Below are 57,504 nucleotides of genomic sequence, written 5' to 3'. Positions count from 1 at the left end.
CATCCGACCTCACGTATTGGCTAGACATTTTTCCACCGATGCTCGCGGGAAGAGGCGTAGATGGTTTCTACAGCCTTCTGGACTTCATAACCTTCGCGGAAATCGGCGTGATTGGTCTTCTGCCCCGCAATGGCCAACAGGAAGTCGCGAACTTCGATCGTCTTGAGATCGTTGAAGCCGATCTGGTGGCCGCCCGCTACGCAAAATGCGCCATAGGGGTCGTGTTCGGGGCCAGCAAAGATCTTGCGGAAGCCTTGTTGTCCTTTTTTGTCGGAAAAGAGAAACAGGTCGAGCTCATTGAAGCGTTCCTGCGAAAAGAACAGGGAGCCTTTCGATCCAGAAATTTCGAAGTCGTGCTGCATCTTGCGACCGCAGGCGATCCAGCTCGCTTCGATTGTACCCGTCGCCCCGCTTTCAAAACGTACAAAAGCACGGCAGATATCGTCTACTTTCACGGGTTTCATCTGCGAAAGGTTGAAACTATCTGGGCGTTCATTGATGATGGTGACGGCGTCTCCCATGACCGTTGTTATCGGCCCAACGAGATAGCGCGCGGCGGCAATGATGTGACTGCCGATATCGGCTAATGCTCCGCCCCCACCTGCCGGATCGAGCCGCCAGGTCCACGGAATGCGGGCATCGGCCATGAAATCTTCGGCATGAATACCGCGAAAACTGCGAATTTCACCTAGCTCTCCGCTGTCGATGATTTCCTTGGCCAGTTTTATCATAGGGTTTTTCAGATAGTTGAACCCAACGGCTGTCTGAACACCTTGCTGTTCTGCGGCGAGCGTCATTTCGAGGCACTCGGCAGCGGTGGGTGCAAGCGGCTTTTCGCAATAAACGTGTTTGCCCGCTTCAATGGCGGCGAGCGCCATCTCCTTGTGAAACCGGTTTGGCGTCGTGATGTCGATGAGATTGATATCCGGGCTGGTGATCAATTCCCGCCAATCTCCAGTGGCATTTGCAAATCCCAGTTGTTTTGCGGCTTTTGACGCCGTTTCAGAATTCACATCGGCCAATGTGTGAAGCTGCACATCGATAGGTAGGTCGAAAACGCGATTGACGTTAGCGAGCGCAAGGGCGTGCGTCTTGCCCATGAAGCCGGACCCGATCAAGCCCGCCACCACAACCTCAGCTCTATCAGCCATTGTCATTCCTCCAGAAACGATGGTCGAAGCGTTTGGTGCTGCGCAACTCCTTTGGGAAATAAGCATATCGTCGGCAGCTTATGCGATTGACATGAGCTACCAGAAATGGAATTATAATTCTACGAGAATTTGTTATGAATGTTTCATTCTATTGAAAAGATCCACGATCTGCATGTGTTCACGGGTAAAACGCTTGGAGGAGCGCCGGAATACAGCAGGCGGAAGGTAAAGCGTTAACGCAAACCGGCGGGGAGTGCCGGACAAGGGAGGAGTGAACATGCAATCTCTATTGAAATCGGCAGTGGCCGGGGTGGCGTTGCTGGCTGCGTCTTTCGCAGCACACGCGGCCGATATTAATATCGTTGTCGTCAGTCACGGTCAGGCATCGGATCCGTTCTGGTCTGTCGTCAAGAACGGCGTTGCCGAAGCGGCAAAGGATACGGGCGCGAAGGTCGATTATCGTGCGCCAGAAACCTTTGACATGGTGCAGATGGCCCAGCTTATCGATGCGGCGATCAATCAGAAGCCGCAGGGTATTGTGGTTTCCATTCCAGATGCGGATGCGCTTGGACCATCGATCCAGCGTGCTGTAGCAGCCGGTATTCCCGTCATTTCCATGAATTCCGGTTCCGATGCCTCGAAGAAGCTCGGCGCTCTGCTGCATGTTGGACAGGATGAATTTGATGCCGGTAAGGTAGCAGGTGAAGCATTGAAGAATGCTGGCGGCAAAAAGGGCATTTGCGTCAACCAGGAAGTGGGTAACGTCTCGCTCGATCAGCGCTGCGCAGGCTTCAAAGAGGGCTTTGGTGATGTAACGGTTCTGCCGACATCGACCGATCCTGCTGAAAACGAAGCCAAGGTTCGCGCTGCTCTGGCATCTGATGCTGCCGTCGACACAATCCTGACGCTCAATGCGACACTTGCAGGTGAACCGGCCGTGAAAGCCGCCGCCGAAAGCGGTCGCAGCGGAATCCACGTTGCGACGTTCGACATGTCGGCTGGCTTCCTGGAAGCTGTTGAAAAGGGACAGGCGGACTTCGCCATCGACCAGCAGCAGTTCCTGCAAGGCTACCTTCCGGTCTCGTTCCTCGCGCTTAATGCGAAGTACGGTTTGATGCCGGGCGGCAATGTTCCATCGGGCCCGAACCTGATCACCAAAGACAAGGCCAAGCAGGTCGTGGAACTTTCGGCCAAGGGCATCCGGTAAGCATTGTTTCGACCATCTGATATCGAACCCGCCCATGAAAATGGGCGGGAACGGGTCTCTGTGCCCAGAATGCATCAGGAGAAGATCATGAGTGAGCCACTTCCCCATGAAAAGGCCAACACAGCGGCGCTATCGAAGGATGAGCGGCTTCAGTCGGCGAGCCCAATGCAACGGCTCCTGAGCCGACCGGAATTAGGAGCGGTATCCGGCCTGATCCTAATTACGGTCTTTTTCGTTTCAGTTGCCAATCCGGCGATGTTTACTGCTGCCGGCATCATGAACTTCATGGCTCCTGCTTCGCAGCTCGGCATTCTGGCAGTCGCCGCAGCGCTTCTTATGATCGGCGGTGAATTCGACCTGTCTATTGGCTCGATGGTAGCTTTTGCAGGCCTGATCTTCGCCGCTGCCCTTGTCGTCTGGCAGGTGCCGCTCGGTATTGCTATCATCGTCACACTGCTGTTCGCCGCTTTCGTGGGGATGGTGAATGCGCAGATTGTTATCCGGACTGGATTGCCATCATTTATTGTGACGCTCGCATTCCTGTTCATTTTGCGTGGTCTGTCGCTAGTCGGGCTGAAATGGGCAACAGGTGGCGCTACGCAGCTGCGTGGCGTGAAGGAAGCTGTAGCGGGCAGTTATCTTGCGGGCCTGTTTTCCGGCGATGCTTTTCAGGGACTTTTCGCCTGGATGGCTGAAAACGATCTGATTGACAAATTTCCCAATGGTGAGCCTTCGGTAAAAGGCGTGCCGGTCGAGGTTCTGTGGTTCATCGCCATCGCACTTATTGCAACCTATGTGCTGGTACGCACACGCTTTGGCAACTGGATTTTCGCGGCCGGCGGTGATGCTCTGGCTGCACGCAATTCCGGTGTTCCTGTCCGTCGCGTCAAGACAACGCTATTCATGTGCACGGCAATGGCTGCGGCATTGGTGGCTATTCTTACCGTTCTGGATGCCGGTTCAACTGATGCGCGCCGGGGCTTCCAGAAGGAGTTCGAGGCGATTATCGCTGCGGTCATTGGCGGCTGTCTGCTGACCGGCGGTTATGGTTCTGCAATCGGTGCGTTCTTCGGCGCGATCATCTTCGGCATGGTTCTGATCGGGCTGACCTATACCCAGATCGATCAGGACTGGTATCTGGTCTTCCTGGGAGGAATGCTTCTAATCGCGGTGCTCTTCAACAATTTCATTCGCAAGCGCGCGACCGGCGAGCGCTGAGAGGGAGATTTGCCATGACGACACCCATCATCGAAGTTCGCAATCTCGTTAAACATTTCGGTCCGGTCATTGCATTGAACGGTGTTTCATTGAGCGTCGAACCGGGGCAGGTCCATTGCCTGCTTGGCGACAATGGAGCCGGTAAATCAACCCTGATCAAGACGCTTTCTGGCGTGCACAAGCCGACCAGTGGCGACTTTCTGGTCGAAGGAAAGCCTGTCACCTTCAACAGTCCGCGCGATGCGCTCGATCATGGGATTGCGACAGTTTATCAGGATCTTGCGATGATCCCGCTAATGTCGGTCATGCGGAATTTCTTTCTGGGACGGGAACCGACCAAAGGCATCGGCCCGATACGCTGGTTCGATACGCAGCAGGCGGAAGAAGTTACGCGTGAGGAGATGCGCAAGATCGGGATCGATGTCCGTGATCCGCAGCAGGCTGTCGGAACGCTTTCCGGCGGTGAGCGGCAGTGTGTGGCGATTGCCCGCGCCGTCTATTTCGGCGCGAAAGTGTTGATCCTCGATGAACCGACTTCCGCGCTGGGGGTCCGGCAAACGGCGATGGTTCTCAAATACATCAATCTGGTGCGCTCACGCGGGCTGGGTGTGATCTTCATTACACACAATGTCCGTCATGCTCATGCGGTCGGTGACAAATTCACAGTTCTCAATCGCGGGATAACGCTTGGAACGCGAACGAAGAACGATGTGGACATGGACGAATTGCAAAGCCTCATGGCAGGTGGGCAGGAACTCGCCGACCTGACTGCTGAACTGGGCGGTCGGGTCTGACCGGGATTTTCGGAGCGTAGAATGAACGGACAATTCAATGGCAAAGTTGCCGTCATTACCGGAAGCACGCAAGGGCTTGGCGCAGCAACTGCGAAACTGTTTGCAGAGAGAGGCGCCAAAGGTCTCGTTATATGCGGGCGTTCGGTTGAAAAAGGGCGAGCGCAAGTCGATCAGTTGGCAAATCTCGGAGCCAAAGCGGTCTTCGTGCAGGCTGATCTTGAGAAGGTGGAAGACTGCCGCAAGATCGTTTCGGAAGCCGACCGTGTTTTTGGAAGGCTGGACGTTCTCGTAAACGCTGCTGGTTTGACGGATCGGGGCACCATTCTGGATACGAGCCCGGAATTGTTCGACCGCTTGTTTGCGGTGAATACACGAGCGCCATTCTTCCTCATTCAAGAAGCGATAGAGCTGTTCCGGCGCGACAAGATCGAGGGAACGATTGTCAATATTTCTTCGATGTCGTCCATGGGCGGCCAGCCTTTCATTGCAGCCTATTGCGCTTCCAAGGGGGCGCTGGACACACTGACCCGCAACGTAGCCTATTCGGTTTTGCGCAATCGTATTCGCATCAATAGCCTGAATATTGGCTGGATGGCATCAGACGGCGAAGACCGTATCCAACGCGAGTTTCACAATGCGCCGGAGAACTGGCTGGATGAAGCGGCTAAGAGCCAGCCTTTCGGAAGGCTGATTGAACCGGTCGAAGTTGCCCGCGCGATAGCATTTCTGGCTTCGGAAGAATCCGGCTTGATGACTGGCGCCATCGTGAATTTCGATCAATCCATTTGGGGCGCTTACGGTTCATCTCCACATCCCGATCAGCCGCTTTGAGCGTTTGATAGTATCTGTGTGTTTGAATGAACGGGATAGTAACCGGTTCAATAGCTGAAATGGCGCGGAAGGTATTTCGTTGAAATTACCAATGATTTTTGTGTTGCCTTGTTCGAGTATTGCTTGAGAAAGCCCAAAAATATTGTGAGGAACATTTACGATCCTGCTTGCGCTTGCAATTTCAGGTAGTTAGAGCATCTGTCTGCCTGACCGATTCAGGCTGTGTGTTTTAAGCAGTTGTTTCAGCCGTATTTACGCGATGTCGAAACCTCCCTTTCGTCAGTGAATTCGTTCTGGCAATGGCTTGCACAGACACCGTTTTAATTTGCGCTGAAAGGACCAGCATCGTGGAGCAGGCAAAGAACGGAACCCGTAAGGGTGGGCGCAAGGCGCTGTGGGCGGCAGTTGCGGTAATCGCTATCGCTGCTGCCGGTTTGACCGGATACAAGATCACACTTGAGAACACGATCACGTCGCAGCTTGAAAAGCGTGGCGGCAAAGCATCTTCCGTCGAAGCCGACTTTCTCGGACGTATTCATCTGCGCGACGTGACGTTGCCGTTGAAGGATGGCTCCAACGTCCGTATCGCTTCGGTTGACGGTCGCCCCAAGTTTCTGTTCCTGACCGGCATGTTGAATGCGTCGGGCATTGATACGGAGATCGGAAACTACAAGGTTTCCATTCCAAGCGTGGCAATCGAAGACGCTAATTTCGATACAGCCATGCTGAAGGATACTTTCGGCAATAGCGGTCTGACGCTGCCGGAACGCGTTGGTCGTTTCTCGGCAAAGCGCCTGACTGCGCAGGAAATCAAGGTTGTCCAGACAGTCGCGAATAACGAACAGAACATCGTCTATAAGGACGTTGCGCTGGAAGATATCAACCTCGGTAAGGTTGCTCGTTATACGGCGGGCGGCACGATTTTCGACTTCACGATCCAAGTGCCGGGTGAAGACGGCGAAAAAGTCACGGACAAGATGACAGGCACCATGGGTGCCGCAGAGGGCAAGGACATTGATGGTGTCTTCCTCGCCCGCCTCTATACCGAAAAGGCAGGCCCGGACGATAAGGAAGCAAAGCCGGTCTATGGCCCGTTTTCGGCGAAGAACATCGTCATGAAGACGAAGGATGCGAACTTCAGCTACGATGAGATTCGCAGCAACGGTTTCACGGCTCGTATGCCCGCCGTACCGTTCACCGAAACCTTGGAGAAGCTCCAGTCTCTCGAAAATGCGGACGAACTTTCACAGGAAGAGACGCGCGAGCTTATTCTTCAGTTGAGTTCCCTGTTCGACACGATCGGTAAGGGCGATGTCGAAATGCTCGGCATGAAGATCGAGCCAACTGATTCATCGAAAGGCAAGGGCGGTATCGAACGCGTTGCAGTTGCTTTCGACAATCAGAAGATGGATGCGACCATCAAAGGCTTGGCCTTCTCCGAAGGTCAGGACTACATGAAGATGGAGGAAGCTTCCTTGAAGGGCTTCTCCTGGGCGACTTCAGTCGAAGCCTTGAAGAAGTTTGCGGCGCTGAATGAGGACGAAGTTGAAAACTTCCCTTTCACGACCATGCTTCCGGAATTCGGCACGCTTCGGGTAGTGGGGATCGACGCCGATCTGCCATACGAAAAGTCTGAAGATGTGGACGCAGGCGAGGAAAATGCGGATGAAGGAGAACAGGCTGCAACCGAAGAATCGTCGGTTCCTTCGCTGCCTGAACGCATTCAGTTTGCCATGAAGAACTATGAAGTCGCTCTCAACAAGCCTTACAACGGTATTCCGACCGATGTGCGCGTCGCTTACGAAGACATGTCGATCAAAGTGCCGACACAGGCTGATGACGAGTTCTACCAGCAGCTTCGGAAGCTTGGTTATGATAGTCTCACCATGTCTTCAAACTTCGAAGCAAGCTGGGATGAGGCAAACCAGGATCTGATCATCAAGGACATTTCGATCAGCGGTAAGGATATGGGTTCCGTATCCATGTCTGGTTTGATGGGCGGACTGACGAAGGAATTCTTCTCTGGCGATAAGGTGATGATGCAGGTCGCTCTGCTCGGGCTCAAGGCCAAGCAGGTAAACCTGAAGGTTGAAGAAAAGGGCATTATCGCTAACGCGATCAAAATTTATGCCGAAGAAAAAGATATGTCGGAAGACGAAGTACGCGGCACGATGTCTCTGATGGCTGCAGCCGCTCTGCAAGAGCTGGCAGCGGAGCAGCCACAGTTGCAGGATGTTGCGACGGCGTTTTCGACGTTCTTGGCTAAGCCGAATATTTTCGAGCTGACCGTCAAGTCGAAAGCCGAAAAAGGCATTGGCGCTCTCGAAATGGTAGCTGCATCGCAGGATCCGACCTTGCTGCTCGACAAGGTCGATATCGAAGCCAAGGCGGAATGATCGACTATTCCGCTGATCTGAGTGAAACGCCGGCCTTTGGCCGGCGTTTCTGTAATCAGAGCTTCACCAAAACATTACACAAGGGTCATGCCCTTGATATATAAGGGTCCTAGTAAGCCTCGGAAATAACGAGGCCAACATGACCAGAAAAAATGTCCTGCTTATCGTCGTTGATCAATGGCGAGCAGATTTTATCCCCCACCTGATGCGGGCGGAGGGTCGCGAACCCTTCCTCAAAACTCCCAATCTTGATCGCCTGTGCCGGGAAGGCTTGACCTTCCGCAACCACGTCACAACCTGTGTGCCGTGTGGACCAGCAAGGGCAAGCTTGCTTACTGGCCTTTACCTGATGAACCATCGGGCAGTGCAGAACACTGTTCCGCTTGATCAACGCCATTTGAACCTCGGCAAAGCCCTCCGCGCCATCGGCTATGATCCCGCGCTCATTGGTTACACGACGACGACGCCTGACCCGCGTTCGACGTCCCCAAGAGATCCGCGTTTCACGGTTCTTGGCGATATCATGGACGGGTTTCGCTCAGTGGGCGCATTCGAACCCAATATGGACGGATATTTCGGCTGGGTGGCGCAGAACGGTTTTGAACTGCCGGAGAACCGGGAAGATATCTGGCTGCCAGAAGGGGAGTATTCCGTTCCCGGTGCTACCGACAAGCCGTCGCGTATCCCGAAGGAGTTCTCGGATTCCACATTCTTCACGGAACGCGCGCTGACCTACCTTAAGGGCAGGGATGGCAAGCCATTCTTTCTGCATCTAGGTTACTACCGCCCGCACCCGCCATTCGTCGCCTCCGCGCCTTATCATGCGATGTACAAGGCCGAAGATATGCCTGCGCCGGTTCGCGCGGAAAGTCCGGATGCCGAAGCGGCACAGCATCCGCTTATGAAGCACTATATAGATCATATCAGGCGTGGTTCGTTTTTCCATGGGGCGGAAGGCTCCGGCGCAACGCTGGACGAAGGCGAGATTCGCCAGATGCGCGCCACCTATTGCGGCCTGATTACGGAAATCGACGATTGTCTGGGGCGGGTCTTCGCTTACCTTGATGAAACTGGTCAGTGGGACGACACACTAATCATCTTCACCAGCGACCATGGTGAGCAGCTCGGCGATCATCATCTGCTCGGCAAGATCGGCTACAACGACGAAAGTTTCCGTATTCCTTTGGTTATAAAGGATGCGGGGGAGAACCGGCACGCTGGCCAGATCGAAGATGGGTTTTCCGAAAGCATCGATGTCATGCCCACCATCCTCGAATGGCTCGGCGGGGAAACGCCGCGCGCTTGCGACGGGCGTTCGCTGCTGCCGTTTTTGGGCGAGGGGAAACCCGCCGACTGGCGCACAGAATTGCATTACGAGTTCGATTTCCGCGACGTCTTCTACGATCAGCCGCAGAATTCGGTGCAGCTCTCCCAGGATGATTGCAGCCTCTGCGTAATTGAGGACGAGAACTACAAGTACGTGCATTTTGCGGCCCTGCCGCCGCTGTTCTTCGATCTGAAGGCGGACCCGCACGAATTCAACAATCTGGCTCAAGACCCCGGTTATGCGACTCTCGTTCGCGACTACGCCCAGAAGGCTTTGTCGTGGCGGCTGTCTCATGCCGACCGGACGCTGACCCATTACAGATCCGGCCCGCAAGGGCTGACAACGCGCAACCATTGATCTCAGGAGCAACTAAATGATCAATCTGACCCGACGCGGAATGCTTGGCCTTTCAGCCGGCGCCGCCGGTTCGCTCGTCCTGCCGCGATTTGCAATCGCACAGGCTGACAATCGCCCATCGATCACCATTGCTGTGCAGAAGGTGGCAAACAGCAACACGCTCGACGTTCTTCGCGAACAGTCGAATGTCGGCGAACGCGTTTTCTTTTCCAGTATCTGGGAGGCGTTGATCGACCGCGACTGGCTGGGCGGTCTTTCGGCTGTGCCTGGTCTTGCGACCGAATGGACCCGCATCGATGACAAGACGGTCGAGCTAAAGCTCCGTCAGGGGGTGAAGTTCCACAATGGCGATGAGATGACCGCCGAAGACGTTGCCTTCACTTTTGGCAAGGAGCGCATGTTTGGCGACACGCAACCAGCCGAAGGCAAGACGATTTACGTCACGGAGAAAAATCCGCTCGGTCGTGAAAGCAAGGAACTGCCGCTTGAAGTGCCAGCGACGGCACGTCGTTCCTGGCCAGCCTTGCTGGGTGTCGAAATTGTCGACAAATACACGGTGCGCTTCAAGAACGGTACGCCAGACGTCACCATGGAAGGCCGTATCTCCCGTTACGGTAGCCAGATTATGAGCCGTCGTGGCTGGGAAGAGTCGCCTAGCTATCTCGACTGGGCGCGCAAGCCGGTTACCACCGGGCCCTACAAGGTTGTCGAGTTCAAGCCGGACAACATGCTGGTGCTCGAAGCTCACGACGAATATTGGGGTGGACGCCCACCGCTGAAGCAAATCCGTTTCATCGAGGTGCCGGAAGTTGCCTCCCGCATCAATGGTTTGCTCTCGGGCGAATATCAGTTTGCCTGCGATATTCCACCGGATCAGATCGAAGGTATCGAAAAGAATGAGGCTTTCGAGGTGCAGGGCGGTACGATCCTCAACCACCGTCTAACTGTATTCGACAAGTTCCATCCGCAACTGGAAAATCCGTTGGTGCGTCGCGCATTTACCCATGCGATTGATCGTCAGGCGATCGTGGATTCGTTGTGGGCCGGTCGTACGGTCGTTCCGGCTGGTCTCCAGTGGGACTACTATGGCGATATGTTCGTTCAGGGCTGGAGTGTTCCGGAATATAACCCGGATCTCGCCAAGCAGCTTCTGAAAGAGGCCGGTTACAAGGGTGATGCCATTCCTTACCGCCTGCTCAACAACTACTACACCAACCAGACCCCAACCGCGCAGATCCTTGTGGAAATGTGGAACCAGGTGGGGCTGAACGTCGAAATTCAGATGCAGGAAAACTGGCAGCAGGTTCTGGAGAAGAGCCCGGGGCGTGCCGTGCGCGACTGGTCCAACTCCGCACCGTTCAACGATCCGGTTTCGTCTATCGTCAGCCAGCATGGTCCGAATGGTCAGCAGCAACAGGTTGGTGAATGGACGAATGAGGAGGCGAACAAGCTTTCCGTCATTATGGAAACGAGCACGGATCACGCCAAGCGCAAGGAGGCATTCAAACGGATGCTGGAAATCTGCGAACGTGAAGATCCAGCCTACACCGTCCTCCACCAGAACGCGACTTTCACTGCCAAGCCGAAGTCATTGAAGTGGAAGGCGGCGCCCGCTTTCGCGATGGACTTCCGCAAAAACAACTGGGCCTGATCCATTTGTAGAGGCGAGCCCGGTTCAATCGGGCTCGCTTTTCCTTTGGGGTTTCAAACCCTGCGACTGTGAATGAACCAGAAGGATTGCATGATGCCGCTGGTCGAAGTTTCCAATCTCAAAGTGGCCTTTGATGGCGTGCCGGTTCTGCATGGTATCGACCTTTCGATTGAGCGAGGCGAAGCTGTCGGATTAGTCGGGGAGTCCGGCTGCGGCAAGTCCGTCACCTGGCTGGCAGCGCTCGGTCTCTTGCCGAAAAAGGCGTCGATCTCCGGTAGTGTTCTCCTTGAAGGAACAGAATTGCTGACCGCATCGCGCAGCACGCTCGAAGGTGTTCGGGGTGGCCGTATTGCGATGATCTTTCAGGATCCATCGAGTTCCCTAAATCCGGTTATTCGGGTCGGGCGCCAGATTGAGGAGGCCGTGCGGCTTCATCGCAATCTGAGAGGACCTGCAGCCCGATCAGAAGTTTTGCGATTGATGGAACTGGTGGGAATACCCGATGCGCGTCGCCGCATCGATAATTATCCGCACGAATTTTCCGGTGGCCAGAACCAGCGTTTGATGATTGCCATGGCGCTGGCGGGTAATCCCGATATCCTTATCGCGGATGAGCCCACGACAGCACTTGATGCTACGATTCAGGCTCAAATTCTTGATCTATTGGCCGCATTGCGTGCGGAAACCGGCATGGCTGTGGTCTTTATCAGCCATGATCTTGGTGCAGTGTCGCAAATTTGCGAACGTGTTTCCGTCATGTATGCCGGGCGTATCGTTGAACAGGCCCGGACCGAAGCGCTCTTTGCTGCTCCGCGCCATCCTTATACGCACGGCCTGTTCGATTCTATTCCGAACCTTGATGGCGGGCGCAATCGTCTGATCCCCATTGAGGGCACAGTTCCTGAGCCGGGCAAGCTTCCGCAAGGTTGCGCATTTTCGCCACGCTGCTTGAGCGCGAGTGATCTGTGCGCGCGAAGCCTCCCCAGGCTCGGTGTTCCGCAGGACGATGCCGGTGAGGGGCGCATGGTCTCGTGCTTTCATCCCTATCCGGCTACCTCGCATTTGCCGCCATCCATGAGTGACCATGTTTCAGTCCCGGCGAGCACAAGGGCAATAGCACAATGACAGCTGCTCTCATCGAAGCTCGCGACCTTGTCAAAACCTACACGTCGCGCAAAGGTCCGTTCGCAAAACCGGTCGCGGTGCGCGCGGTCGATGGGCTTTCCATATCGGTCGCTCCGGCAACAACACTGGGCATTGTTGGCGAGTCCGGTTCGGGTAAATCCACGACCGGGCGGCTGCTTCTCGGTCTGGAAGATCCCAGCGAGGGAGAGGTGACGTTTGAAGGTTCAGCCCTACCTCGCCAGAAGACCGCAAGCTGGCGCGCTTTGCGGGCGCGTATGCAGCTTGTCTATCAGGACCCTCTGGCAGCTCTGGACCGACGGTTGCCGATTGGCCGTCAGATTGCCGAACCACTGGAGATTCACGGAATTGGAACCGCTGCTGAGCAGAAAGCGCGTGTTGCAGAGCTGATGCGAGCGGTCGGCCTTCGTCCCGATCAGGCTTCGCGCTATCCGCATGAGCTTTCAGGCGGGCAGCGCCAGCGTGTCGTCATTGCACGCGCCATCGCATGCAAGCCGCAACTCATTGTTTGCGACGAACCTGTATCGGCGCTGGATGTTTCCATTCAGGCGCAGGTTGTGAATCTTTTGCGCGATTTGCAGGAACGCGAAGGCATCGCCATGGTTTTCATCAGCCATGATCTGAAGGTGGTACGCAATATTTCGGATCGTGTTGCGGTCATGTATCTGGGCCGGATCGTCGAAGAGGCGTCCTCGGACGAGATTTTTGCCAAACCGCTTCACCCCTACACGCAGGCGCTGGTGTCCAGTGTCCCTGTCGCTGGAACTCCTCTCAGCGATCGCATCATCCTGCAGGGAGAGCCGCCGAACCCTGCCGCGCGACCTAATGGCTGTGCGTTTCACCCCCGCTGCCGTTTCGCGGCTCCGCGCTGCAGCAGCGAGACACCTGAACTCCTCGACATGCCAGCGGGACGCAAAGTGGCCTGCCATTTTGCAGGAACCCTGCAGACGGACAATATTCATGCTTAGATTTCTGATGGTTCGCGGGGTTCGCGCATTTGTGACCATTCTTCTTGTGGTGACATTCGCTTTCGTCGTTTTGCGTATGTCCGGTGATCCGGCCCAGATCATCATGGGACCGGACGCGCCACCGGAAGCGATAGCTGCCTTCCGGAAGAACTGGGGGCTCGATGATCCGCTCTGGCAGCAATATTTGCGCTATTTCGGCGCTATTGCGCGCGGCGATCTTGGGATATCGATGCGCGATGGCCAATCTGCAATCGCACTGGTGACTGAGCGCATTCCCGCGACGCTTCAACTTACGATACCGGCTTTGTTGATCAAACTTGGGCTTGGCATTCCGGCCGGAATTTATGCTGCGTTGCATCGCAACAGTTTCATTGACCGGGCTGTCATGGCTACTGCCGTCATCGGCTTCACTTTACCGAGTTTTGTACTTGGCTTGTTGCTCGTGCTGGTGTTCTCGGTTTCGCTAGGCTGGTTGCCCTCGGGCGGGCAGGACAGCTGGATGCATGCCATTCTACCCATAATCACCATGGGGCTCGGCGGCGCGGCCATTCTGGCGCGGTTCTCCCGCAGCGCAATGATCGAGATTCTGGGGCAGCCCTATATTCGCACGGCGAGTGCCAAAGGTGTGTCCTGGCGAAATGTTGTCTGGCGTCATGCACTGCCTAACGCGGCCATCCCGATTGTCACTATCGTCGGGTTTATGGTCGGATCGCTGATTGCAGGTGCGGTGGTGGTTGAATCGCTCTTTTCCTGGCCAGGCGTGGGCAGATTGCTCGTGGTTTCGGTAGCCAATCGCGATCTTGCTATCGTGCAATGCATATTGCTTCTCGTGGCCGCGACGATGGTGATCTCCAATTTCATTGTTGATCTTCTCTATGGTTATCTCGATCCGCGTCTGCGTCAGGCGCAGGGCAAGGCGTGAGGCTGAACCGATGACGGATATGACCGCCAATACTGCCACTGTTTCCACGCAACCGAAAAAGAGCCGTAAAAGCATTCCGCTGATGGTCATCATCGGCTTTGTCTGGATCGCCGCAATGATCCTGATTGCGCTGACTGCGGACTGGATAAAACCCTACAACATTACAGCCTTTGACCTGAAAAACCGCCTCGCACTGCCGGGGAACGCACAGCATTGGCTGGGTACTGATGAGCTGGGACGTGACGTGCTTTCACGCCTCATCGAATCCATTCGCATTTCGCTGCTCATCGCGTTTGGTGCGACGATCATTTCAGCGGTGTTCGGGACGACACTGGGTTTCCTCGCAGCTTATTTTCGAGGCGCGGTGGAGCAGGTTGTAGTCATGCTGGCTGATTTTCAGGCGGCGCTGCCATTCCTGATTTTGTCGCTTGCCGTACTGGCGTTCTTCGGAAGCTCGCTTCTGTTGCTGACCTGCCTGATGGGCTTCTACGGCTGGGAGCGTTATGCCCGTATCGCGCGTGGACTGGCTGTCTCAGCGAATGCACAAGGTTATGCAGCAGCGGTTACCCAGCTCGGCGCTACGCCGTCGCGAGTGTATCTCAAACATATCCTCCCGAACATTGCTTCAACGCTAATCGTCTCGATGACATTGACATTCCCGGAGATTATTCTCCTTGAAAGCAGCCTCTCGTTTCTGGGCCTTGGCGTGCAGCCGCCGATGACCAGCCTTGGTAATATGGTTGGTTATGGTCGCGAATATCTCACTCGCGCACCGTGGATCATGCTCGCGCCGTCATTTGTGATCATGTTCACGACGCTGTCGATCAGCTTTGTGGGTGATTGGCTACGCGACAAGCTGGACCCGACCACGAGATAAGACCGGTCAACTTCCAACACTTGGACCTTGCGATTCTGAAAGCGAATTGTTTAGTGTGAGGCGACAGAATTTTTATAGGAACTGACGTCTTATGTTGAAGAACATCAATCCATTGCTGACCGGCTCGCTGCTCGAGGTTCTTGCCGATATGGGGCACGGAGACGATCTCGTGATTGTTGATGCCAATTATCCGGCGCAGTCCTCTGGTGTCCACGTGCTGGACTTTCCGGGGATCACTGCAACGGATATGGCCGAGGCTGTGTTGTCGCTGTTGCCTTTGGATGATTTTGTCGACAAGCCAGCCGCTGTCATGCAGGCGCCCAATGAAACGCCGGCGATTTTCAAGGAATTTGAATCAGTCATAGAAAAGGCTGAGGGTCGAAAGATTTCTGTCGATCCAGTTGAAAGATTTGCTTTTTATCACCGCGCTCGCGATGCTTTTGCGATCATTCGTACCGGTGAGAAGCGGCTTTATGGCAATATCATTTTCAAGAAGGGCGTCATCCGCTCTTGAACGGTGAAATTGACATCGGCGTATGAAAAACCCGGGCATTGAGCCCGGGTTTTTTTATTTCAGCTTTATTCCTGTGGCTTCTCTGCCTGATCCTTCATCGGGCCTTTGTGCTCACCACCTTTGTGGTTGCCCATGTGATGTGAACCTTTGTGGTGAGAGCCTCTGGCTTGGTGATGCATCTTCGCGGCGCGCATTTCGCTGCGATCGATTTTGCCATCCTCATTTCGATCCAGTGCAGCGAATTCCTTCTTGCGCTGGTTCTCCACTTCCGCAAGCGTAACCTTGCCGTCGCCATTGACGTCGAGGCGACGCTCCATGCGGTCAGCTGCCCGGCTCACGATGCGCTTGAGTGCCAGTGCTTCGATTTCGGCGCGAGAAAGTACGCCGTCGCCGTCGGTATCGGCGGCCTTGAGGTCATCCATGCGTGAGAATTTCTCAAGATCGACAGGGCCACGCTTGCCCTTCATGTCCTTGTTTGGGGCAACGGTCGTCTCTGCTGCCGGTTTATCAGTATTTGCACTGCTATTTTCTTGTGCCAGTGCGGGTACAGCAAGCAAAGATGTTGCAATTACAGCGATAAATGCGGTCTTCGATTTCATGGCTATTTGACTCCATTACTCTTTTACAGGGGCGCCGCTAAAAGGCGTGCGAGTAATGTCTGTCTTTTTAGATGAACCGCATATGAATATGCCAATTAATTATCGGTAATGTATTGGGGAGTGTATGAGCAAACCAGAGTTGAAGCATTCTCCAAAGCGAAAAATCATCCGCAGGCACTGAGACACATATTCGTTCGGGCAAGAAGAATTTTTCTGATCCATCAGGATCAGTTATCAGCGGAAGCGTTTGTTTTCAGAAGAAAAAGTGGTGGGTGATGTAGGGATCGAACCTACGACCCGCTGATTAAGAGTCAGCTGCTCTACCAACTGAGCTAATCACCCACTCGCTTTGCCGAGGCAGCGGCCCCGGTGAAGTGAGCGGTTCTATAACGGCCTCTTTTCCACCTGTCCAGCCTCCAACTGCAAAATTTCTGAAAAAAATAACAGCTTGCGTAAAAAGCCCGGAAATGCGGGCCTTCCGAAAATCCATAACTGCGCGTTACCGGTGTCTTTTTCAGGGTGTGTGCATTCTGGTTGTGTTTTCTGGTCGCTCTTTTGAGAATCAAAAATGAGAGATTCTTGATTTGATTCATTTTTTCACGTTTTCGGCGTTGTAAGCGGAACCCTGCGGCTCCATATTCGCCGATGCTGGACTAATACGTGCGGCGGGGAGGTTTCGTTCAGGGAGTAGAGTCACGCTGCAAATGTCGCAGCCATGTCATCAATTATTGATGCTTGTCTGAGAAACTACGGCATATAAAAGACTTGATCGGTTGGTAGTGGTTCTGAAGTCACGGACACCGGCGCCGCCCCTAAAATTTGTCAGAGCAAGGCGCTTTATGCACCGGGTTGCCCTTGCCGAAGAAAACAGAAACGGCTCATATCGTTTCAAAATCCGGTTCGCGACATTTGAGGACGGAATGGAAAGTATAATAGGCGATCTCGGACAGTTTATTTCCGATCATCGGGCATGGGCTGGGCCTATCGTGGGCGTTATCGCCTTCGGCGAATCTCTCGCCATTATAGGAATGTTCATTCCAGCTACGCCGATCATGATCGCTATCGGCGGCCTCGTGGGTGCCGGAATCATCGAACCCATTCCCGTTATAATCGGTGCGATTATCGGCGCAGTGATTGGCGATATCATCTCCTATTTCCTGGGCTGGTGGCTGGGCCGCAATATTATTCACAAGTGGCCGCTCAACAAACACCGCAGCGGTGTGGCGCGTGCACGCCTTCTCTTCCGTCGCTATGGTTTTTCTGCAGTGTTCCTTGGTCGTTTCTTCGGCCCTGTGCGCTGTACCGTGCCGATGGTTGCCGGTATGATGTCTATGGATCAGACACGCTTCCAGACAGCCAATGTCCTCTCCGCGCTTGTATGGGCTCCGCTGATGTTCCTTCCGGGCTGGCTGGCAGGTCGTGGAGCAGGCGTTTTCGCCAGAATGGATGGCGATCACATGTTCTGGTTCGTGATCGGAATCACTATCGTCACCATCATTGCGACGGTTATCGGTGTGCGCTTTTTCAAAGCTCGTCCACGTCGGGAGCGTAAGCGCCGCGTTCAGGTCTCTCCCGCCGAATAATCGACCTCTTGTGCTACAGGCTTCGGTCTGCATAATAACAGACCATATGTTCCATGTGGCAACCGGTGTGGCTGAGGATTCAGGCCTCGCGACACCTCATATAAGGTTCATCGCGCTTTATGCCCGACGACAGTTCTGACGATTCGTCTTCTCGAAGTCCGAATTCCCCGGAGGGGTGTTCGGGCTTCCTGCGCATTGAACAATTCCCGATAGCCTTTGCCTGCAAGAGACTGGACCGCACAGATGCGGCCCGGTCACAAAGCTGTTGCGACGAATTTCCCAATTTCCATTTCTGCTGATCTTTAAAGGAGCCGACATATCATGGACTGGTCCATGGACTGGATTGCTGACCCCAATGCCTGGATAGGTTTGGTGACATTGGTGGTGCTCGAGATCGTTCTCGGTATCGACAATCTCGTCTTTATTGCCATTCTGGCCGACAAACTGCCCCCACACCAACGTAATCGCGCGCGACTTATCGGCCTTACTCTGGCTCTTTTGATGCGTCTGGTGCTGCTGGCGTCGATTTCCTGGATCGTCACCCTCCGTGAGCCATTGGTTTCGCTCATGGGGATGTCGTTCTCGGGCCGAGACATCATCATGCTAATTGGTGGTCTGTTTCTCCTCGCCAAGGGCACGATGGAGCTGCATGAGCGGTTGGAGGGTGATCATGGGCCTAAGAGTTCCAAGGTCGTACATGCTGTGTTCTGGCAGGTGATCGTTCAGATTGTCGTGCTTGATGCCGTGTTCTCGCTGGATAGTGTCATCACGGCTGTGGGCATGGTTCAGCATCTGCCGGTCATGATGATTGCTGTCATTATCGCCATCGGCGTAATGATGCTTGCTTCCAAGCCGCTGATGGATTTTGTCAACAAACACCCCACCGTTGTCATCCTGTGTCTTGGCTTCCTGATGATGATCGGTTTCAGTCTGGTCGTGGAGGGTTTCGGCTTCCATATTCCAAAGGGATATCTTTATGCGGCGATCGGCTTCTCGGTGTTGATCGAAGCGGCCAACCAGATGTCGCGACATAATCGCGAAAAGCTGGTCACGACCAACGATCTGCGAGAGCGCACTGCGGGTGCCGTCCTGCGTCTACTCGGTGGCAGTCGCGGCGAAAACCCGCTTTCCGATACGGTTGACGTGATTGCTCAGCAGACAGCGGCCAGTGATGTCTTCCTGCCGGAAGAAAAGGAGATGATCCGCGGCGTTCTTGATCTGGCTGATCGACCTGTGCGTTCTATCATGTCGCCGCGCAACGAGATCGAGTGGCTTGATCTCGATGAAGACGAAGCGGAACTTGATGCGGCCATTCGTGAGCTGTCACATTCTCGCGTCATCGTCGCGCGCCGTCAGGTGGACGAGTTTATCGGTGTGGCGTTGGTCCGGGACCTCTTGCTCGACATTGGTGACAAGAAGCCTGTCGACTGGGACAAAATCGTAAAGCAGCCGCTTGTCGTGCATGAAAATGCAAACGTGCTGCGTGTTATGGAGCAGTTGCGTAATTCACCTGTCCAGATCGCAGTCGTCGTCGATGAGCATGGCTCTTTCGAAGGTGTCGTGACGCCGACCGACGTTCTGGAAGCCATTGCTGGTGAGTTCCCGGATGAAGACGAAGAGGCGGCTGTCGCGCAGTCGGATGGGCAGGGTGGTTATCTTGTAGACGGCTTTACCGACATTCGCCGGTTAAGCGGCCTTCTGGAACGCGACCTTCTGGATGACGGTGACCGTTATACTACCCTTGCCGGCTATGTTCTCTGGCATCTCGGACACCTGCCTTTGGGTGGAGAAAGCTTCGTTGCCGATGGCCTGGAGTTCAAGATCGAGTCGATGAATGGTCGTCATATCGGCAAGGTACGCATTACGCCCTCAACCGACTATGAGGTTTAACAGGAATGAATTTGCGGGTTGTTTGGTCTGGCTCGCAAATTATTTCACGCAGTTAACTCCGATAAAATAAGTAGGTTATTGACAAAAGCCGAGAAGCCTTCAAAATTAACCTATCGTTCATTGTTGCGGCGAAAACGCGATGATATTTGAGCGTAAGGCAATGAGGAGGCTAGGCATGAAGCGAACCGTTCAGCTGCTCGCTACGAAAATGAAGAATACGGTTTTGCGTGTTCCGGCCCTTCTGGAGCGGCCTTGGAGTGAGATGAAGCTGAATGCGGAAGAGATTGCAGCCCGCCGCCGTAGTCGGCTGGAGCGTGGCGAGCATAATTTTCTCTGGTGCTGGCAGCATCGCGGTTTCTGGTAAGTCCAGAGTCTAAGAAAGTTTTGAAGGCAGGAGACCTCCGTCTCCTGCCTTTTTGCATTTCATTTTATGGTTTCGCTCCTGATGAGAATTATTTTCTCACGCCAGCATGAGGTTTGGGTACGGGTTCCATGAATGGCGATAAAAGTAGTTTATATATTTAAATCAATGATTTAGATTGATTTTGTCTCTTCTCTCGTTAGATTTGTTTTCTGAAAACAATCCAGTTTAGAGCGCTTTTCGCAAACAGCGTGGTGGGGATGGGTCTAATGAGAAAAATTATTCTATACGCGGCGGTAGCCTTCGGTCTCGGCTCTGCACCGGTTCATGCACAGGAGCCGAAGGAAATCTTGAATGTTTCCTATGACATTGCGCGGGAACTCTACGAACAGGTCAACAAGGCTTTCATTGCCGATTGGAAGACGAAGACGGGCGAGGATTTAACCGTCAATCAATCTCATGCAGGTTCTTCGAAGCAGGCTCGCTCGATTCTGGAAGGACTTGAGGCGGATGTCGTTACGTTTAATCAGGTGACCGACGTTCAGGTCCTCCATGACAAGGGTAATCTGATTCCCGCGGACTGGCAGAAGCGGCTTCCTAACAACTCCTCGCCTTACTATTCGCTCCCTGCATTCCTCGTTCGTGAGGGCAATCCGAAGAACATCAAGAATTGGGACGATCTGGCGCGTGACGACGTGAAGGTGATCTTCCCGAATCCGAAGACCTCAGGCAATGCGCGCTATACCTATCTTGCTGCGACGGCCTATGCGAACGAGGCGTTCAAGGGTGATCAGGCGAAGGTACACGAGTTCATCGGGAAGATTTTCAAGAATGTTCCAGTCTTCGATACCGGCGGACGTGGAGCAACGACGACTTTTGCCGAACGTGGCATTGGCGACGTGCTGGTGACGTTTGAAGCTGAAACACGCGGGACTGAGAAAGTTCTCGGACCGGACAAGTATGATGTCGTTGTCCCAGAAGTCAGTCTGCTGGCGGAGTTTCCCGTTACGGTTGTCGACAAGGTGGTAGACAAGCGTGGATCGCGCAAGATAGCGGAAGCCTATCTGAACTATCTCTATTCACCGGAAGGTCAGGAAATTCTGGCTCAGAACTTCAACCGTGTGCACGACAAGGATGTCATTGCAAAGCACAAGGACATCTATCCTGATGTGCGTCTCGTGACGGTTGAAGATGCTTTCGGTGGCTGGGAGAAGGTGCAGAAGGAACATTTCGCCGAAGGCGGGGTGCTTGATCAGCTATTCACAGGCAAATAACAAAGCCAACTGGCGATCCCGGACGGGATCGCCTTGCTTTTTGGAAAAATCCAGTGGCGCTTCTAAGCATGAAACGTAATTCTGTGCTGCCGGGGTTCGGACTGACCCTCGGCTGCACTTTGCTTTATCTGGCTGTTATCGTGGCCTTGCCACTGCTGGCCATGATTCTGAAAACGGCAAGTCTTGGCTGGAGTGACTTCTGGAGCATTGTGACTTCAGATCGGGCGCTAGCGACCTATAAGATCACCTTGAGCGCAGCCGCAGTGGCCACTGTTTTTAACGGCTTGTTCGGTCTTCTGCTGGCTTGGGTACTGACGCGATATGAATTTCCCGGCAAACGTCTGATCGATGCCGCCGTCGATCTTCCTTTCGCGCTGCCGACTGCCATAGCCGGTCTGGCATTGGTGACGCTATTTGCCCAAAATGGCTGGTTTGGACGGTTCCTTGAACCGATCGGGATAAAGGTTGCTTATGCGCCGCTCGGCATCATGATCGCGATGTTTTTCACCAGCATCCCGTTCGTTATCCGCACGGTTCAGCCGGTGCTTGAAGACATGAGTGCTGATGTGGAAGAAGCTGCCCGCAGCCTTGGGGCCAGCTCCTGGCAGACATTCTCACACATTATCTGGCCGACCATCTTTCCAGCTTTCCTTGCAGGCTCGTCGCTGTCCTTTGCCCGCAGCCTCGGTGAGTTTGGTTCGATTGTCTTCATCTCTGGCAATCTCCCCTTTGAAACCGAAGTGACGTCGTTGCTCGTTTTCATCCGACTCGACGAGTATGACTATCCTGCAGCCGCTGCACTTGCATTCGTGATGCTCATTACGGCTTTCGTGATGCTTCTTGTGACCAATCTCATTCAGGCAAGGCAGCTTCGTTATGCAGAACGCTAGCGCAAGCCTGCAGGCACGAAATTCCGGACCAGTGCGCAATCTGTTGATCTGGCTGGCGGCTGGCTTGTCGGTGGTCTGCATTGGAGCGCCTCTGGCCATTATCTTCTCCTACGCATTCAGCAAGGGCGCCGATGTCTTCTTCGGTGAAATATTGAAGCCTGATACGTTGCATGCGGTCTGGCTGACCATTCTCACAGCAATCGTCGTGGTGCCGATCAACATGGCCTTCGGTGTCTGTGTCGCATGGCTTGTGACCAAGTTCCGTTTTCCAGGACGGCGGTTGCTGATCACTTTCGTTGAGATACCGTTTTCGGTCTCGCCCATCGTGGCCGGCGTGACCTACCTCTTCCTGTATGGATCGCAAGGTTTGCTGGGGCCATTGCTGGAAACTTATGACATCAAGGTGATGTTTACGGTTCCGGCGATCTTCCTTGTCAGTCTCTTCGTCACTTCACCTTTCGTGGCGCGTGAACTGATTCCGCTAATGGAAGTGCAGGGGAGCGATGAAGAAGAAGCGGCTCTGACGCTTGGCGCCAATGCCTGGCAAACCTTCTTCTATGTCACCTTGCCCAATATCAAATGGGCTTTGCTCTATGGTGCGGTGCTTTGCAATGCGCGCGTAATGGGAGAGTTTGGGGCAACGTCTGTCGTTTCGGGTGCAATCCGAGGCAAGACCAATACGCTGCCGCTTCAGGTGGAACTACTGTTCAATGACTATAACGTCGCTGGTGCATTCGCTGCGGCTTCGACGCTCGCTTTGATCGCTCTTCTGACACTTGTCCTGAAGGTTCTGCTAGAACGTAGGCAAGGTGCCTAAAATCGAAGAAGCCGTCCATTCGAAGAATGGACGGCTTGCGGTCACGCTGCTTGGGAAAGCGTGTTGGCTACCGGTTCTCTGTGAAGAGAGGATGCAAGGATAATCCCTTCCGGCCAGCGGCTGAATCCACTTGCTACGTTGATGTGGCCAGCATGGCCGAGATCGACAAATCCAGATCCCCACACATGGGACAGAGCTTCTGCCTTGGCAAAGCTCATATATTCATCGTTGCGGCTTGCCACGACGATGGAAGGGAAGCCCAGCTCATGGCGCGGCAGCGGCGCAAAGCTCTGGAAACGGCTGTCCTTGCGGGCCATAGTTTCCGCGTCGGCAGGTGCAACGAGAAGGGCGCCCGCCACATGTGCTGCCGACGGTCGGCTGGCCAGATGTGCGACCAGTGCGCAGCCGAGACTATGGGCGACCAGAACGGCGCCCGGATTTTCGGCGAGTTTGGCTTCGAGTGCGTGCATCCAGTCGGATAGCACCGGATAGTGCCAGTCGTCCTGTTCGACAAGCAATGCTGACGGATCGTCATGCAACCATTGGCGCTGCCAGTGGCCTGCTTCCGATCCCTTGTAGCCGGGGATGATCAATGTCGCAGGCATGCGTTTTTCCTCTTGGATAAAGCCTTGGGAGGGCGTTCAGTTTCGCAATTTGTTCCATTTGCGAAACTGGTTCCAAGATAGGCGGCCATGGCCTCCATTTTAAGGAAAACAAATTCAAATTATGGCGGGTTTTGTGAAAAATATACTCCGTCGTTGATCTGCTTCTATTTTCGCTGTTTATCGTTCCAGCGCAGGAGAAACTGGGATTTCTCGAAGACCAGCACGACCACAAGCGACATCGCGAACGGAATGAGCAGGTAGAGCAGACGGAAGACGATCAGCGCAGCCAGAACATCAGCCTGATTCATATCCGGCAAGCCAGTCAGGAAAACGAGTTCCAGAACACCAAGGCCGCCCGGAGCGTGCGATATCAGGGCTGCAGAGAATGAGACCAGGAAGATGCCAAGAATAATGAGGAAACCGGGATTGCCGGCCTCTGGCAAGGCAAAATAAATGATACCCGCGGCACCGATCAGCTCCAGCGGTGCGACGATGAGCTGCTGCACTACAACCGACAGCCGCGGATATTCCAGACGGAAACTGCCGATCTGAAGCGGACGCAGGCGCAGCCAGCTACCGAAGACATAAAGCAGTACGAATGCCAGCATCAAAAGTGCAATGATGATGGAGACGGTTGGTGTCAGTTCCTCGTTGAAGCGCATGAGAATATGCGGCTCCAGCAGGAGAACGACGCTGGAAGTAATGACAACACCGAGAATGAATGTGAATGAACAGAAAGCGATGAGGACGGCGATCTCGCTGCCGGGCATGCCTTGAGAGGAATAGGCCCTGTAGCGCACTACGGCACCGGAGACGACTGAAGCGCCAATATTGTGCGATAGCGCGTAGGTGGTGAAGGAGCAAAGCGCGATAAACAGCCAGGAAATCTTGCGTCTGAGGTGCAGCAGCGCGATGCGATCATAACCAGCAAGCGAACTGTAGGCCAGAAGTGCTGAAGCCGCCGCGAGCGCCCAATGATGGGCGCGGATGGCGTAAAGACTGTCCAGAACATCATCGAGCGAAATGCTGCGAAGTTCGCGATAGAGAAGCCAAGCCGAAATACCGACTGCGCAAATACCCACGACCGGCCAGATGTAATCCTTTGCTTTCATCAACCGGTCACCATGCCTTCATGCTTCATATCATCCCCTTTTTTGCCCATGATATCGGTCGACCCATCTCCCGATATTATCCCTAATGCGTCGGCCTGAAATTCGTTTTCCTCTGAAACGGTTTCGGTATTTTTCCTCTTGATCTCAGTTCCGATTGCCTTTGCCATGGCTGCTGCGATTTCTTCTTCTCCCAGAATGACAAAATCTGCGCCAAGATCATGCAAATATTGTGCTTCTGCCTTTGAACAGGCCCGCACGACGATGCTGATTTCCGGATTGGCGGCTCTGGCCAGTGCCGTCACCCGCCCAGCTTCGAAAGCGTTGGGTATTGCAATAACCAGGTTTCGAGCCGTTACCGGATTGGCCGCCTTCAGTATATCTGAATCCGAGGCGTTCCCTGTAATAACCTGGATGCCTTTATCCTTGAGCGAGGCGCTGACTTTCGACGAATCCTCAATGACGAGAAAAGGCGTCTCTGCCTGCAATCCTGCTGCGATCCTTTCGCCGATCTGGCCGTAACCAACGATAATCGTGTGTGCGGTCAGCAAAGTCTGCGGCAATGGCTCGGGCTCAGAAATATTGAGTTCGGCACTGGTGTTATCACCGGCTGACGTTTCGCCTTTGCTTCGTTTTTCGATCCATGGTCGCATCCGTTCCGCGACAATGAACATGACTGGATTGAGGAAAATCGAGAGGATTGCGCCTGCGAGAATGAGGTCGCGTCCGGCTGGCGGGAGGAGATTAAGGCTGACGCCCAATCCCGCAAGAATGAAGGAGAACTCACCAATCTGCGCAAGGCTCGCCGAAATGGTGAGCGCTGTGCTGACAGGGCGACGGAAAGCGCGCACGATGAAGAATGCTGCGACCGATTTACCGATAAGAATGATGGCGAGCGTTCCGAGCAGGGGCAGCGGATCGCGAAGAAGACTCATCGGGTCGAATAACATGCCGACAGAGATGAAGAACAGCACCGCGAAGGCGTCGCGCAAGGGGAGGGACTCCTCCGCGGCTCGATGGCTGAGTTCGGATTCGCTCATCACCATGCCGGCGAAGAATGCGCCCAATGCGAAGGAAACGCCAAACAGATGGGCTGCGCCGAAAGCGACGCCCAGCGCAATCGCGAGCACACCAAGACGAAACAGTTCGCGAGAGCCGGTCTGAGCCACGACGTTCAGAAGCCACGGTATGACCTTACGCCCGACTATGAGCATCAGGGCGACAAACAGAACAACCTTGGCAATGGTGAGAAGGATGATGCCGCCAATTCCGAGGCCAAGCCATGAAACGATAGGATCACTCGCTGCTGAGCCTTCTGCACGGCCGGTTACACTGGCGACTGCCGGAAGCAACACCAGTGCCATGACCATGGCAAGGTCTTCGACGATCAGCCAGCCTACTGCGATGCGTCCACGTTCGGTGTCGATCAGGCGGCGCTCTTGCATGGCGCGCAACAGGACGACGGTACTGGCGGTCGAAAGTGCGAGGCCAAAAACCAGACCCGCCTGTACATCCCAACCAAGGGCGAGCCCAAGGCCGGTGCCGAGGGCTGCGGCTGCTGCAATCTGCGCGAGCGCGCCGGGTACTGCTATGGCTTTGACGGAAAGAAGATCTTTGAGGGAAAAGTGCAGGCCGACGCCGAACATCAGCAGGATGACGCCAATTTCGGCTAGCTGCAGAATCAGATCCTGATCAGCGACGAATCCGGGCGTGTGCGGGCCAGCAATGACACCTGCCAGAAGATAGCCGACGAGGGGGGAGATTTTCAGGCGGGTGGCTATCGCACCGAAGATGAAGGCCAGGCATAACCCGATGACGATTGTCGCTATCAAAGGCGTGTCATGGGGCATCAGGTGCCTTCCCCCTCTGGCTTTTCAATTGTGTAAGTGGGAGCCGGGCAAGGTTTGAGCCTTGCCCGGCAAGCGGGCTATTTCTGCGCTGCGGCGCTGTCTTCAATTGCCTGATGGGCTTCCTTGCGGTGTTGCCACCAGTTGCCGAGCAGAAGCAGGATCGGAGCGGCGATGAAGATCGACGACGATGTAGCGATAAAGATACCGAACAGCATCGGCACGGCAAAATTATGAACCGCGCTACCGCCCCAGATTGCCATTGGGAGCATACACAGGAACGTCGTCATTGATGTGTAAACACAGCGGACGAGCACCTGATTGATACTCATATCGACAATCTCGCGCAGCGGCTTCGATTTATAAAGACGCATGTTTTCACGCATGCGGTCATAAACCACGACCTTATCGTTTACCGAGTAACCGATAGCGGTCAGAAGCGCTGCGATGGCTGTCAGGTTAAAATCGAGCTGGAACAGCGCGAAGAAGCCGACCATCTTCGTGGTGTCGAGGATAAGCGTGATGATTGCGCCCATCGCAAAGAACCACTCGAAGCGCCACCAGAGATAGATGAGCATGCCGAGTGCCGACAGGATGACGGCGATGAAGCCTGAACGGGCCAGTTCACCAGAGACTTTCGGGCCGACGACTTCTGTCCGCTCGATTTTCACACCAGGATCAAGCTCGGTTACGGCTTCGCGCATCTTGTTGACAGCAACCGTCTGCGCTTCCTCGCCACCTTCCTGACGCTGGACGCGGATCAGGACATCATTCGGGCTACCGGCTGACTGAAGCGCTACTTCGCCAAGACCCAATGCGCCTAGCTTGGCGCGAAGTTGCGCCAGATCGGCTGGCTGTGACGTGACGATTTCCGCCTGAATGCCGCCCTTGAAGTCAATGCCGTAATTCAATCCCGGTTTGAAGAACAGACCAATGGACAGAATAGACAGCACAATCGAGACGCCAATGCCGATGAAGCGCGCATTCATGAAGCTGATATTCGTCTTTTCAGGAACGAATTTCAGGAACGGCTCGATGACGAGCACCTTCAGCTTACGCTTGCGGACGTACCACGCCATGACCATACGTACCAACGTCACATCAGTGAACATGGAGATCGCGATACCGAGCATCATGGTGATCGCAAAGCCGCGAACCGGGCCTGTGCCGAAAGTGAACAACAGCAAGGTCGAGATCAGGGATGTAACATTCGCATCCACAATGGTGGAGAAGGCGCTATGGAAGCCCTTGTCCAGCGCGGCCATGGCTCCGAGGCCGCGTCGCGTTTCTTCGCGGATACGTTCATTGATGAGAATATTGGCGTCAACCGCGATACCAATACCGAGAATAATACCGGCGATACCGGGCAATGTCAGCGTTGCGCCAATGAGGCTCAAGGCAGAGAAGGTGAGCAAGGTGTGGAGCAACAGCGCCACGTTGGCAATCGTGCCCCAGACGCCATAAAGGAGCTGGATGAAGACCGCGACGAGTACGAAGCCCACGATACCTGTAATCAGACCCATCTTGATGGCATCGCCGCCAAGATCGGGACCAACAGTACGTTCTTCGATAACGGTCAGCGGAGCGGGCAGGGCGCCAGCGCGCAGGAGTGCCGAAAGAACAACTGTGTCCTGAACCGTAAAGCTGCCGGAAATCTGGCCCGAGCCGCCGGTGATCGGTTCACGGATGACCGGAGCGCTCAGCACCTTTCCATCAAGCACGATTGCGAACGGACGATTGACGTTTTTCGTCGTAATGTCCGCGAACTGGCGTGCACCGAGGCTATCGAAACGGAAAGACACGATCGGCTCGTTGGTGCGCTGGTCGAAACCTGCACGCGCATCGGTGAGACGCTCGCCGGAAAGGGCGATCTGATCCTCGATCGGATACTTGATGTTGGGATCCTTGGAATCCGGCATGATGGTCACGCCCGGAGGCGGCGCATCGTTCGGATTGGCATCGGCGACCATATGGAAGCTCATTTTCGCCGTGCTTCCGAGAAGCTGGCGAAGCTGCGCCGGGTCTTGAAGACCGGGAAGCTGAACGACGATACGGTCCGAGCCTACGCGCTGGATGGACGGTTCTGCAACGCCGACCTGGTCGACGCGCTGACGGATGATTTCAAGGCTCTGCTGAAGAGCGGCATCAAGACGATAGTTGAAACCTGCCTCGGTGAGGGTCAGGCGTACCTGATTGTCGTTCGAGGCAACATCTATGTCGTTGATCGCCGTACCGAAACCGCTGGTATTGACCTGCGAAATCAAGGTGCGAAGTGCAGTTTCCGCCTTGGAACGCTGGTCCGCATCAGGGATGGTCACAACGACCGCATCGCCGACAGCACGGATCGACTGCGGCTGGATGCGTTCGGCACGCAGCTTGCTGCGGGCATCGTCAAGCAGAGAGCGCAAACGGTCTTTCTTCAGGCTCGCTGCATCGACTTCGAGCACGAGATACGAGCCGCCGCGCAAGTCGAGGCCGAGCGTGACCTGACGCTTCGGGAACCAGGACGGCATCGCCTCAAGTTGCTTTTGAGTGAAAAAGTTGGGCAAGGCAATGATAACGCCGATCGCAACGATCAGGCTATAAAGCACAACCACCCATTTGGAAGTACGCATGGATTAAGGTTCCGGTTGGTACGCCCCAATTGCCACTCATCAAGCAGCGGTGCGGGCATCGTTTGTAATGGTGTCAGGATTGGTTAAAGCCAATCTTCGAGGATGGCATATTATGCGCTTTTAGGAGGCGCACGGGCAGAGCCAAAATGTCTCTGCAAAACTGCGAGGCGCTGGAAATTCAGCGCCGCTTTGGCTGCTGCCGACTTTGGAAGAGCAAAAGCCACTGCCGCCACGGGCAGCGCTACTCCGGTGCCATCAAGGTAAACAGCTTTGATCTTGGCTGCGATCGCTTCGATCAAGATCGCCCGCATGGGCTGCGGCGAGGGGGTGGATTGTTGGCGAACAGGGGTTGTCGGAGTGCCTTCGACCTGTCTTGCGACGATGCCGCCGGAGTGACCACGGGCAACATCTTCGTCCGGCGTTGAAAAATCCACGGCAAACAGAAAAGCCGTAAACGACAGAACGCACGTAACGAACAGCATGAAACCATGCCGCTTATGCTGTTCCGTGTTTTTCATGCCCTTCATCAAATCGCCAAGACTTTCTTTAGAGTCTATCCGTGGAGTTGAGCCAGCTTTTCACACTCATTGCGAATCCTCATTAATCATTTGTGTTCGCACGAACAAGGAAATACTGGCATCAAGGCTCGTCTTATACGTTATGGGTCCGCTTCCTGCGCACCGTGAAATCTTGTAGACGGCCTACGCCTTGCATCCGTTTTAGGGCGCTTTATGTTGAAACCATGTCTTGTTTAACGGCAGAATTGAATTGGCATATTCATCGACGTTTCGTGTTCTTGCATTTTCTCTTCTGATCGGCGTTCTGTCGCCGGGTGGCATTGCGCCTGCCTTTGCGCAGGATAACAAGCCCTCGACTCCGCCGGCGGCACAAACCGCGCCCGTTGCCGCTCCGCAAAACGACTCAGCCCAGCAAGCGCCCGCCGCCACCGATCAGCAACAGGCACCAGCGCCTGTTTCCAGTGTTGTTCAGCAACAAAAGCCTGTCATCAACGATCTGAAGCAACAGACGAAACGGATCAGTGATCAGCTTCCCAAGGCCACTTCGAACGATGAAACGCTGGCCAATCTCAAGCTCCAGCTGGACTCTCTTTCAAAGAAGCTTCTGGATGCTGGCGTTTCATTCCGCCCGCGTCTGACTGAAATCAATACGCGGCTGGAACAGCTTGGCCCCGCACCCTCTGGTGATCAGCCGCCAGAACCGGCAATCGTCAGTGAAGAGCGGGCGCGACTGACCGCCGAAAAGGCCGAGATCAATGCCATTGTCGGCGAGACGGAAGACACATCGCTTTCCGTCAATCAGATGTCCGCAAAGATCGGCGACATGCGCCGAGACCTTTTTGCACGCACACTTTCACAACGCGTGAATCTCGATACGACGCTGGGTACAGAGGTTGCTTCGGCTGCCAGCAACCAGATGGTTTCACTCTGGCGCATCGTTCAGTCGTGGTGGCGTTTTGTAAGTACGTTCAAGCTCAAGTCATTTCTCGCTGCCGCGTTTTTTGCGTTTGCGGCGGCGCTGGTCATCCAGCTGGGTGCAAGGCGCGTCCTCGGAACTCTCTATCAACGCGATCCAACGATCGAATCGCCCTCCTATTTAAGCCGCCTCTCAGTGGCTTTTTGGTCTACGGTTATACCGTCCGCTGCTGTGGGCGTATTCTTGGCGACGACTTATTTTTTAATGAACTATTTCAACGTTTTGAGAACAGATATTGCCGCTCTGATTCAGTCGCTTTTTCTCGTTCTTGGGCTCGTTTTCTTCATTCATAGACTGGCATCTGCCTGTATCAGCTCGGATATGCCGCAGTGGCGGCTGGTTCCGGTCGCACCACGTCCAGGGCGCGTGTTGGGGTTGCTGATAACTGCCACGGCGCTGACAAGCGGGCTCGATTCTTTCTTCGGAAAGGTCAACCAGATTTTGTCATCGCCTCTGTCGCTGACGATGGCGAAAAGCCTGCTTGCTACGGTGATGGTTGGCGTTCTCATCCTGGCGATTGCGTTTCTGAAACCGGTTGAGCGCGAAAAGGATGGCGCTGTCCGCTCATGGCCGCGCGCATTCAGAACATTCCTGATCATATTGGGGCTTTTACCCATTCTGACCGCGCTGTTTGGCTATATCGGCATGGCGCGCTTCATATCGCAGCAGATCGTGGTGACGGGCGCATTTCTGGTTACGATGTATATGGGCTTCTTGACTGGGCGTGCAATTTCCGAAGAGCAGGCTTTCGCATCCAGCCAGATTGGCAAGGCAATGCGGGAGCGGTTTCATTTCGATGACGCAACCCTTGATCAGCTTGGCCTTGTGGCGGGCATATTGATCAATCTCGTCGTTGCCTTGATCGGCATTCCGCTCGTTTTGATGCAGCTCGGCTTCCAGTGGGCCGAACTTAAAAGCACCTTTTATCAGTTGATGACCGGCTTCCAGATCGGCAATATTTCGATCTCGCTCATGGGACTATTGACCGGCGTGCTGCTGTTCGTGATCGGCTATCTTCTGACGCGCTGGTTCCAGAACTGGCTCGACAACAGCGTTATGGCACGGGGGCGAGTGGATTCTGGCGTACGCAATTCAATCCGCACAGTCATAGGCTATGTTGGCCTTTGTCTTGCCGCTCTGGTGGGTGTATCGGCCGCCGGGTTCAATATGTCGAACCTGGCCCTTATCGCCGGTGGTTTGTCTCTCGGTATCGGTTTTGGTCTCCAGAATATCGTCCAGAATTTTGTTTCTGGTCTCATTCTGCTCGCCGAACGTCCGTTCAAGGTCGGCGACTGGGTAGAAGCCGGCACGGTCAGCGGTATCGTCAAGAAGATCAGCGTGCGCGCAACGGAAGTGGAAACTTTCCAGAAGCAATCGATCATCGTGCCGAATTCGACGCTTATCAACGGTAACGTCGGCAACTGGACGCATCGCAACAAGCTCGGGCGCATCGATATCAATGTGCAGGCCTCTTATACGGAGGAGCCGCGCCGGGTCCACGCTTTGCTTCTCGAAATTGTTCGTGGCCATCCGTCGATCTTGAAGAATCCTGAGCCGTTCGTTTCGTTTCAGAACATGAACGATTCACTGATGATTTTTGATATCTACGCCTATGTGGCCGATATTACAGCGACGGGTGGTATCAAGAACGAGTTGCGATTCCAGATTGTAGAGCGCTTCCATGAGGAAGGATTACACCTGTCGTCTACTAGGACTGATCTCGTTCTCAGTGTGCCTGAAATCGAAAAACTCTCCGATTTGATGCAGAAGGAGAAAGAGCCTTCATCATCAGCCAAGAAGAAAAAGGCCCTGACAGAGAAGCCGGAAGTCGACGAGGATGCCGACGACCGGGCTTGATGAACGTTTCGTTCAGTTGCAGTTCAGTTTTGTCCGCTTATAAAGGGGATGACAGAGGGCAATAGGGCTCTTGCGACATTGGACATATCGCGGCGGGAGCGATGGAAAGGTCGGGACGGTATGAACAGAAATCAGGCCAACAGCTTGGGGAAGCTTGTTCTTGGTGCAGCAATCGGTTTTGCAGTTTCAGCTGGCAGCGCTTATGCCGCGCAGATTTCCAATAATGATAGCGGCCCTCAGACGATTGTCGTTACGGAAGGCGCTGCCAAGCGCGAAATGATTGTCGCGCCCGGTGAAACTGTTGAATTTTGCGCCTCGGGCTGCTTCGTAACGTTTCCGAACGGGGACCGCGAAGCGTTGACCGGCGATGAAACGATCACGATCAGTGGTGGCAAAGCCACGTTGAAATAGTTTTCCCATTGCGGAATGTGAAAAGCCGAGGTGTTGCCTCGGCTTTTTTGTATGGAAAGTGTCTCGGTCAGCTGCGAGGCTTGAGGTTTTCCGGGTCGTAGAGAGGTTTGTAACCTATCGAAAGCACTTCAACCGGATAAGTCTCACCGAAATATTCCACATTCAGCTTGCGACCTTCCTGACAATAGGCCCATGGCAGGTACGCGAGCGCGATGTTCTTGCCAATCGTCGGGCCATAGGCGACTGAGGTCGTGAAAGACCGGCGGCCAAGTTCGTCGATGAGTGTTTCTCCGGTACTTGGATCCTGTACTGGCATGATGCCGACAGGATACCTGGCCACACCTTTCGAATCGACATTGTCGGTTATGGCTAGCGTGCAGAGCATGGCAGGCTGATGCTCGCGGGCGCGATATTCCACATGCTTTGCCTTGCCGCGGAAATCCGCCTCCTTGACCTTCGGGCGAGCAAGATCGGCTTCGAGAAGGTTATACTCGGTCAGCAGATCGGCATTCTGCAGGCGTAAGCTCTTTTCCATGCGACGCGTGTTGGCATAGGTCTCGACGCCTACCGCAATTACGCCGGTGGAGCGAAGCGCATCCCAGACGGCAAGGCCGTCTTCGTAACGCATATGCAATTCCCAACCCTGTTCACCGACATAGGAAATGCGGAACGCGGTAACATCCTTGCCCGCAATCCGGATTGGCTTGATGGCAGCGAAGGGGAAGTTTTCCGCATCAAGACCTTCAGGGCTCTCAACGACCTTCTTCAGATTCTCGCGCGCATTCGGACCCCAGATGCCGATGGTGACGTATTTTTCCGTCACATCGGTGATCGTAACGTTAAAGCCCTTATCTTCGGCCACGCGACGCATATAGTGGAAGTCGCGAGGTCCGGCATCGGCACCATTGATCATACGGATGCGGTCTGCCATGCGGATTACCGTGAAGTCGGCCCGCACCATGCCTTCGTCGTCGAGGAAGTGGGTATAGATGCCCTTGCCGATATTGGCATCGCCGCCGATTTTAGCTGCACAGAGCCACTCCATCAGCTCGACATGGTCGGGGCCTTCAATGTCGTACATGGCGAAGTGCGAGAGATTGATGATGCCGCAATTCTCGGTCAGTTCGAGGTGTTCGGCATTGGAGACGCGCCAGAAGTGGCGGTTATCCCATTCGTTTTCGCGCACTGGTACGCGATCACCATACTTTTCGAGAAGGTGTTCATTGGCGGCATAGCCGTGCGCGCGCTCCCAGCCGCCAAGCTCCATGAAATGGCCACCGAGTTCGACTTCGCGTTCATAGAATGGTGAGCGGCGGATATTGCGGCCCTTGGAGAAGGGTTCACGCGGATGAACCGCCGGATTGTACACCTTCATCGCCGTTTCCGTGCAGCGATCCCAGATGAACTGCTCGGTCATCTGATGCGGGTAGAAACGGGAATAGTCGACGGCGTGATGATCAATGGACGTGCGACCGTCGGTCATCCAGTCGGCAATGAGCTTGCCCATGCCGGGACCGTCCTTGACCCAGATAGCAACTGCATACCATAGGCCGCGCACCTTCTGGCTTTCGCCCATGGATGGGCCGCCATCAGTCGTGACCTGCAGGAAACCGTTGAAGGAGTGGCTTTCATTATAGCCAAGCTCGCCCAGAATGGGCGTCAGCTCGATGGCGCGCTCAAGCGGTTCGAGAATCTGGTCCATCTCAAGATCGCGCTGTGATGGCGAGAGACGTGCTTCATGCTTTTCCAGAAGGTCACGCGGATGGCACAAGCGCGGGTTCTTTTCCTCGTAATAGCCCCATTCGATCTGGCCGCCTTCGGCAGTTTTCGGATCGCCGGTGTCGCGCATATAGGCGGAGTTACCCTGATCGCGCATGAGTGGCCAGCCGATTTCCTTGCCGGTGCCTTCAAACTCGTTATAGGGACCGAAGAATGTTAGCGGATGGTCAATTGGCATGACTGGCAGGTCTTCACCAACCATTTCGGCAATCAGACGTCCCCAAAGGCCAGCGCAGATGATGACATAGTCAGCTTCGATGGTGCCGCGATGCGTGACGACACCCTTGATGCGTCCGTTTTCGACGATTAGCGACTGGGCCGGTGTGTTGGCGAAGCTTTGTAGCTTGCCTGCAGCTTCAGCCTGATCAATCAGCTTGCCGGCGACGGTCTGCGAGCGCGGAATGACCAGACCGGCATCGGGGTCCCACAGGCCGCCTTGAACAAGGCTTTCCTCGATGAGCGGGAATTTTTCCTTGATCTCTGACGGTTCCATCAGGCGAGCGCGAGTGCCGAAAGCTTTACCTGATGCGACCTTGCGCTTGATTTCGTCCATGCGGGCATCGTCACCGACGCGCGCTACCTCGATGCCACCGACGCGGGCGTAATGCCCCATCTTTTCATAGAAATCGATGGAGTAGAGCGTTGTCCAGCACGACAGGAAGTCATGGCTGGTCGCATAGCAGAAGTCCGATGCATGGGCAGTAGAGCCGATGTCGGTCGGGATACCCGATTTGTCGATGCCGACGATATCGTCCCAGCCGCGCTCGATCAGATGGTGTGCCACCGAGGCGCCGACGATACCGCCAAGCCCGACGATCACAACTTTTGCCTTCTTAGGAAACTCTGCCATTTTATGCGTCCCTAGAGCATTTCCAGCAAAAGTGCGTAGCGGTTTTGCGTCGGATAATGCGTGAAAAAGATGGATAGAGCGGTTCCAACGACTCCGTATTACCTGAAACCGCTCTCGTTGGTATTTGACAAAACCATAGTCGTTGGCTGGGCGCGACATTTGCCTTTATACGACATATTCGCAGCGTCAGACGACTGCATCGCAGCTTCTGGAAATCCCGGAAGGTTGAGCATCGGCTGTCCTGTTCGCGACATATCCAACAATCCTGCATCCACAGATGGTCGGTCTGTAGAACTGATTCCGGAAAAGCCTGTATGGTTTTGATTTTATTCTGAAAGCTGACAGTAGTGGAGCTGCTCCATTCAAGATGCAGCTCTATCTTTCTTTAGTGTCGTGCTTAAGCGGCGATGAGCATTTTGCGCTCGGCCCGTTCCTGTTGCGGCGAGCGTCCGTATAATTCCCGATAGCATTTGGAAAAATGCGACGCCGAAACAAAGCCACACGCGACTGCGACCTCGACCACAGGCATGGACGATTGCAACAACAGATGCCGCGCGCGATCGAGGCGAATTTCCAGATAATAGCGCGCCGGAGACCGGCCCATCTCCTGTCGGAAAAGACGCTCCACCTGACGCCGCGAAAGACCAATCGTATGGGCTACATTGATCAATGCCTGCGGCTCTGAAAGATTGGCTTCCATCATCTCGATGATGGTCAATACCTTGGAGTTCTGAATGCCGAGCCGGGCACGCAGCGGCAGGCGCTGGCGATCCTGCGGGCTGCGGACACGGTCGGTCAGTGCCTGTTCACAGATCTTGTTGACCAGATTGGCGTCGAAATCATCTCCAATCAGCTTCAGCATCATATCGAGAGAGGCGGTTCCGCCCGCGCAGGTGTAAAGGTTACCATCGACCTCGAACAGATCGGCATAGACCTCGGCCTTGGGAAAGGCTTCCGAGAAACCGGGGAGATTTTCCCAGTGAATGGCACAGCGTTTGCCAGATAGAAGCCCGGCCGCGGCCAGTATATGGGCGCCGGTACAAAGTCCACCGACTGCCACGCCGCGATTATATTCCTCACGCAGCCACGCAAAGACCGACTTGTTTCTGAATTCTTCCACGTAGACGCCGGAACAGACGAACACCATCGAGGGGCGTTGCTCGCGCTGCAGGAAACGTCGCTCGTCTTCCAGCGATGCATTGACGGCGCATTCCACACCGTTGGATGCGGTCACCGGTTTTCCATCAACCGATGTCAGTCGCCATCTATAGGCATCATAACCCAGCATCCGATTTGCAATGCGCAATGGCTCAATGGCCGTTGCGAATGCAATCATCGAAAAGTTTGGAACCAGGAAAAAGACAATAGACCGCTTAACCGATGAAGCTTGGATCATGCCCGATCGTTCCCATTCTCGAAAGGCTCTGGCTGCGGTTCCCGACGCAGTTGAAGCCTTGTGTCTCCGTCACGACTCCGGGTCTTTTGGGCCCGGTTTTCTCCGGTCGCTTTCAGACCGGCAACCTTGCTGCGTTGGCCCGGTTTCACAGGGGGAGGGCGATGGCGCAAACAAGATAGTGTTCTATTGAGACACAGAACGGGTAGGTTGCAAAGTGCGGCTAAATGCCTGCCGCGAAAAGGTATTTTAATGTCGGGAAATTGAGGGCGGATCGCATGATCGCCCTCAATTGGCTTTACTGCCCACGCTTGAACTCTGCTGTGTTTTTGGCGATGCCCGGCAGACGATCATCCACGTTTGGCCAGCCGATATCGTGCAATATGTGTTCAGGTAGCGATTCCAGCACACGACGGCTGCGCTTCACCCGACGTTCGTACGACCAGGCTTCGATCCGTTTTTGCACTTCGGAGTAAAATGCCAGAAACCATAACTGTGCGTTCGCAACGGATGACGTTGATGTAAAGCGCACGACTGATGCCCGGCCGTTGGGAGCGGATTGGCATTGAACGGTCATTTTCTCTCTCCTCATTCAGGAAGTTCGGTTGATACGCTCGCTGCAGCTCTGCTTGTTCGTGTCCTCAATGTGCATTCTGCTTGACGTTCAATCAAACGAAATATAGAAAGGCTTAAGATCAGAAAATTTGAACAAAGAGCGGAAAAACGGAGTCCGTCATGACAGCGCCCGTTCAACATCCCCTTCCGATGCTCGATATCGATGTGCTGCGCACATTTGTGGCAATTGCCGATACGGGAAGTTTCTCCTCTGCTGCGAACGCGGTGTTCCGCACGCCCTCTGCCGTTTCGATGCAGATCAAGAAGTTAGAGGAACAGATTGGTGTTGCAGTTTTCGATCGGGACGCACGCTCGGTTACGCTGACCAGCGATGGCGAGATTCTGCTCGGATATGCGCGTCGTCTTCTGGCTCTCAATCGAGAGGCAGTCTCGAAATTTGTTGCGCCCACAGTGACTGGAGTGGTTCGGCTAGGGTCGCCGGATGATATCGGCGAATGCGTATTGCCGCTCGTCTTGAAGCGTTTTGCCGAAAGCCATCCGGGCGTAACAGTGGATGTCGTGATCGACCAGAGTAGCAATCTGCGCAAGCGGCTCGATGAGCGGCGACTCGATGTTACGCTGATCAACATGTCCCATACGATACTAAACAAAGGCGATGTGGAAGTTCTGCTGGATGAGGAACTCGTCTGGGCGGGTGCCAAGTGTGGTACGGCTTATCGTCGGGAGCCTCTGCCTCTTTCGATTTGGGAAGAAGGATGTGCCTGGCGCGGCAATGCGCTTGAAGCGCTTGAGACTAGCGGCCGTCCTTACCGCATTGCCTATATGAGCTCGCATTCGACAGGACAGCGGGCTGCGATCATGGCTGATCTTGCCATTGCGCCATTTGGTAAAACGCTATTGAGCGATGGAATTGTCGCTCTGGGGCCGGAACATGGTTTGCCCGCTCTGGGACGTTATCAGCTGGGTATAATTGTGAAGCCGGAAGCCGGGCCGCACATTCAGGTCGTTGCTGACCATCTGCGGAATGTTTTCGAAGGTTATCGCCGTTCCGGCCGGTTTGAGACTTTTCGTTCCAGCTGATGACAGATCACAGTTTATTGGGACGGGAACTAATGCATTCTCTTGCCAGCGAAAAACGCTGCGCTAGATTTCTTTTGTGACAGCCGAGTGAATCGGCTTCACCGCCAGATGCCGGGCAGGGGCTTCGTATGTGGCGGGAGGCATAACTGGTTTGAATAGACTTGGAACTCTATGCACCTACCCCTGAAAGGGGAGGATTGCACATCCCATTGGAGAGACTGTCATGAAGCTGACCCGACTTGTCCCAGTTGCTATCGTTCTCTGCGCATTCACGCTTGCGTCCTGTGCAAATACTGTTCGCGGCGTTGGCCGCGACGTAAAAGGCACCGCTCATGCGGTTCAGGAAACAGTAGAATAAGAGAATAAATGGCCCGGGTTTCCCGGGCCTTTCCTTTATGGAACCAGAAAATAGCTGACGGTTATGTGCTTGTCTGGTCGGGTTTTATATTCAATTTCGGTGGTAGTGATACCGTCATGAGGTATTGTGATGTTCGCATTTTGCAACAAAGCAGCAATGCGTTCATTGGGTTCAGCGCCACCGAACCACATGACGAGTACAGGTGGTGTCAGATGAGCTCTGGCATCAGGCGTTTCTGGATGAACCACGCGCAACGACGAATCAAATAGTCTGAAATTGCCCGGTATCTGTGCATTGTCCGTCAGGATCGTCTTGAACGGGCCTTTCGCCTGCACTTCCTCGTAGAAATGACGATAATCGAGCTGGCCGTAAGGCGGAGAGCTGGAGCCATAGGTCAGGTAATAGCTCAACACTGGCGGGACGATAAGCGCTACGACAGCGCTCACGACAGCGAAGTCGATCAAGGCCCTGTTTCCGGTCCTGTAACGAGCAAAAAGGCTCGCCATCAGTGCCGGAGTGAGGAACAGAACGGGCTGCAGCCAGCGATCTTTCACGTTGTTTGCGCCGGTGGCGATAACGCCAACGAGAACAATAACCAGTCCGACTAGGATCAAGAGCCGCAGGAATTTTTCGCCGGTGGTCAGCGGAACGGAGGGGGCGGTTTTCTTCTGCCAGTGAATGAGTGCGATGATACCCGCGATTGCCAGGGCAAGGATCGAGAACAGAAAGGCTGCTTCTATCAAGCTTTCGACGCCCATCAGCCGGTCGAAGAAGACATTGCCGGAAGCGCCGATTTCAAACTTGCTCGCGCGCGCCATGACGCTGGATTTGTGTGCGAACATCCAGAGCGCAGTTGGTCCGAAGCAGATGGCGAATGCCAGAATCGTAACGAAACTCAGCTTGGAGAGCAGTATCCGGCGGTATTCGGGAATGAGAAGTCCTGTCATGATCAGCATGATCAGGAAGAATGAGGCATTGAATTTGCCGAGGATAGCTGCAGCCATCGCGATGCCTAATGCGGCGGCAGAGATGACACTGCGCCTGCGCATATGCCAGGCAAAGGCCAGGAAGGCCCAGCCACAACCGGCGGTGCCTGCAACTGAATGGGTCAGGGCGCGTTGTGATTCCCACCCGATTTGCGGGATGAGAAACAGACCAAGCATACCGGCTGACGCGACGATGCGCGAAAAACCGAGCAGTCTCATAGCGCCGTAAACGCTTAGGAACAGGCTTGCAAGAATGCTGAATTTCACGATCTGGAGTGTGAGCATCGATGTGCCCAGCACCGATGCAACCAGATTGGTAATCCAGGTATAGAGAGGGGGTTGTGATCCGCCATACCCCCAGTCCAGGTAGCCGATATTGGCCAGCTGCTCGGCGTCATCAAGGCCTGCGCCGTTGGAAACAACGGTGACAAGAATGGTTTGGAACGCGAAATAGCACAGCACAAAAATTACAGCCAAAGGCAGGCCGAAAAGTTTCTTATCGGCAGTGGAAACAGCGGTGGCTGGTCGTTGTGCAGTCAAATTAATTGCCCTGAATAAAAATCACCTGTGTAGCAGGCTTCATTGGAAGCGCTCTGCATTTCACAGGAATATGTCCGGATTTCAATCGAACAGCTCTAAATGTTTTGTAACAAAGGCGTGTAATTGTGCATTCCCTTGTGATCAAGGGCAACGGGCCAGTTTCAGGCAACTATTTGTAGGCTGAAATGGCAAAAACCGCGCTGCCAGAGGTGCACGGTTTTGCCAATTACGCATGGCATCTCCGCCGAACAATACACTGGCGGGATATACTGAGCTCCGGTACGCAGTACCAGATCCGGAGCGTTGAGCCGGGTGAACCCGTCTCGTGCTCCTTTCTAGCCCAACATCGTTACCGTACGGTTATCAGAGACTTAAGCAAATCTAAACAATGCGATTTTTTTGCGTGGGCAATTGTTTACTTTGCTCCAGATTTGGAGCGCAGGTAGTTGATGATGCCTGAGAAGTCTTCGGCGCCATGGCCTTCACCATCAAAAAGACTGTAAAGTTCCTGTGCATGTGCACCGAGCGGTGTTTCAGCGCCAGCGCTTTGCGCGGCTTCCTGCGAGAGCTTGAGGTCTTTCAGCATCAAAGCTGCCGCAAAACCGGGTTTATAGTCGCGGTTTGCAGGTGATGTTGGAACCGGTCCCGGAACCGGACAATAGGTTGTCAGTGACCAGCATTGCCCCGATGATGTTGACGCCACATCGAAGAGCGCTTGGTGGGACAGGCCCAGTTTCTCAGCCAGAACAAAGGCCTCGCTGACACCGATCATCGAGATGCCGAGGATCATGTTGTTGCAGATTTTCGCCGCTTGTCCTGCGCCGTCACCACCGCAATGCACGATCTTTCCAGCCATTGGCTGCAGGATCGGCTCCCCGCGTGTGAATGCGTCGTCGCTACCGCCAGCCATGAAAGTCAATGTCCCTGCGGAAGCGCCACCGGTGCCGCCGGAAACAGGCGCATCAATGGAAAGATGTCCGTGGCTTGCGGCCAGCTCATGTGCCTTGCGTGCTGAATCTACATCGATTGTCGAGCAGTCGATGAAAAGTGAGTCTTTTCGAGCATTTGGTGCAATGTCCTCATAGACGGAGAGAACGTGCTTTCCGGCGGGCAGCATGGTGATCACCACGTCAACGTCGGCAACCGCATCCTGCGCGCTCGAGGCTATCGAGAGACCATTGGCCTTTGCCTCATCGAGATGTCGCGGCAGGAGGTCGAAGCCGCGAACGGTGTGACCGGCTTTCACGAGGTTGGCGGCCATCGGGCCACCCATATTGCCAAGGCCGATAAATGCTATTGTGGCCATAAAAAATTCCTCCCTTGGCGGTTACTAATTCAGAACTAGCGTCCGATCATCTGGCGTGCGATGATCACGCGCATGATCTCGTTCGTACCTTCGAGGATCTGGTGTACGCGCAGATCGCGGACAAGCTTTTCGATCCCGTATTCATGCAGATAGCCGTAGCCGCCGAAGAGCTGCAGCGCTTCGTTCGCCACATTGAAACCCGTGTCAGTGACAAAGCGCTTGGCCATTGCCGACCATTTGCCCGCATCGTGGGTTTTGCGATCAAGCTTGCTGGCAGCGGAGTAAAGAAGAAGGCGTGACGCGGAGAGTTCCGTCTCCATGTCCGCCAGGCGGAATTGCAGCGCTTGAAAACGGTCAATTGTCTGACCGAAGGCTTTGCGCTGGCTGCAATATTCCAGTGACTTGTCGAGCGCCGATTGCGCGCCGCCGAGCGAACAGGCAGCAATATTGAGCCGACCGCCGTCAAGCCCGGCCATCGCTATGCGAAACCCTGTTCCTTCTTCACCGAGAAGGTTTTCAGCCGGGACGCGACAATTGTCGAAAATGACGGTTCTTGTCGGTTGTGCGTTCCAGCCCATCTTGAATTCATTTGCACCAAACGAAAGGCCGGGTGCATCTTTTGGCACAACGATGGTGGAAATCCCCTTGGGGCCGTCCTCGCCGGTACGCACCATCGTCACATAGACATCCGTGGCGCCTGCACCGGAAATGAACTGCTTGGAACCGTTGAGGATATAATGATCGCCATCGCGTGTAGCGCGTGTTCTGAGCGCCGCCGCATCCGAACCCGATCCGGGCTCGGTCAGGCAGTAGCTGGCAAGCCATTCCATTGACGTGAGCTTTGGCAGAAAGCGCAGGCGCTGTTCGTCATTGCCGAAAGTGTCGATCATCCATGCGGCCATGTTGTGGATGGAGACGAAAGCCGAGAATGAAGGGCATGCAGTTGCCAGTGCTTCAAAAATGAGAACTGCGTCGAGTCGCTTCAGCTCCGAGCCGCCCACATCTTCACGCACATAAATGCCGCCCATGCCGAGCGGTCCAGTCTCTTGCAATACGTCGACGGGGAAATGCTTGTCGCGGTCCCATTGCAATGCATGCGGGGCAACGCGATCACTGGCGAAGGCTCGCGCCATGTCCTGAATGGCAAGCTGATCTTCGTTCAGTTCGTACTGGTTCTGGTCGGCAGCATCCATGGTTTCCTCCCTGTAGCACCGCACCTTTTCACCGGACTAGATCATAACCGTGTGAGACTGCCAACGCTCCATTGGAATAATGTTGCTCACATTTGTAATAAACTGATGCGCATTTTTGCATAGACGCTCGCCGATTGAGGTCCCGTTGCCAGAAAGTTCAGTTTAAGCTACGCAGCAGTCCATGGCACGCGCAATCATGTTTCAGGGAACGGGTTCGGACGTCGGCAAAAGTGTTCTTGTTGCCGGACTATGCCGGGTTGCGCGCAATCGCGGCCTGAATGTTCGACCGTTTAAGCCGCAAAACATGTCCAACAATGCGGCAGTCAGCGACGATGGTGGCGAAATTGGTCGGGCGCAGTGGTTGCAGGCGCTGGCTTGCGGTGTGCCGTCGTCTGTCCATATGAATCCGGTACTCCTCAAACCGCAGACTGACATGGGTAGTCAGGTTATCGTCCAGGGACAAGTGCGAGGCGAGGCGCGCGGGCGCTATTATCAGGAATTGAAGCCGCAGCTTATGGCGGCTGTCATGGAATCTTTCGCCAAGGTCAGCGAAGGCGCGGACCTTGTGCTGGTGGAAGGGGCAGGGTCGCCAGCTGAAATCAATCTGCGGGCCGGTGATATCGCCAATATGGGGTTTGCCACACAGGCCGATGTCCCGGTTGTTCTGGTCGGTGACATAGACAGAGGTGGCGTGATTGCGTCTCTCGTTGGCACGCACACTATTCTGTCCGAACAGGACCGCGCCATGGTTCGCGGATTTCTGATCAACAAGTTCCGGGGCGATATTTCGCTTTTTGATGACGGGCTGGCTGCCATTACCCGGTTTACCGGCTGGCGCTCTTTTGGCGTTGTTCCGTGGCTGAAAGCGGTATCACGATTGCCAGCTGAAGATTCTGTCGTTCTTGAACGTGCCGTTCGCGGAGACAAGAAGTCGCTCGTGGTTGCTGTGCCGATGTTGCCGCGCATTGCCAACTTCGATGATCTTGATCCGCTAAAGGCTGAACCGGATGTAGAAGTGGTCATGGTGCCGCCTGGTTCGAGCATTCCCGGCGATGCGGGCCTTGTCGTTCTGCCGGGGACAAAGTCCACGATAGCCGATATGCAGGCGGTTCGGGACAATGGCTGGGATCGCCAATTATCTGCCCACGTGAAACGAGGCGGTCATGTGCTTGGTATCTGCGGCGGGTTCCAGATGCTTGGTCACCACATCAGCGACCCTGCTGGTATCGAGGGGCATGTACGCGACATTGATGGTCTTGGGCTGCTCGATATCGAAACGGTGATGGAACCTGAAAAAGTGGTCCGCAACGTGCAGGCGACCGCGCTTCTCCATAATGTGCCGCTGGAAGGCTATGAAATCCATATCGGCCGCACGACTGGACCGGATATGGGGCGGCCTTTCGCTCGAATTGGCGAGCATGACGACGGAGCCATATCACCAGATGGGCGCATCATGGGGACCTATCTCCACGGTGTTTTCAATGCGGATGAATTTCGCCGGAGATTTCTGCAGAATCTTGGTGTGCAGAGCAGTTCAGTGAACTATCGCGCCGGCGTTGAAGCTGCATTGGATGAACTGGCCGAAGGGCTGGAAGCATGTCTCGATATCGATGCACTGTTTAATTTGAAATGAGGTCGTCAATCATCGGTCGCGATTGACGACGATGGGGCGAAAGCCTAGTGTCGAAACCATGCAACAGGTTTTTGCCGGGACGAATCCCGGCAATACCAAAAAGGGAATGCGACGGACGGACCCAATCCGGGCGTCTTTATCGCAGCCGACCCCGCGACTGTAGAGCGGAGAGGGATGAGGCAAACCGGGCAACCGGTAACCACTGGAGGCTGCAAAGCTTCTGGGAAGGTAGCTTCAATCCCCGCGACCCGTGAGCCAGGAGACCTGCCTGCTGCGTGAGGGCATTGAGCCCGAGCCCCATGGGAGGTTTTTCCCTGCTGCCTGCACGGAGGTTGTCATGGCTGCACGTACTCAAAATTCTGTTTCCAGCACACTCGCAATGCCGCTCGCTGCCCGTCTGGGCACGGCTGTGGTTTCACTGCTTCTCGGCGCGTTCCTGATCTACGGCGTAGGGCTTGCTCATTCCGATACGCTGCACGATTCAGCGCACGATACGCGTCATTCCTATGGTTTTCCCTGCCACTGAGCAGTTTTACATCTTTCGGAATTGAAGCTGAGCAAAGCTCGATGGTGGACGGCCATCGGCGCGAAATTGCTATTGAGGGACAGAAATGTTGATCCGTTATTTGTTGGCGACGCTTGCTGCCGGGCTTCTGGCCGGGCTGCTGGTTACTCCCGCCATGTATTTGAAGACAGTGCCTTTGATCCTGCAGGCCGAAACCTATGAAGATGCTGGCGGTGGCCATAGTCACGGCGAGGCGGAAGCCACACCGCATGATCATGGTGCCGCTGCCGAAAGTGCCGAGGAAGAAGGGGCTGAACTACCATTTGGGCGGTTGGGCAATACGATCCTTGCCAATCTCGTAGCAGGTGCAGGTTTTGCCTTGCTGCTCGGTGGCGTGGCCTTGCTTCTTGGGCGCCGCATTACGGTGCAGAATGGGATTTATTGGGGCGTTGCCGGTTTCTTTGCGGTCGCGTTTCTGCCTGCATTGGGTTTATCGCCGGAATTACCGGCAATGCCTGCGGCTGATCTGGCTGAACGTCAGCTCTGGTGGCTCGCTACCGTGGTGCTGAGCGGTTTAGGCCTCTATCTCATCGTGTTGCGCCAGGAAATCTGGGCAAAGACCCTCGGTCTGGTGCTGATCGTGGCGCCGCATCTTTATGGTGCTCCGCATCCCGAAGACATCTCGTCACCGATTCCATCACTGCTTGCTTCGCAATATGCGGTCGCATCGCTGGCGACGAACCTGTTCATGTGGGCCGTGATCGGCCTCGCACTTGGCTGGTTCATCCAGCACTACGCATCGTCCGAGATTGAGGGCTGATGAAAATGGCTTCGCCGGGAAAATCGGTTCTGGTTCTTGGCGGAGCCCGTTCGGGTAAGTCGTCCTATGCCGAGAAAATGGTTGAATCCTCGGGACTTCAGCCACTCTATCTGGCAACAGGACGTGCCTTCGACAAGGAAATGGAAAACCGCATTGCCATTCATCGCGACCGACGTGGTTCCGAATGGCAGACGGTGGAGGAGCCACTCGATCTGGTCGGTGCACTGACATTGAATGCTGCTGCGGATCGGTTCGTGCTGGTCGATTGTTTGACCCTGTGGCTGACCAATCTGATGATGGCCGAGCGCGATATAACGACAGAGACGGCAAGTCTTGTCGCCATGCTGCCGAATCTTGCCGGGCCTGTGGTTTTTGTTTCGAGCGAAGTTGGACTTGGGATCGTGCCTGAAAATCGCATGGCACGGGAATTTCGCGATCATGCAGGCTTTCTGCATCAGGCAGTGGCCGCGATTGCGGATGAAGTTTATTTCATGGCGGCAGGGTTGCCGCTCAGGATGAAGGGATAAATCGATGCAGGGACAGAAAATTCCCGCAACAGTCATCACGGGTTTTCTCGGATCGGGCAAAACGACGATGATCCGCAACCTGTTGGAAAACGCCAATGGAAAACGCATTGCGTTGATCATCAATGAGTTCGGCGACCTCGGTGTCGATGGCGGTATTCTGAAAGGTTGCGGTATCGAGACTTGCCGCGAAGAAGATGTGATCGAACTCAACAATGGTTGCATCTGCTGCACCGTTGCCGATGATTTCATCCCGACCATGACCAAGCTTCTGGACCGCGCTGATCGCCCCGATCATATCGTGATCGAGACGTCCGGTCTGGCATTGCCGCAGCCGTTGGTCGCGGCTTTCAACTGGCCAGAAATCAAGACGCAGGTAACAGTCGACGGTGTAGTAACCGTGATCGACGCCGCAGCGGTGGCCGAGGGGCGTTTTGCCGATGACCACGACAAGGTGGATGCGCAGCGCGCAGCGGACGAATCTCTTGACCATGAAAGCCCCTTGGAGGAACTTTTTGAGGATCAGATTCATGCAGCCGATCTGATTGTTCTCAACAAAGCTGACCTGATCGACGCCTCAAGGCTGGATAGTGTGAAAGCCGATGTGGCCGAGCGTTCGCCTCGCCGCGTGAATATGGTTCCTGCGAGCTTTGGCAAGCTTGGAGCTGACGTTCTGCTCGGCCTCGGCGTTGGCACGGAAGACGACATCGCCAACCGCAAATCCCACCATGAAATCCATCATGCAGATGGACATGAGCACGATCATGACGAGTTCGAGAGCTTCGTGGTCGAAGCGGGCTCTGTGGCCGATCCCAAGCTGTTCACGGAAAAGCTGAAAGCGGTCATTGCGAAACACGATATTCTTCGTCTGAAGGGCTTTGTCGATGTGCCGGGCAAGCCGATGCGACTGGTCGTGCAGGCGGTTGGTCCGCGTATTGAGCATTATTTCGACCGTCCATGGGGCAAGGATGAAGCGCGCTCCACGCGACTGGTCGTGATCGGGTTGCATGATATCGATGAAGCAGCCATCGCCAAGGCCGTGAAAGACGCTGTCTGACCGATGCATCTTCTTCTTGCCCAGAAAGGAACAATCAGCGACGGCAATGAAGCCGTCGATCTCGGCCAGACGCCGGGAGAGATAGTGTTCTTTTCCGCTGCCGATACCGAACTGGCCAGTTTGGCGCAGGCGCACAGACTTGCGCCGGATTTGCCAAGCTTGCGGCTGGCCAATTTCCTGAGTCTCACCCATCCCATGTCGGTGGACGCTTATGTGGAGCGTACTGCCAGATATGCGAGCCTCATCGTGGTGCGCATCATTGGCGGCGAGACATACTGGCCTTACGGGTTGGAAGCGCTGCATGCTTGTGCACTCAATCACGGTATCAAGATTGCCGTATTGCCGGGAGACGACAAGCCGGATCATGGGCTGGACCGGTTTTCAACGATCTCTGCGCACGAGCGAAATGAACTCTGGCAGTATCTGATCGAGGGCGGGGCTGTGAATGCCGGTGCATTCCTTCACTACTGCGCTGCGCTGATAGCGGGTTCCGAGAAGCCGGAAAGTGCTGCACCTCTGCTCAAGGCTGGTCTGTGGTGGCCGGGAGAGCATGTCTCCTCGCTGGATAGTATTCGCACGCACTGGAGCGATGCAAAAGCACCTCTCGCTAGCATTATTTTCTATCGGGCGCTGGCGCAAAGCGGACAGACGCAGCCGGTCGATGCGCTGATTGCTGCTTTGCAGGCAAAAGGTCTCAATCCGCTTCCGATATTCGTTTCGAGCCTCAAGGATCGATTGTCTGCGGCAGTCGTCGACGGTCTGTTCGAGGATTGTCCGCCGGATATCGTTTTGAATGCCACGGGGTTTGCAATTTCTTCGCCGGGGGCGGAGCGCAAGCCGACTGTCCTCGATAAGCGCGGCAATGTGGTGTTGCAGGTGATTTTTTCCGGCACGCCGAAGGCGGTTTGGGAAAGCTCGCAGCAAGGTCTGCTTGCGCGTGATCTGGCGATGAATGTCGCCTTGCCGGAAGTGGACGGGCGTGTGCTTTCACGTGCCGTTTCCTTCAAGTCTGCAAAGCAGTTTGATGCGGCAGTGGAAGCGAATATCGTGACACACGAGCCGCATGAAAACCGCGTGGGCTTTGTGGCGCAACTTGCTGCAAACTGGGTTCGGTTGAAGCGAAAATCACCTGATGAAAGACGTGTTGCGCTTATCCTCGCGAATTATCCGAACCGTGACGGACGGCTTGGAAACGGGGTAGGTCTCGACACGCCTGCCGGGACGGTTGAAGTACTGCGCGCCATGGCGAAGAATGGCTATTCCGTCGCTGACCTTCCCGTAGACGGTGATGCATTGATGCGTGCCTTGACGGCAGGACCGACCAATGCTGCGCGTGACGGGCGTGAAATCCGTGACACGATTTCACTGAATCAATACAAGGCTTTCTTCAAAAAACTTCCCATTGCGATTCAGAAAGAAATCGAAGAGCGTTGGGGTGCGCCGGAAAACGATCCTTATTTTGCGCAGGAGCTTGCCGCTTTCGCATTGCCGTTGATGCGGCTGGGTGAAACCTTCGTGGGCATTCAGCCGGCACGCGGTTACAACATCGACCCGAAAGAGACATATCATTCACCTGATCTGGTGCCACCGCACGGCTATATTGCCTTCTACGCTTTTCTGCGTGAGGTCGCAGGCATCGATGCCATTGTGCACATGGGGAAGCACGGAAATCTGGAATGGCTGCCGGGGAAGGCTTTGGCGTTATCGGAAAATTGCTATCCCGAAGCTGTGTTCGGCCCCACGCCGCACATCTATCCTTTCATTGTGAATGATCCGGGCGAAGGCACGCAGGCCAAGCGTCGCGCCAGCGCGGTTATTATCGACCACCTGACGCCGCCGCTGACGCGCGCTGAAAGTTATGGGCCGTTGAAAGACCTTGAAGCGCTGGTGGACGAATATTACGAGGCCTCCGGCGTCGATCCGCGCCGCCTGCTCAGACTGAAAGGACAGATACTCGATCTCGTGCGCGACATCGGGCTTGATCGCGATGCGGGCATTCACGACCATGACGATGAGGACATGGCGCTGCAAAAGCTCGACGCCTATCTCTGTGATCTCAAGGAAATGCAGATACGTGACGGTCTGCATATTTTCGGGCTGGCGCCTGAAGGCAGGCTGCTGACGGATCTTCTGGTTGCGCTGGCACGTGTGCCACGCGGTGTTCCTGTTTCGCTCGGTGGTGCGCCGGGAGATCAAAGTCTCCAGCGTGCAATCGCTGCGGATTGCGGGCTTGGCGAAACATTCGATCCGCTGGACTGCAATATGGCAGAGGCGTGGACAGGTGCCAAACCGGAACTCCTGCTGGCTGCGAGCCCTGCAACATGGCGCATTGCGGGTGATACGGTGGAGCGTATCGAACTGCTGGCAGCCAGCTTTGTTGCAGGCGCGATAGAGTGCCCCGCAGACTGGCCGCAGACGCAGGCGGTTCTCCAATCCATTGAGGCGCATCTGCGCCCCATGGTGGTTTCCTGCGGGCCTTCGGAAATAGATGGATTTCTTGCCGCACTTGGCGGGCGGTTTGTGCCGCCGGGACCATCCGGCGCACCGACACGCGGCCGTCCCGATGTGCTGCCAACCGGTCGTAATTTCTTCTCTACTGATAGTCGCGCCGTTCCCACTCCGGCAGCATGGGAACTTGGACGCAAATCGGCGGAACTCCTGATCACCCGTTACACGCAAGATCATGGTGAATGGCCGACATCGTTCGGCCTGACCGCGTGGGGCACATCGAATATGCGCACCGGCGGTGATGATATTGCGCAGGCTTTGGCGCTGATCGGCGTCAAGCCGCTCTGGGATATGGCGTCACGCCGGGTGACTGGATACGAAATTATTCCGATTGCAAAGCTTGGTCGTCCACGTGTCGATGTGACATTGCGCATTTCCGGCTTCTTCCGCGACGCGTTTCCAGAACAGATTGCATTGTTCGACAAGGCCGTGCGTGCAGTAGGCGCTCTTGATGAGGATGCCGTGGACAATCCAATCGCAGCGCGTATGCGAATTGAACAGGTGCGTCTTGTTGCAGAAGGGTCAGACGAAAAGACTGCGGAGCGGCGTGCGGGCTATCGTGTCTTCGGGTCCAAACCCGGCGCTTATGGAGCAGGCCTGCAGGCCTTGATCGACGAGAACGGCTGGGCGGGACGCAACGATCTGGCGGAAGCCTGGCTTGTCTGGGGCGGTTACGCCTATGGCGCAGGCGAGGAAGGGCAGGCTGAGCGCGGCCTTCTCGAAGAACAGCTGCGTTCGGTTCAGGCTGTTGTGCAAAATCAGGACAATCGTGAGCACGACCTTCTCGATAGCGACGATTACTACCAGTTCGAAGGTGGGATGGCTGCGACCGTTGAAAGCTTGAGTGGCGCAATGCCTGCGGTTTATCACAACGACCATTCCCGCCCGGAAAAGCCGGTCATTCGTGCGCTGGAAGAAGAACTTTCGCGCGTCGTACGTGGTCGCGCGGCCAACCCCAAATGGATCGCAGGCGTCATGCGCCACGGCTATAAGGGCGCGGCAGAGATTGCGGCAACTGTCGACTATCTGTTCGCCTTCGCGGCGACCACCGGCAAGGTTGGGAACCATCATTTCGAGGCGGTCTATCAGGCTTATATCGCCGACAAGTCGGTGCATGATTTCATGGCCGAGAAAAACCCGGCAGCACTTGTCGAGACGGCAGCGAAACTCAACGATGCTATCTTGCGCGGCTTCTGGACGCCTCGCTCCAACTCTGCGCGGTTCGAGCTGGAAACATTGAGTTCAAATCTTCAAAAATTGAATCCGGAAAGGGCGGTAAATGGCTGAGAAATCGGAAAAACTTCTTTCGATGACGGAAGAGGAACTGAATGCACGCCATGCGGACAAGATGCGCAAGAAGAAAGCTGCCCGCGACAAGATTCAGGCGACAAAGACTGAAGAAAAAGGGTTGGTGATCGTCCATACCGGTAAAGGCAAGGGCAAGTCGACTGCCGGTTTCGGGATGGTTTTCCGTGCGCTGGGTCACGGAATGAAAATCGGCGTCGTGCAGTTCGTCAAAGGCTCGTGGGACACGGGTGAGCGCTGGGTGCTCGAAAAGTTCCCCGAACAGGTGACTATTTCAGCGCTAGGCGAAGGCTTTACCTGGGAGACTCAGGACCGGACGCGAGATATCGCCATGGCGCGTGGGGCATGGGAACAAGCCAAAGCCATGATATTGGATGAAAGCTACGATATGGTGCTTTGTGATGAGCTGAATATCGTGCTTCGCTACGATTATCTGCCGGTTGAGGAAGTGATCGAGGTTCTCGAAGCCAAGCCGGAGATGAAGCATGTCATCATTACCGGTCGCAATGCCAAGGACGAGCTGATTGAAGCGGCCGACCTCGTGACGGAGATGGAAATGATAAAGCATCCGTTCCGCTCTGGTGTGAAGGCACAGAAGGGTATTGAGTTTTGATGATTGCTAGCTGGCAATTCTGGGCACTGATGTCGGCGGTGTTTGCCGCATTGACCGCCATCTTCGCTAAGGTCGGTATTCAGGGCATCAATTCTGATTTCGCCACGCTCGTGCGCACGCTGGTCATCATTGGCGCGTTGTGCCTGTTCCTGACCGTTACCGGCCAATGGCAGAAACCCGGCGAGATTTCCGGAAAGTCGTGGCTGTTTCTGGTGCTTTCAGGTCTGGCGACCGGTGCTTCGTGGCTTGCCTATTTCCGGGCCTTGCAGATCGGGGATGCATCGCGCGTCGCGCCGATTGATAAATTGTCGGTTGTGCTGGTGGCACTGTTCGGTGCGGCATTCCTTGGCGAGCGCATGTCCACCCTCAACTGGTTTGGCATTCTGCTTATCGGCTGCGGCGTGGTGCTGGTCGCGCTTCGGATTTAGAGCGTATCCCGAAAAGTGTGAAACGGTTTTCGGAAAAGATGCGCGATTCAAAACAAATATTTAGAGCGCCGATCTGATCCAATCAGATCGAAATGCGCTCTAAAACCCAACCCACTGGCGCAGCGGATTGGTTCCGTCCATCAAAAGGCGAACTGCCAGCGCCAGGCTGACAACGATCAAAAGCGGTTTGATAATGCGTGAGCCGACCTTCATGGCGAGGCTTGCGCCGATCTGTGCGCCGATAAACTGGGCGACGCCCATACAGATACCGATCTTCCAGTTGATGACGCCGACAGCGGCAAAGGTTGCAAAGCCGCCGACATTGGACGCACAGTTGAGAAGCTTCGTGTGCGCGGTGGCTTTCAGCACACCGAAGCCGGCCAGCGCCACGAAAGCGAGCATGAAGAACGAACCGGTCCCGGGGCCGAAAAGGCCATCATAAAAACCGATCAGCGGAACGAGTGTTACGCCGAAAAGAAACGGGCCGATACGTCGCGCACGATCAACATCGCCAAGGCTCGGCTTGATGGCAAAATAGACCGCAATCGCGATGAGCAGGATCGGCAGGGCCGCGCGCATGATGTCGACAGGGAGAACCGTTGCCAGCAAAGCGCCGAATACCGAGCCGATGAGGGAAGCAAGCGCTTCTGGCCAGTGTTGTTTGATGTCCACGTGCCCTTTGCGGGCATAGGCGATGGTTGCCGATGACGAACCGAATAGCCCCTGCAGCTTGTTCGTGCCCAGCGCTTCAACGGGTGGAATTCCGGCCAGCAACAAGGCGGGGATTGTAATCATTCCGCCGCCGCCGGCGATTGAATCGATGATCCCGGCAATAAATGCCGCAGCCGTCAGGAGCAGGGTAAGCGTGTCAAAGAATTCAAGCATCGGGGGAGCCTAAAGGAGAGGTTGGCGCAACATAGAGCAGCCGTTCCGCGAATGCCAGTCGAACAAGGATAATCTGCGAAGAAAGCCAGTTCGTTGAGCGAGATTGTTTTCCGGCTCATCCGGCGTTATTCATTATACACTGACCGATAGCTTCGAGGGGTTCCATGAGCGAGAGCATCTTTGAGCGGATTACCGCTTTTCTCAGCAAGAAGAGCGCCGTGCAGCGCGTGGCCGATGATCCGGCGCTCGCATCTGAACTGCTTTTGCTGTTGCATGTGGTGTTTGCCGATGGCGACCAGCATCCTGCTGAAATAGCGGCGTTCAAGGAAATTGCCGAAAGGAATTTCGGCATTCCGCCGGAAGAGCTTCCGGAAGTGGCCGAGTATCTCAAGGATTTCGCCTACGAGACGACAACCAAGCAAGCTGCCAACATGCTGGCCGAGATGGCACCGGATCGCCGTTTGGCGCTGCTTAGTGACCTCGTAAAGATTGCCTGTTCCGATCACCGGCTTGACCGTTCCGAGGCAACGATGATCCAGCGCATTGCCGATACACTCGGCGTCAAGCCGGAAGAGCTGCACAAAGCACGCCAGTCGTCGCCCTGTGGGTTCTAAAAACTACAGCACAGTCCTCGGCATGGGCGGTTCGTCCGGCGTGACATTCGACGAGCTTTTGGCTTTGGCCGATCAGGTGTTGTTACAAGGCTGCCGTTCGCGGCCTGACGCTATCGCAACCTTGAGTACCAAGTGTGGCGAGCTCGTATGGAACGAGCTTGCAGCGCACTATGAATGTGCGCTTTGTTTCTTCGATGCCGAGCGGCTGGAAAAGGAAACTCCGCGTCTCGAAAACCCATCGGAGACTGTTTTCGAGACAATTGGATGTCATGGTGTCGCTGAAGCGGCTGCGCTTGCTGCCACCGGTCCGAATGGCTTTCTTGTGGTCGAAAAAACCGTATCAGGCCGGGCAACTGCCGCATTGGCTGTCGCCCGGTCCTGACTTCGGATTATGCGGCAATAGTCTTACGTCGCTGAATAATGTAGGCCACGAGCGTAGCGATCGAAAGCAGAGTTGCGGTCGCTGTGATGACGGCAACATAAGCACTCTCAAAAGCCGCCGATGCCAGTGCCGTCAGAGTTTGTGCATCTGCTGGCGGTAGGGATTGAGCTGCCAGAAGCGCTTCGTCCAGACTGTCGCGCACGATTGCGGGGATACCTGCACCTTCAGGAATCACAAGGCTTGCCGTGTAGAATACGGACAAAATGCTTCCGAAAACCGTGACACCGAGAGCATTGCCGAGTTCAAAGGAAACTTCTTCAACGGAAGCTGCCATGCCTGCCTTTTCAACCGGTGCATTGGTCATGATCGCCGACGATGCACCTGTCATGGCAGCTCCCACGCCGAAGCCGAGAATCGCAAGCCCGACCAGATAGAACGATGCCGAAGTCTTGTAAGTCAGAATGTAGACAATAACGCCGAGTGCTGTGATCCCCAGCGACGACCACAGAAGCTTGCCGGTACCAAGGCGCGGCAGCATGATGCCAGCGAGCGGCCCTGCAACGAAAGCGGCCAGAGGAATAGGCAAGATTGATAATCCGGCATGCAAGGGTGTCATGCCTTCGATCAGCTGCATGCGCTGGCTGAAGACGAGCTCCATCCCCGTCATTGAACCGGACGCCACCAGAGCTGCGAAAACACCCATCGAAAACAGCTTGTTGTTGAACAGAGAAAAGTCGATCAGCGGTGCTTCGCTTGCGAGCTGCCTGCGCACGAAGATGAATGATGCGACCAACCCGATTGCAAGCGCGGCTGTAAATACAGTCATGGACGCATCGCGCTTTGCGAGTTCCTTCACGGCATAGGTGAGTGCAATCAATCCAACCATAATCTGGATCGAACCGATCAAATCCCATTTGCGCTTGGAGCCGAGCGGACGGTTTTCAAGTGTGAAGACGGAGAGTGACAGTGCAACCAGTACGACGGGTACGTTGATAAGGAAGACCGATCCCCACCAGAAATATTCCAGCAGAACGCCGCCTGCCACAGGGCCGATGGCGGCGCCGCCTGATGCAATAGCCGCCCAGATGCCGATTGCAAGCGAGCGTTCCTTGTCATCGGTGAACGTCAACCGAATGATGGAGAGCGTTGCGGGCATCATCATGGCTGCGCCGCAAGCGAGAAATGCGCGAGCGGCAATAAGGAATTCCGGGTTTGGCGAGTAGGCCGCGCAGAATGAGGCAAGCCCGAAGACTGCGAGTCCAGACATGAACATGCGCTTGTGGCCGACCTTGTCGCCAAGCGTGCCGAGGCCGGGCAGGAGCCCTGCAACGACGAGCGGATAGATGTTCATGATCCAGAGCTTTTCGGAAGCGCTGGCCGCGAGATCGTGGGTGAGGCGGGGTAGCGCCGTATAAAGCACCGTCATGTCCACGACGATCAGAAACAATGCGCTGGAAACAATGGTCAGAACCAGCCAGCGATTTTTCGGCAACATTGGATAGTACCTTTTCAATACGCTTGTATTCAAACTTGCGAGGAGGGCTCACTTAATATAAATCCGTCTGTATGGAAAGTGAAAATTTGCACAAAATAGGCAGGCCGCGCTCAATCGACCGTGACCATGTGCTCGATATGGCTGAAAAGCTCGTCGCCGAAGGTGGGCTGGTCGCCCTCACCATGGATGCCGTCGCACAGGCTTCTGGTGTGACCAAAGGGGGCGTTCAGTATTGCTTCGGCAATAAGGACGGGCTTTTGAAAGCGATGATCGGGCGGTGGGGCGATCGTTTCGACGCACAGGTCGACAAGAAAAAGCAAGGCCGCATGGACGCGCTTTCTCATATCGCCGCCCATATTCGCGTGACCCGCGAAAGCGATGCCGAAGACGACTCGCGCTTTGCGGCCATGATGACCAGTCTCATTCCTAACACCGAACATCTGGATGAAACCCGTCTCTGGTATCGCAAGCAATGGGATGGGCTTGACGTCTCCACACCGGAAGGGCGCAGGACTCGGCTGGCCTTCATAGCCAATGAAGGTGCATTCCTGTTGCGCAGCTTCAATTTCTTCGAACTGACGGATGAGGAATGGCAGTCGATCTTCAACGATATCGAAGAGCTTTTGCCGGAAACGGATTGACTTTCGACATCACGGAAAGTCATGTCCGCAGTTCAGGAAGGGGAAATCGTGACTGTTCATTTCATTGGAGCCGGCCCCGGCGCGGCGGACCTTATCACCGTGCGCGGTCTGCGCCTCATCGAGCAATGTCCTGTCTGCATCTATGCGGGCTCGCTGGTGCCGAAGGAGGTTGTTGCCGGAGCACCGAAGGATGTGCGTCTGGTCGACAGTTCATCGCTAACGCTGGACGAGATTATCGCTGAGATGGAAGCAGCACATGCGCAAGGCCTCGACGTTGCGCGAGTGCATTCGGGCGACCCGTCGATTTATGGCGCTATGGCCGAACAGATGCGTCGGCTGGACAGTCTAGGCATTCCATATGATGTGACGCCGGGGGTGCCAGCTTTTGCAGCCGCTGCCGCTGCCATGAAGCAGGAACTGACCATTCCCGAGGTCAATCAGACAATCATCCTGACCCGTACCTCGATGAAATCGTCTGCTATGCCTGAAGGCGAAGACCTTGCCACACTCGGGCGGTCGGGTGCGACGCTGGTGATCCATCTTTCCATCCGGAACCTCAACAAAATCGAGGCCGAGCTGACACCTCTTTACGGTGCTGATTGTCCGGTGGTTGTCGCCTATCGCGTTGGATGGCCTGATGAACAAATTCTACGCGGTACGCTGTCAGATATAGCGGAGAAGGTGGCTGCATCCGGGTTGAAACGTACGGCAATGATTTTTGTCGGGCGCGGACTGGACCCTAAAAGCTTTCGCGATTCAGCGCTTTACCATGAAGCGCACAGCCACGCGGCGCGTTCAAAAACCTAGTGCTTTGCGGGCGAATATGATTGCCTCTTCTGGCGAGGTGACAACGTTTCTGGCCGCGACCGGTGGCCGAGAAATCATCATGACCGGAAGTCCCAGTGCACGGGCAGCCTCGATTTTTGCATAGGAAATGGTGCCGCCCGAATTGCGGCTGACGATCAGCCCGATCCTGCGGCCTTCCAGAAAACGCTTCTCCGCAGCGTAATCGCCGGGTCTCGCCAGAACGATTTCGCAATCCTGTGGTAGTGCCACATCCGGTGGATCGATCATGCGGATGACGAAATGAGCATCGGCACGCTTCGCAAAAGGGGCGATATGCTGGCGACCGAGCGCCAGAAACACACGCTCGCCGGATGGGATGGCGTTCGCGGCTTCGGCTTCGTCGGAAATATCAATCCAATGATCTCCCGGCTTTTCCTCCCAGGCGGGGCGCTCCAGCCTCACCAACGGTATGCTGCGCTTGCCTGCCGCCTGCATTGCATTTTGCGAGATGCGTGCGGCATAGGGATGGGTCGCATCAA

Annotated in this window: 51 protein-coding genes, 1 tRNA gene and 1 riboswitch (2 of these 53 cut by a window edge); of the genes, 35 read left to right on the top strand and 17 right to left on the bottom strand. The window is 55.0% G+C overall.

The window, feature by feature from the left end:
* A protein-coding gene (locus tag OHI65_RS17295) for an ABC transporter ATP-binding protein (RefSeq protein ID WP_125300128.1) crosses the window boundary here: on the top strand, positions 1-24 show its 3' portion. 750 nt of this gene lie to the left of the window's left edge; only the last 24 of its 774 coding nucleotides appear in the window; its start codon lies off the left edge, out of view; the stop codon is at positions 22-24.
* Here OHI65_RS17295 and OHI65_RS17290 read toward each other — a convergent pair.
* On the bottom strand, positions 21-1,151 hold the full coding sequence (locus tag OHI65_RS17290; RefSeq protein WP_125300129.1) for a Gfo/Idh/MocA family protein: 1,131 nt from the start codon (positions 1,149-1,151) through the stop codon (positions 21-23). The two genes, OHI65_RS17295 and OHI65_RS17290, sit on opposite strands and share 4 nt — an antisense overlap.
* A 277-nt stretch (positions 1,152-1,428) precedes the next feature.
* On the opposite strand from OHI65_RS17290, the gene OHI65_RS17285 reads away from it, so the two are divergent.
* The 12 genes from OHI65_RS17285 (at position 1,429) to OHI65_RS17230 (ending at position 15,356) form a co-directional block, all read left to right on the top strand.
* Positions 1,429-2,358, top strand: a complete 930-nt coding sequence (locus OHI65_RS17285) for a sugar ABC transporter substrate-binding protein (protein WP_012091817.1) — start codon at positions 1,429-1,431, stop codon at positions 2,356-2,358.
* 87 nt (positions 2,359-2,445) lie between these two features.
* Entirely contained in the window at positions 2,446-3,576 is a 1,131-nt protein-coding gene (locus OHI65_RS17280; protein ID WP_012091818.1) for an ABC transporter permease, read from the top strand.
* A gap of 14 nt (positions 3,577-3,590) precedes the next feature.
* Positions 3,591-4,370, top strand: coding sequence for an ATP-binding cassette domain-containing protein (locus OHI65_RS17275; protein WP_010659800.1), 780 nt, complete (start codon positions 3,591-3,593; stop codon positions 4,368-4,370).
* 21 nt (positions 4,371-4,391) lie between these two features.
* The gene (locus OHI65_RS17270) at positions 4,392-5,201 is read left to right on the top strand and encodes an SDR family oxidoreductase (protein ID WP_012091819.1); all 810 of its coding nucleotides are present in this window, start codon (positions 4,392-4,394) and stop codon (positions 5,199-5,201) included.
* A 347-nt stretch (positions 5,202-5,548) separates the two neighbouring features.
* Positions 5,549-7,597 carry a hypothetical protein gene (locus OHI65_RS17265; protein WP_125300130.1) on the top strand — a complete coding sequence of 683 codons (2,049 nt, stop codon included), beginning with the start codon at positions 5,549-5,551 and terminating at the stop codon, positions 7,595-7,597.
* A 139-nt stretch (positions 7,598-7,736) separates the two neighbouring features.
* Positions 7,737-9,281, top strand: coding sequence for a phosphoric/sulfuric ester hydrolase PehA (gene pehA / locus OHI65_RS17260; RefSeq protein WP_125300131.1), 1,545 nt, complete (start codon positions 7,737-7,739; stop codon positions 9,279-9,281).
* 16 nt (positions 9,282-9,297) lie between these two features.
* Positions 9,298-10,932: an ABC transporter substrate-binding protein gene (locus tag OHI65_RS17255; RefSeq protein ID WP_125300132.1), complete on the top strand. Its 1,635-nt coding sequence runs from the start codon at positions 9,298-9,300 to the stop codon at positions 10,930-10,932.
* A gap of 90 nt (positions 10,933-11,022) precedes the next feature.
* Positions 11,023-12,057, top strand: a complete 1,035-nt coding sequence (locus OHI65_RS17250) for an ABC transporter ATP-binding protein (protein WP_125300382.1) — start codon at positions 11,023-11,025, stop codon at positions 12,055-12,057.
* Positions 12,054-13,043 carry an ABC transporter ATP-binding protein gene (locus OHI65_RS17245; RefSeq protein ID WP_012091823.1) on the top strand — a complete coding sequence of 330 codons (990 nt, stop codon included), beginning with the start codon at positions 12,054-12,056 and terminating at the stop codon, positions 13,041-13,043. The genes OHI65_RS17250 and OHI65_RS17245 overlap by 4 nt, the downstream gene beginning before the upstream one ends.
* On the top strand, positions 13,036-13,965 hold the full coding sequence (locus OHI65_RS17240; RefSeq protein ID WP_012091824.1) for an ABC transporter permease: 930 nt from the start codon (positions 13,036-13,038) through the stop codon (positions 13,963-13,965). Before OHI65_RS17245 ends, OHI65_RS17240 begins: the two co-directional genes overlap by 8 nt.
* A gap of 10 nt (positions 13,966-13,975) precedes the next feature.
* On the top strand, positions 13,976-14,842 hold the full coding sequence (locus OHI65_RS17235) for an ABC transporter permease (protein ID WP_012091825.1): 867 nt from the start codon (positions 13,976-13,978) through the stop codon (positions 14,840-14,842).
* Positions 14,843-14,933: 91 nt separating this feature from the next.
* Positions 14,934-15,356: an RbsD/FucU family protein gene (locus OHI65_RS17230; protein WP_010659810.1), complete on the top strand. Its 423-nt coding sequence runs from the start codon at positions 14,934-14,936 to the stop codon at positions 15,354-15,356.
* Between the two features lie 65 nt (positions 15,357-15,421).
* Here OHI65_RS17230 and OHI65_RS17225 read toward each other — a convergent pair whose 3' ends face one another.
* Positions 15,422-15,955, bottom strand: a complete 534-nt coding sequence (locus OHI65_RS17225) for an EF-hand domain-containing protein (RefSeq protein ID WP_125300133.1) — start codon at positions 15,953-15,955, stop codon at positions 15,422-15,424.
* Between the two features lie 266 nt (positions 15,956-16,221).
* Positions 16,222-16,297: transfer RNA gene (locus tag OHI65_RS17220), tRNA-Lys, on the bottom strand.
* 578 nt (positions 16,298-16,875) lie between these two features.
* Between OHI65_RS17220 and OHI65_RS17215 the strand changes: the two genes are divergently transcribed.
* The 6 genes from OHI65_RS17215 (at position 16,876) to cysW (ending at position 22,770) form a co-directional block, all read left to right on the top strand.
* Complete coding sequence (locus OHI65_RS17215; protein ID WP_010659812.1) at positions 16,876-17,538, top strand: DedA family protein; 663 nt, start codon at positions 16,876-16,878, stop codon at positions 17,536-17,538.
* Between the two features lie 321 nt (positions 17,539-17,859).
* The gene (locus OHI65_RS17210) at positions 17,860-19,428 is read left to right on the top strand and encodes a TerC family protein (RefSeq protein WP_012091834.1); all 1,569 of its coding nucleotides are present in this window, start codon (positions 17,860-17,862) and stop codon (positions 19,426-19,428) included.
* A gap of 175 nt (positions 19,429-19,603) precedes the next feature.
* Positions 19,604-19,792 carry a hypothetical protein gene (locus OHI65_RS17205; protein WP_125300134.1) on the top strand — a complete coding sequence of 63 codons (189 nt, stop codon included), beginning with the start codon at positions 19,604-19,606 and terminating at the stop codon, positions 19,790-19,792.
* Positions 19,793-20,058: 266 nt separating this feature from the next.
* On the top strand, positions 20,059-21,063 hold the full coding sequence (locus tag OHI65_RS17200; RefSeq protein ID WP_125300135.1) for a sulfate ABC transporter substrate-binding protein: 1,005 nt from the start codon (positions 20,059-20,061) through the stop codon (positions 21,061-21,063).
* Positions 21,064-21,131: 68 nt separating this feature from the next.
* Positions 21,132-21,953, top strand: a complete 822-nt coding sequence (cysT, locus tag OHI65_RS17195) for a sulfate ABC transporter permease subunit CysT (protein ID WP_012091837.1) — start codon at positions 21,132-21,134, stop codon at positions 21,951-21,953.
* Positions 21,940-22,770: a sulfate ABC transporter permease subunit CysW gene (gene cysW / locus OHI65_RS17190; RefSeq protein ID WP_012091838.1), complete on the top strand. Its 831-nt coding sequence runs from the start codon at positions 21,940-21,942 to the stop codon at positions 22,768-22,770. Before cysT ends, cysW begins: the two co-directional genes overlap by 14 nt.
* 41 nt (positions 22,771-22,811) lie before the next feature.
* Here the strand turns inward: cysW and OHI65_RS17185 are convergent, their stop codons facing one another.
* The 5 genes from OHI65_RS17185 to OHI65_RS17165 form a co-directional block, all read right to left on the bottom strand.
* A complete protein-coding gene (locus tag OHI65_RS17185) occupies positions 22,812-23,375 on the bottom strand; it encodes an alpha/beta hydrolase (RefSeq protein ID WP_010659818.1) in 564 nt (187 codons plus the stop codon).
* A gap of 164 nt (positions 23,376-23,539) precedes the next feature.
* Entirely contained in the window at positions 23,540-24,487 is a 948-nt protein-coding gene (locus tag OHI65_RS17180) for a lysylphosphatidylglycerol synthase domain-containing protein (RefSeq protein WP_125300136.1), read from the bottom strand.
* Positions 24,487-26,334, bottom strand: coding sequence for a YbaL family putative K(+) efflux transporter (gene ybaL / locus OHI65_RS17175; RefSeq protein ID WP_012091841.1), 1,848 nt, complete (start codon positions 26,332-26,334; stop codon positions 24,487-24,489). The genes OHI65_RS17180 and ybaL overlap by 1 nt, the downstream gene beginning before the upstream one ends.
* A 77-nt stretch (positions 26,335-26,411) precedes the next feature.
* Positions 26,412-28,946, bottom strand: a complete 2,535-nt coding sequence (gene secD, locus OHI65_RS17170) for a protein translocase subunit SecD (protein ID WP_012091842.1) — start codon at positions 28,944-28,946, stop codon at positions 26,412-26,414.
* A gap of 110 nt (positions 28,947-29,056) precedes the next feature.
* Positions 29,057-29,473, bottom strand: a complete 417-nt coding sequence (locus tag OHI65_RS17165) for a hypothetical protein (RefSeq protein WP_125300137.1) — start codon at positions 29,471-29,473, stop codon at positions 29,057-29,059.
* A gap of 241 nt (positions 29,474-29,714) precedes the next feature.
* On the opposite strand from OHI65_RS17165, the gene OHI65_RS17160 reads away from it, so the two are divergent.
* Both OHI65_RS17160 and OHI65_RS17155 read left to right on the top strand, forming a co-directional pair.
* Positions 29,715-32,297, top strand: coding sequence for a mechanosensitive ion channel family protein (locus OHI65_RS17160; protein WP_125300138.1), 2,583 nt, complete (start codon positions 29,715-29,717; stop codon positions 32,295-32,297).
* Positions 32,298-32,417: 120 nt separating this feature from the next.
* The gene (locus OHI65_RS17155) at positions 32,418-32,708 is read left to right on the top strand and encodes a hypothetical protein (RefSeq protein WP_125300139.1); all 291 of its coding nucleotides are present in this window, start codon (positions 32,418-32,420) and stop codon (positions 32,706-32,708) included.
* Between the two features lie 67 nt (positions 32,709-32,775).
* On the opposite strand, the gene OHI65_RS17150 is transcribed toward OHI65_RS17155, so the two are convergent.
* The 3 genes from OHI65_RS17150 to OHI65_RS17140 form a co-directional block, all read right to left on the bottom strand.
* Positions 32,776-35,337, bottom strand: coding sequence for a GcvT family protein (locus OHI65_RS17150; RefSeq protein ID WP_125300140.1), 2,562 nt, complete (start codon positions 35,335-35,337; stop codon positions 32,776-32,778).
* A 397-nt stretch (positions 35,338-35,734) separates the two neighbouring features.
* Positions 35,735-36,733, bottom strand: a complete 999-nt coding sequence (locus OHI65_RS17145) for a GlxA family transcriptional regulator (RefSeq protein WP_012091847.1) — start codon at positions 36,731-36,733, stop codon at positions 35,735-35,737.
* Between the two features lie 295 nt (positions 36,734-37,028).
* Positions 37,029-37,307, bottom strand: a complete 279-nt coding sequence (locus tag OHI65_RS17140) for a DUF1127 domain-containing protein (RefSeq protein ID WP_012091848.1) — start codon at positions 37,305-37,307, stop codon at positions 37,029-37,031.
* Positions 37,308-37,465: 158 nt separating this feature from the next.
* On the opposite strand from OHI65_RS17140, the gene OHI65_RS17135 reads away from it, so the two are divergent.
* Entirely contained in the window at positions 37,466-38,386 is a 921-nt protein-coding gene (locus tag OHI65_RS17135; RefSeq protein ID WP_012091849.1) for a LysR family transcriptional regulator, read from the top strand.
* A 223-nt stretch (positions 38,387-38,609) separates the two neighbouring features.
* Positions 38,610-38,744 carry an entericidin A/B family lipoprotein gene (locus OHI65_RS17130; RefSeq protein WP_012091850.1) on the top strand — a complete coding sequence of 45 codons (135 nt, stop codon included), beginning with the start codon at positions 38,610-38,612 and terminating at the stop codon, positions 38,742-38,744.
* Positions 38,745-38,779: 35 nt separating this feature from the next.
* Here OHI65_RS17130 and OHI65_RS17125 read toward each other — a convergent pair whose 3' ends face one another.
* From OHI65_RS17125 to OHI65_RS17115, 3 genes are all read right to left on the bottom strand, one after another.
* Positions 38,780-40,270, bottom strand: coding sequence for an ArnT family glycosyltransferase (locus tag OHI65_RS17125; protein WP_235824395.1), 1,491 nt, complete (start codon positions 40,268-40,270; stop codon positions 38,780-38,782).
* 415 nt (positions 40,271-40,685) lie between these two features.
* Positions 40,686-41,576 (bottom strand): 3-hydroxyisobutyrate dehydrogenase, encoded by an 891-nt coding sequence (gene mmsB, locus OHI65_RS17120; protein WP_125300142.1) that lies wholly within the window; start codon positions 41,574-41,576, stop codon positions 40,686-40,688.
* 35 nt (positions 41,577-41,611) lie between these two features.
* Positions 41,612-42,769, bottom strand: a complete 1,158-nt coding sequence (locus OHI65_RS17115; protein ID WP_012091853.1) for an isobutyryl-CoA dehydrogenase — start codon at positions 42,767-42,769, stop codon at positions 41,612-41,614.
* Positions 42,770-42,950: 181 nt separating this feature from the next.
* Here OHI65_RS17115 and OHI65_RS17110 point away from each other — a divergent pair, with 181 nt between their 5' ends.
* From OHI65_RS17110 to OHI65_RS17075, 8 genes are all read left to right on the top strand, one after another.
* Positions 42,951-44,402, top strand: coding sequence for a cobyric acid synthase (locus OHI65_RS17110; RefSeq protein WP_125300143.1), 1,452 nt, complete (start codon positions 42,951-42,953; stop codon positions 44,400-44,402).
* 48 nt (positions 44,403-44,450) lie between these two features.
* Positions 44,451-44,689, top strand: a riboswitch (cobalamin riboswitch).
* A 50-nt stretch (positions 44,690-44,739) separates the two neighbouring features.
* Complete coding sequence (locus tag OHI65_RS17105; RefSeq protein ID WP_006467114.1) at positions 44,740-44,928, top strand: CbtB domain-containing protein; 189 nt, start codon at positions 44,740-44,742, stop codon at positions 44,926-44,928.
* 85 nt (positions 44,929-45,013) lie between these two features.
* Positions 45,014-45,727, top strand: coding sequence for a CbtA family protein (locus OHI65_RS17100; protein ID WP_125300144.1), 714 nt, complete (start codon positions 45,014-45,016; stop codon positions 45,725-45,727).
* 5 nt (positions 45,728-45,732) lie between these two features.
* Positions 45,733-46,254: a bifunctional adenosylcobinamide kinase/adenosylcobinamide-phosphate guanylyltransferase gene (gene cobU / locus OHI65_RS17095; protein WP_125300383.1), complete on the top strand. Its 522-nt coding sequence runs from the start codon at positions 45,733-45,735 to the stop codon at positions 46,252-46,254.
* Positions 46,255-46,258: 4 nt separating this feature from the next.
* On the top strand, positions 46,259-47,308 hold the full coding sequence (gene cobW, locus OHI65_RS17090; protein ID WP_125300145.1) for a cobalamin biosynthesis protein CobW: 1,050 nt from the start codon (positions 46,259-46,261) through the stop codon (positions 47,306-47,308).
* Between the two features lie 3 nt (positions 47,309-47,311).
* The gene (gene cobN, locus OHI65_RS17085; protein ID WP_125300146.1) at positions 47,312-51,103 is read left to right on the top strand and encodes a cobaltochelatase subunit CobN; all 3,792 of its coding nucleotides are present in this window, start codon (positions 47,312-47,314) and stop codon (positions 51,101-51,103) included.
* On the top strand, positions 51,096-51,734 hold the full coding sequence (gene cobO, locus OHI65_RS17080) for a cob(I)yrinic acid a,c-diamide adenosyltransferase (protein ID WP_010659839.1): 639 nt from the start codon (positions 51,096-51,098) through the stop codon (positions 51,732-51,734). The genes cobN and cobO overlap by 8 nt, the downstream gene beginning before the upstream one ends.
* Positions 51,734-52,162: an EamA family transporter gene (locus OHI65_RS17075; protein WP_012091859.1), complete on the top strand. Its 429-nt coding sequence runs from the start codon at positions 51,734-51,736 to the stop codon at positions 52,160-52,162. Before cobO ends, OHI65_RS17075 begins: the two co-directional genes overlap by 1 nt.
* Positions 52,163-52,261: 99 nt before the next feature.
* Here OHI65_RS17075 and OHI65_RS17070 read toward each other — a convergent pair whose 3' ends face one another.
* The gene (locus OHI65_RS17070; RefSeq protein WP_125300148.1) at positions 52,262-53,047 is read right to left on the bottom strand and encodes a TSUP family transporter; all 786 of its coding nucleotides are present in this window, start codon (positions 53,045-53,047) and stop codon (positions 52,262-52,264) included.
* A gap of 164 nt (positions 53,048-53,211) precedes the next feature.
* Between OHI65_RS17070 and OHI65_RS17065 the strand changes: the two genes are divergently transcribed.
* Together OHI65_RS17065 and OHI65_RS17060 are read left to right on the top strand one after the other, a co-directional pair.
* Positions 53,212-53,661, top strand: a complete 450-nt coding sequence (locus OHI65_RS17065) for a TerB family tellurite resistance protein (protein WP_010659842.1) — start codon at positions 53,212-53,214, stop codon at positions 53,659-53,661.
* Positions 53,662-53,683: 22 nt separating this feature from the next.
* Complete coding sequence (locus OHI65_RS17060) at positions 53,684-54,043, top strand: cobalamin biosynthesis protein (RefSeq protein WP_264359174.1); 360 nt, start codon at positions 53,684-53,686, stop codon at positions 54,041-54,043.
* Between the two features lie 7 nt (positions 54,044-54,050).
* On the opposite strand, the gene OHI65_RS17055 is transcribed toward OHI65_RS17060, so the two are convergent.
* Positions 54,051-55,538 (bottom strand): MFS transporter, encoded by a 1,488-nt coding sequence (locus OHI65_RS17055; RefSeq protein WP_125300150.1) that lies wholly within the window; start codon positions 55,536-55,538, stop codon positions 54,051-54,053.
* An 86-nt stretch (positions 55,539-55,624) separates the two neighbouring features.
* Between OHI65_RS17055 and OHI65_RS17050 the strand changes: the two genes are divergently transcribed.
* Together OHI65_RS17050 and cobM are read left to right on the top strand one after the other, a co-directional pair.
* Positions 55,625-56,179, top strand: coding sequence for a TetR/AcrR family transcriptional regulator (locus OHI65_RS17050; RefSeq protein WP_010659845.1), 555 nt, complete (start codon positions 55,625-55,627; stop codon positions 56,177-56,179).
* Between the two features lie 48 nt (positions 56,180-56,227).
* The gene (gene cobM / locus OHI65_RS17045; protein ID WP_125300384.1) at positions 56,228-56,986 is read left to right on the top strand and encodes a precorrin-4 C(11)-methyltransferase; all 759 of its coding nucleotides are present in this window, start codon (positions 56,228-56,230) and stop codon (positions 56,984-56,986) included.
* Here cobM and OHI65_RS17040 read toward each other — a convergent pair.
* Positions 56,975-57,504 carry the 3' portion of a cobalt-precorrin-6A reductase gene (locus OHI65_RS17040; protein ID WP_012091865.1) on the bottom strand. 217 nt of this gene lie beyond the right edge of the window, so only the last 530 of its 747 coding nucleotides appear in the window; its start codon lies beyond the right edge, outside the window — the gene reads right to left on this strand; it ends in the stop codon at positions 56,975-56,977. The genes cobM and OHI65_RS17040 overlap by 12 nt on opposite strands.

This window comes from Brucella sp. MAB-22 (assembly GCF_025908475.1).
In the GTDB taxonomy this organism is placed as follows: domain Bacteria; phylum Pseudomonadota; class Alphaproteobacteria; order Rhizobiales; family Rhizobiaceae; genus Brucella; species Brucella anthropi.
Note: the sequence above shows the minus strand (reverse complement) of the source record. Positions and strands in the feature narration are given on the sequence as shown.

What these genes read in the sequence shown, in the direction of transcription:
- OHI65_RS17210 (WP_012091834.1), top strand. Translation starts at nt 17,860, where the DNA reads ATGGACTGGTCCATGGACTGGATTGCTGACCCCAATGCCTGGATAGGT.
- pehA (WP_125300131.1), top strand. Translation starts at nt 7,737, where the DNA reads ATGACCAGAAAAAATGTCCTGCTTATCGTCGTTGATCAATGGCGAGCA.
- OHI65_RS17115 (WP_012091853.1), bottom strand. Translation starts at nt 42,769, where the DNA reads ATGGATGCTGCCGACCAGAACCAGTACGAACTGAACGAAGATCAGCTT.
- ybaL (WP_012091841.1), bottom strand. Translation starts at nt 26,334, where the DNA reads ATGCCCCATGACACGCCTTTGATAGCGACAATCGTCATCGGGTTATGC.
- OHI65_RS17100 (WP_125300144.1), top strand. Translation starts at nt 45,014, where the DNA reads ATGTTGATCCGTTATTTGTTGGCGACGCTTGCTGCCGGGCTTCTGGCC.
- cobU (WP_125300383.1), top strand. Translation starts at nt 45,733, where the DNA reads ATGGCTTCGCCGGGAAAATCGGTTCTGGTTCTTGGCGGAGCCCGTTCG.
- cobN (WP_125300146.1), top strand. Translation starts at nt 47,312, where the DNA reads ATGCATCTTCTTCTTGCCCAGAAAGGAACAATCAGCGACGGCAATGAA.
- cysT (WP_012091837.1), top strand. Translation starts at nt 21,132, where the DNA reads ATGAAACGTAATTCTGTGCTGCCGGGGTTCGGACTGACCCTCGGCTGC.
- OHI65_RS17070 (WP_125300148.1), bottom strand. Translation starts at nt 53,047, where the DNA reads ATGCTTGAATTCTTTGACACGCTTACCCTGCTCCTGACGGCTGCGGCA.
- secD (WP_012091842.1), bottom strand. Translation starts at nt 28,946, where the DNA reads ATGCGTACTTCCAAATGGGTGGTTGTGCTTTATAGCCTGATCGTTGCG.
- OHI65_RS17055 (WP_125300150.1), bottom strand. Translation starts at nt 55,538, where the DNA reads ATGTTGCCGAAAAATCGCTGGCTGGTTCTGACCATTGTTTCCAGCGCA.
- OHI65_RS17240 (WP_012091824.1), top strand. Translation starts at nt 13,036, where the DNA reads ATGCTTAGATTTCTGATGGTTCGCGGGGTTCGCGCATTTGTGACCATT.
- OHI65_RS17105 (WP_006467114.1), top strand. Translation starts at nt 44,740, where the DNA reads ATGGCTGCACGTACTCAAAATTCTGTTTCCAGCACACTCGCAATGCCG.
- OHI65_RS17110 (WP_125300143.1), top strand. Translation starts at nt 42,951, where the DNA reads ATGGCACGCGCAATCATGTTTCAGGGAACGGGTTCGGACGTCGGCAAA.
- OHI65_RS17235 (WP_012091825.1), top strand. Translation starts at nt 13,976, where the DNA reads ATGACGGATATGACCGCCAATACTGCCACTGTTTCCACGCAACCGAAA.
- OHI65_RS17245 (WP_012091823.1), top strand. Translation starts at nt 12,054, where the DNA reads ATGACAGCTGCTCTCATCGAAGCTCGCGACCTTGTCAAAACCTACACG.
- OHI65_RS17140 (WP_012091848.1), bottom strand. Translation starts at nt 37,307, where the DNA reads ATGACCGTTCAATGCCAATCCGCTCCCAACGGCCGGGCATCAGTCGTG.
- OHI65_RS17135 (WP_012091849.1), top strand. Translation starts at nt 37,466, where the DNA reads ATGACAGCGCCCGTTCAACATCCCCTTCCGATGCTCGATATCGATGTG.
- OHI65_RS17225 (WP_125300133.1), bottom strand. Translation starts at nt 15,955, where the DNA reads ATGAAATCGAAGACCGCATTTATCGCTGTAATTGCAACATCTTTGCTT.
- OHI65_RS17250 (WP_125300382.1), top strand. Translation starts at nt 11,023, where the DNA reads ATGATGCCGCTGGTCGAAGTTTCCAATCTCAAAGTGGCCTTTGATGGC.
- OHI65_RS17255 (WP_125300132.1), top strand. Translation starts at nt 9,298, where the DNA reads ATGATCAATCTGACCCGACGCGGAATGCTTGGCCTTTCAGCCGGCGCC.
- OHI65_RS17275 (WP_010659800.1), top strand. Translation starts at nt 3,591, where the DNA reads ATGACGACACCCATCATCGAAGTTCGCAATCTCGTTAAACATTTCGGT.
- OHI65_RS17215 (WP_010659812.1), top strand. Translation starts at nt 16,876, where the DNA reads ATGGAAAGTATAATAGGCGATCTCGGACAGTTTATTTCCGATCATCGG.
- OHI65_RS17185 (WP_010659818.1), bottom strand. Translation starts at nt 23,375, where the DNA reads ATGCCTGCGACATTGATCATCCCCGGCTACAAGGGATCGGAAGCAGGC.
- OHI65_RS17155 (WP_125300139.1), top strand. Translation starts at nt 32,418, where the DNA reads ATGAACAGAAATCAGGCCAACAGCTTGGGGAAGCTTGTTCTTGGTGCA.
- OHI65_RS17180 (WP_125300136.1), bottom strand. Translation starts at nt 24,487, where the DNA reads ATGAAAGCAAAGGATTACATCTGGCCGGTCGTGGGTATTTGCGCAGTC.
- OHI65_RS17165 (WP_125300137.1), bottom strand. Translation starts at nt 29,473, where the DNA reads ATGAAGGGCATGAAAAACACGGAACAGCATAAGCGGCATGGTTTCATG.
- OHI65_RS17285 (WP_012091817.1), top strand. Translation starts at nt 1,429, where the DNA reads ATGCAATCTCTATTGAAATCGGCAGTGGCCGGGGTGGCGTTGCTGGCT.
- mmsB (WP_125300142.1), bottom strand. Translation starts at nt 41,576, where the DNA reads ATGGCCACAATAGCATTTATCGGCCTTGGCAATATGGGTGGCCCGATG.
- OHI65_RS17270 (WP_012091819.1), top strand. Translation starts at nt 4,392, where the DNA reads ATGAACGGACAATTCAATGGCAAAGTTGCCGTCATTACCGGAAGCACG.
- OHI65_RS17290 (WP_125300129.1), bottom strand. Translation starts at nt 1,151, where the DNA reads ATGGCTGATAGAGCTGAGGTTGTGGTGGCGGGCTTGATCGGGTCCGGC.
- cysW (WP_012091838.1), top strand. Translation starts at nt 21,940, where the DNA reads ATGCAGAACGCTAGCGCAAGCCTGCAGGCACGAAATTCCGGACCAGTG.
- OHI65_RS17205 (WP_125300134.1), top strand. Translation starts at nt 19,604, where the DNA reads ATGAAGCGAACCGTTCAGCTGCTCGCTACGAAAATGAAGAATACGGTT.
- OHI65_RS17130 (WP_012091850.1), top strand. Translation starts at nt 38,610, where the DNA reads ATGAAGCTGACCCGACTTGTCCCAGTTGCTATCGTTCTCTGCGCATTC.
- OHI65_RS17060 (WP_264359174.1), top strand. Translation starts at nt 53,684, where the DNA reads ATGGGCGGTTCGTCCGGCGTGACATTCGACGAGCTTTTGGCTTTGGCC.
- OHI65_RS17150 (WP_125300140.1), bottom strand. Translation starts at nt 35,337, where the DNA reads ATGGCAGAGTTTCCTAAGAAGGCAAAAGTTGTGATCGTCGGGCTTGGC.
- OHI65_RS17230 (WP_010659810.1), top strand. Translation starts at nt 14,934, where the DNA reads ATGTTGAAGAACATCAATCCATTGCTGACCGGCTCGCTGCTCGAGGTT.
- OHI65_RS17065 (WP_010659842.1), top strand. Translation starts at nt 53,212, where the DNA reads ATGAGCGAGAGCATCTTTGAGCGGATTACCGCTTTTCTCAGCAAGAAG.
- cobO (WP_010659839.1), top strand. Translation starts at nt 51,096, where the DNA reads ATGGCTGAGAAATCGGAAAAACTTCTTTCGATGACGGAAGAGGAACTG.
- OHI65_RS17280 (WP_012091818.1), top strand. Translation starts at nt 2,446, where the DNA reads ATGAGTGAGCCACTTCCCCATGAAAAGGCCAACACAGCGGCGCTATCG.
- OHI65_RS17075 (WP_012091859.1), top strand. Translation starts at nt 51,734, where the DNA reads ATGATTGCTAGCTGGCAATTCTGGGCACTGATGTCGGCGGTGTTTGCC.
- OHI65_RS17145 (WP_012091847.1), bottom strand. Translation starts at nt 36,733, where the DNA reads ATGATCCAAGCTTCATCGGTTAAGCGGTCTATTGTCTTTTTCCTGGTT.
- OHI65_RS17200 (WP_125300135.1), top strand. Translation starts at nt 20,059, where the DNA reads ATGAGAAAAATTATTCTATACGCGGCGGTAGCCTTCGGTCTCGGCTCT.
- cobW (WP_125300145.1), top strand. Translation starts at nt 46,259, where the DNA reads ATGCAGGGACAGAAAATTCCCGCAACAGTCATCACGGGTTTTCTCGGA.